The organism is Streptomyces sp. NPDC015661 (assembly GCF_043077765.1).
Lineage (GTDB): Bacteria > Actinomycetota > Actinomycetes > Streptomycetales > Streptomycetaceae > Streptomyces.
Genome location: NZ_JBIBST010000010.1, coordinates 1 through 55217 on the forward strand (window position 1 = coordinate 1; position 55217 = coordinate 55217).

Consider the following 55217-nt stretch of genomic DNA (forward strand, 5'->3'; position numbering starts at 1 on the left):
CGGTTACATTCCGAACCCGGAAGCTAAGCCTTTCAGCGCCGATGGTACTGCAGGGGGGACCCTGTGGGAGAGTAGGACGCCGCCGAACAATCATTAGCCTCAACCCCCGGACCATGTCCGGGGGTTGAGGCATTTTTGCGTTCTACGCTGTGGTCATGCGATACGACCTGGTCATCTTCGACAACGACGGTGTGCTCGTGGACAGCGAGCCGATCTCCAACACCCTGTTGGCCGGCTACCTCACCGAGCTCGGGCATCCCACCACGTACGAGGAGTCGGTGCGGGACTACATGGGGTCCGCCATGCACCGGATCCACGAGCTGGTCGAGGAGCGGAGTGGGCAGAGCCTGCCCGAGGACTTCGACGACGTCTTCCACGCGCGCGTGTTCGCCGCCTTCCAGGCGGAGTTGGAGGCTGTGGCCGGGGCCGGGGAGGTACTGAAGGGGCTTGCCGCGGCCGGGGTTCCGTACTGTGTGGCCTCCTCGGGGAGCCATGAGCGGATCCGGGTCGGGCACCGGAAGACCGGGCTTGACGTCCACTTCGGGGACGGGACCGTCTTCAGTGCCGAGGACGTCGGCCGGGGCAAGCCGTGGCCCGACCTGTTCCTGCACGCCGCCGCGCGGATGGGGGTCGCCCCCGAGCGGTGCGTGGTCGTCGAGGACAGCGGGCCCGGTGTGCAGGCCGCCCTGGCCGCCGGGATGGACGTGTACGGGTTCACCGCGATGACGCCGGAGGCCAAGCTCAGCGGGGCCAAGGGGTTCTTCCGGGAGATGGACGAGCTTCTCGCGATTTTGGGGTCCTGATCCATCTACCCAGCGGTAGGTTCCGGCCGTACGCTGTGCCGCCATGACGGATGCGCGGTTGAGGCGTGGGCGGGGATCCCTGGCGGTCAGTTTCTTCGTGCAGGGGGTCACCTTCGCCCTGCTCGTGACTCGAATACCGGCGATCCAGGACCAGTACGGGATCTCGGACGGGCTGCTGCCGGCCTTCCTGGCGGCAGTGCCGATCCTCGCGGGTGTGGCGAGTGTGGTGACCGAGAAGGTCGTCGCCAGGCTCGGTCCCGCGGTGGTCCTGCGGTGGGCGCAGCCCTTCGTGCTGCTGGCCCTCCTCTCCGTGGGCCTCGGGTCCGAGCTCTGGCACGCCGCGGTCGCCCTGGGGCTGTTCGGTCTTGCCGTGGGTGCCCTGGACGCGTCCATGAACATGCTCGGGGTCAGTCTCCAGCGGGCGTACGGGCGGAGCATCATGCTCGGTTTCCACGCCTCGTACAGCCTCGGCGGGATCGCGGGGGCCTCGCTGGCCTGGGTGGGGGCGCACTGGCATCTGTCGCTGTTCGTGTCGTACCTGCCGGTGGTGGCCGTGCTGCTGCCCGTCGCGTTGGTCGGCAGCCGGTGGTACGTGGCCGGTGGCGCGGAGGCCGGCGAGGTCGAGGCGGGGGAGGGGAAGGCGAGCGGTGTCGTCTTCAAGGTGCTGCTGCCGCTCTGCCTCGTGATGAGCTTCGCGTACATCGGGGACTCGACGGTCTCCAACTGGAGTGCCAAGTACCTCCAGGACGTGCTGCACAGCTCGGAGGAGCTGGCGACCGTGCCGTACAACGCGTACATGGTGACGACGCTGCTCGGGCGGGCCGTCGGGGACTTCGCGGTCCGGCGTTTCGGGGCCGTCGTGGTCGTCCGGGCGGGCGCGGTGCTCGCGGGGCTCGGGTTCGCGGTGGTCGCGGTGGCTCAGGGCGCCTGGCTGGGGATCGCCGGGTTCACGGTGCTCGGGTTCGGGCTGAGCGTGATCGTGCCGCAGACCTTCGCGGCGGCGGGGAGGCTGTTCCCGGGGGCCAGTGACGCGGCGGTCGCTCGGCTCAACGTCTTCAACTACGTGGGTTTTCTCGTCGGGGCTCCGCTGGTGGGGGCGCTCGGGGACGCGTGGAGCTATCGGGGGGCCATGCTGGTGCCGATGGTGCTGGTCCTGCTGACGGTGGTGTACGCCACGTCGTTCGGTTCGCGCGAGGCCCGATACCGTGGCGGGCATGAGCGGCCGCGCACTGTTGATGTGGGATGAAGCTGTCACGCAGTACGACTTCGGGTCCGAGCATCCGATGGATCCGGTACGGCTCGCGCTGACGATGTCGCTGGTGCGGGCCTACGGGCTCGACCGGGCGGTGGACGTGGTGGCGGCGAAGCCGGCCGGCGAGTCGACGCTGCGGCTCGTGCACCGCGAGGACTATGTGGCGGCGGTGCGGGCGGCCTCGGCGGATCCGCGCCACGCCGACCAGGCGTACGGGCTGGGCACGGTCGACGATCCGGCATTCGCCGGGATGCACGAGGTGTCGGCGCTGATCGCCGGGCAGTCGGTGGGGGCGGCGGAGGCGATCTGGCGCGGGGAGGCCGCGCACGCGGTGAACTTCGCGGGCGGGCTGCACCACGCCATGCCGGGGAGCGCGTCCGGGTTCTGCATCTACAACGACGCCTCGCTGGCGATCGCCCGGCTGCTCGAACTGGGTGCGGAGCGGGTCGCGTACGTGGACGTGGACGTGCACCACGGGGACGGGGTGCAGGCGGCGTTCTGGGAGGACCCGCGGGTTCTGACGGTGTCGCTGCACGAGCATCCGCGGACGCTGTTCCCGCAGACGGGGTGGCCGGAGGAGACGGGCGCGGCGGGGGCCGGTGAGGGCGGGGCCGTGAACGTGGCGCTGCCGGCGGGGACGGGGGACGCGGGGTGGCTGCGGGCCTTCCACGCGGTCGTGCCGGAGCTGATCGCGGACTTCCGGCCGCAGGTGCTCGTGACGCAGCACGGGGCGGACACGCACTTCGAGGATCCGCTGGCGCATCTGGCGGTGTCGTTGGACGCGCAGCGGGCGGTGCAGGAGGCCTGTCACGAGCTGGCGCACGAGTACGCGGAGGGGCGCTGGCTGGCGCTCGGCGGTGGCGGGTACGCGGTGGTGGACGTCGTACCGCGGTCGTGGACGCATCTGGTGGGGATCGCGGCGCACGCTCCGGTGGATCCGGAGTCGGTGATCCCGGCGTCCTGGCGGGACGAGGTGTACGCGCGGACCCGGCAGCTGGGGCCGGCGCGGATGACGGACGGGCGGTGGCCGGTGGGCTTCCGGGACTGGGCCGAGGGGTACGACCCGGCGGACCGGCTCGACCAGGCGGTGCTGGCGACGCGGAAGGCGGCTTTCCCGCTGCGGGGGCTGCTGGCCTAGGCGGTCTAGAACGTTCTCCTGGGCGTTACGCCGACTGTGGGGTGTCCGGGAGGTTTGGATCCCCGGCCGGTGGTGTTCCGGCAGCATCGGACGGGTGTTGAGTACCGGGGCGCTGCGGGCGCATCTGTTGGACGCGGGGTTGGCGGGCACGGTGGCGACCTCGCGGGAGGAGAACCTGCGGAGCTATCGGCTCTTCGCCGCGCGTGATCCGCGGGTGCTGCTCGGGCTCGACCCCGCCTGGGGGTGGGACGAGGCCGGTCTGCTGCGGCTGATGGCCGACAAGTGCGGGGTGTCGGGGGATCCGGCGCACCGGTCGGGGCCGGACGTGATCGATCCGGAGCGTACGGTGCGGGGGCTCGACGCCTTCGCGGCGCGCCTGGGCGCGGCGGCCGCGCGGCGGGTTCCGGTGCTCCTGGGGACGGGGCATCCGCACCGTCTGCTCGGTTTCTACGTCGCTCTCGCAGACGCCTTGTCGGCGGCGGGATGTCTTGTCCTCACACCGGCGCAGGGGCGATGTGTCGACATAACGACCCGGTTCGGCGTACGTACGTACCTCCTCGACTACGTACGCGGGGTCGCCCTGGTACGGGAACCCGGACCGTCCGGGGACGGGCGCGCGCCGGGGGCGCACTCCCACTCGCCGCTGCCGGTTAGGGCCGCTCTGGAGAGCGCGGCGGAGTGCGGCGGGCCGCTGCCGGAGCTCGTGGTGGGGGACCACGGATGGGTCTGCGGGGCAGGTCAGCTGGGTATCGAGGCCATCGGTCTCGCCGATACGGATGATCCGGCGCTGTTCGTCGGTGAGGCGGAGGGGCAGGTGTCGGTGGCCGTTCCGCTTGATGACGGCGTGCGCTCCGCCTCGTACCTCCCGCTGACGCGCTATGTACTCAATCGAGCGTGTCTGTCACGGTAAACGGCCGATGGCAGCTCCTCTTCCCCACTCGTACCACCCGCCCCTAGTCTGGAGAGTGAGCGCTCGGCGACGAAGAGTCACCGGAGGGGAAGCCGGTGGGCGTCGCGGCGGAAGGTACAGGTGGGTCATGGCTGCTGGCGAACGACCTCTCAACGAGGTCAAGTTTCTGACCGTGGCGGAAGTCGCCTCGGTGATGCGCGTGTCGAAGATGACCGTGTACCGCTTGGTGCACAGCGGTCATCTGCCGGCGATCCGGGTGGGCAGGTCCTTCCGGGTGCCGGAACAGGCGGTTCACGAGTACCTCCGGGAGTCCTTCGTGGGGGTGGGGACCGCGTAGCGAGCGCGCGGGCTCAAGAAGTCGGGAAAGCTCTGTTTGGCCCTCGGATTACAAGCGCGGTCCTCGGGACGGTAGGCTAGGCCGACGTAGGTCGTGTGGGCCCAGACGCCCCGCACCGATCCCCGCCGAGGCGGGGATGTTCCGAGAAGTGAGCGAGGGTAGTCGTGGGCTCTGTTATCAAGAAGCGGCGCAAGCGGATGGCGAAGAAGAAGCACCGCAAGCTGCTCAAGCGCACGCGCGTTCAGCGTCGCAACAAGAAGTAAGGCGACAGCTGCTTCGCAGCGTTTGTGCGTCAGGCGTGGCCCTTCACCGTTCGCGGTGGAGGGCCACGCCTTTGTCGTGTGTGCTTTTATCCCGTGGAAATGTCGAGGCGCTACGGTGTCGACCAACGGGAGTGACGGACGGAAGGCGCTGCTTTGGGCAAGGTCGTGCTCGTCACCGGTGCCGCCCGGCATCTGGGCGGCCGTTTCGTGCGGCGGATCCAGCGGGACCCGGAAGTGGAGCGGGTGATCGCCGTGGACGCGGTCGACCCCGCGCACCAGCTCGGCGCCGCCGATTTCGTACGGGCGGACATCCGCCGGCCCGAGATCGCCAAGGTCCTCGCCGAGCACGACGTCGACACGGTGGTCCATCTGGACGTCACCGGTACGGCGCTGGGCGGCGGCGGCCGGACGTCGGTCAAGGAGACCAACGTCATCGGCACCATGCAGCTGCTCGGCGCCTGCCAGAAGTCGCCGCGGATCCGGCGCCTGGTGATCAAGTCCAGTACGAGCGTCTACGGCTCCGCGCCCCGGGACCCGGCCGTCTTCACCGAGACGACGCCCGCGAAGTCCCTGCCGAGCGGCGGCTTCGCGAAGGACGCCGTCGAGGTCGAGGGGTACGTCCGGGGCTTCGCCCGGCGGCGGCCGGACGTGGCGGTGTGCGTGCTGCGGTTCGCGAACATCCTCGGGCCCCGGATCGACTCCCCGCTCGCCGAGTACCTGGCGCTGCCGGTGTTGCCGACCGTCCTCGGCTACGACCCGCGGCTGCAGTTCGTCCACGAGGACGACGTGATCGACGTCCTGCGCCTGGCGGCGCACGAGCCCCGCAGGGCGACCCAGAACAGCGGCACCTTCAACGTGGCCGGCGACGGGGTGCTGCTGCTCTCCCAGTGCGCGCGGCGGCTCGGGCGGCCGACGGTGCCGGTGCTGCTGCCCGCGGTCACCTGGGTCGGCACCGCCCTCCGTACGGTCGGCATCACCGACTTCGCGCCCGAGCAGATCCGGCTGCTCACCCACGGCCGGGTCGTCTCGACCGTCCAGACGCGGGAGGTCCTCGGCTTCTCGCCGCGCTATTCGACGGCGGAGGCGCTCGCGGACTTCGCGCGGGGGCGGGGACCGGGGCTGCTGCCGCCCGAGCTGCTCGCCGGGGCGGTGGACCGGCTCGCCGGGCGCCTCGCCGCCACCGACGCTTCCACCCTTCACCACGGCGCCTGAGGAGACCCGACTGCGATGGCGGACGCCAAGGTCATTCCGTTCGACGACGACCGCTCACGGGCCCGCCGGCGGCCCGCCAGGGCCGAGGGCGAGGCGGCGGCCGTACGGGCCCTGCCGGGGCCCAAGGAGGCGCCGGAGGAGCCGGGGGAGCCGGGGGAGCCGGAGGGGCTGTCCGGGGGCCCCGGGGGTCCCGCTTCGGCGTCCCCGGAGCCGGAGCCGGGCCCGGAGCCCGCGGCGCGTGGGGGGAGCGGCTGGGAGCGGCGGCTCGCGGGTGGGCTCGCCTTCCTGCGGCGGCGGGTCACCGGTGAGTACGAGGTCGACGAGTTCGGCTACGACGAGGAGCTCACCGACCAGGTCCTGATGTCGCTCCTGCGCCCGCTGTACGAGAAGTACTTCCGGGTGGAGGTGAAGGGCGTCGAGAACATCCCGGCCGAGGGCGGGGCGCTGATCGTCGCCAACCACTCCGGGACCCTGCCGCTGGACGGGCTGATGATGCAGGTCGCCGTCCACGACCACCATCCGGCGGGGCGGCACCTGCGGCTGCTCGCGGCGGACCTGGTCTTCGTGCTGCCCGTGGTGAACGAGCTGGCCCGCAAGGCGGGGCACACGCTGGCCTGTGCGGAGGACGCGGAGCGGCTGCTGCGCTCCGGCGAGATCGTCGGGGTGATGCCGGAGGGCTTCAAGGGGATCGGGAAGCCCTTCGGGGAGCGGTACAAGCTCCAGCGGTTCGGGCGGGGCGGCTTCGTCTCGACGGCGCTGCGGGCCGGGGTGCCGATCGTGCCGTGCTCGATCGTGGGCGCGGAGGAGATATACCCGATGCTCGGGAACGCGAAGACCCTGGCGCGGGTGCTGGGGTTCCCGTACTTCCCGCTCACCCCGACCTTCCCGTGGCTGGGGCCGCTCGGGGCGCTGCCGCTGCCGACGAAGTGGACGATCCAGTTCGGCGAGCCGATCCCGACGGACTCGTTCGCGCCGGAGGCGGCGGAGGACCCGATGCTGATGTTCAACCTGACGGACCAGGTGCGGGAGCAGATCCAGCACACGCTCTACAAGCTGCTGGTGCAGCGGCGGTCGGTGTTCTTCTGAGCCGTCGGAAGAGAAGAAGGGGCGCCCCCCGTCCGTGGGGGCGCCCCTTCTTCTTGTCAGCGAGCGTCCTCGCTGTCGATGCCGAGGCCTGGAAGCAGGCCCGGCAGGAGTGGCGGAAGCGTCACGTCCGGCACGTCCGGGGTCGACTCGCCGTCCGTGGGGGCCGTCGGTGTGCCCGTCGGTGAGGGGTTGAGCAGTCCGCCGGCGCTGCCGCCGAGGAGCCCGTCGTCCTCGGACGAGCCGGTGCCCGTGCTCGGGGTCGTTCCCGTGCTGGGCCCGGACGAGTGGCTCGGGGCGGAGTGGCTGCCCGAGGGGGACGTCTCCTGGCCGGACGGCGGACGCTGGGTGTCCGTGCCCTGGGTGTCCTTCGGGGCGCCGGGCCTGCTGCGCGGGCCTTCGGAGCCGATCGCGCCCTTCTCCGGGGTGCGGGGCAGCACCGACTGGAGCGGCTCGACGTCTTCGTCTATGGCGTCGAAGACCTCGGTCACCTCGCTGCCGACGTCCGCCAGCTGGACGGGGAGCCGGTCGCGGAGGCCGTTCCAGGTGTCCCGGTGGGCCTGGGCGAAGGAGTTGAGCCGGGCCATCGGGCCGATCTCGCCGTCCCGCTCGTACGCCGCGCGGAGCAGCCGGTGGCCCTCGGCGGCGTCGTGCTTCATTCCGCCCAGGACGCGGCGGATCTCGGCGAGCGACTCGTGGTCGAGTTCGCCGGCCCGGCCGCGCTCCATCAGCCGACGGGCCTCGCTGAGGCGGGTGGAGGCATGGTCGAGGTAGATGCCGCCGCGGTCCGCGTCGTCGTCCGCCAGGTCCAGCTTGATGTCCTCCATGCCTCGCTTGAGCCCGTAGAGCGAGTCACCCGGGAGGGCGTCGGAACTGGCAGCGGCCACTCCGCCGAACGCGCCCGCCGCCACACCGACCGTGAGGCCGCCTGCGGCGAGGCCCTTGGACCAGCGGGACCGGGGGCGCAGTCTCCGGAGCGGGGACGCCCGGTGGGCGCCCTTGCCGGTGGATGTCCGCTGCTCCGGCACCGTAGGGCCCGCGGAGGCGCTCCCCTCCATGAGCATCGCTTCCATGGCGGCGACGAGCTGGGCTCGTTGCACCACCTTGACCTCGGGGTCGAGCTGTGGCTTCGGCAGCTCGCCGAGGCCGTTCGCCAAGGCCAACAGCCGCCCCTGTTCGGCGGGTTCGGCCGGTTCCGCCGGGGCCTCCGGCTGCTCGGCCGCCGCGTCCTCGGACGCCCGGTCCTCCAGGGCCTGGGCGAAGGCGTTCGCCCGCCGGTGCACGTTCGCGATCACTGGCGGCACCTCCTCTCGTCATGACGGTCGACTCCCCGGGGTGTCCGGAAGGTTGCACACCTTGAGCACATCCACACGAAAGAGTGAGTGGCTGTGGACATGGCGTGACCACAGGGAGCCTGCATCCCGCACAACGAGCGGCGCGGCACTTGGGTTACGCGCGAAAGATGATCGGACCAGTGCGTCATCGAGTCGTCACCGACTGTGAGTTGGGCGGGGGTAGTGGGGACGTGGGGGGAGATGTGGGCATGGGGGCGCGGACCGGGACAGGGGGGCGCGTGTGGGGGGCGCGGAGCGGTCAGCGGGCGTCGTCCGGAAGGAGGCGGGCCAGGGTGCGGACGGCCCGGTACTGGAGGGTCTTGATCGCGCCCTCGTTCTTGCCCATGACCCGGGCGGTCTCGGCGACCGAGAGGCCCTGCAGGAAGCGCAGGGTCACACACTCCTGCTGCTGGGGGTTGAGGCGGCGGACGGCGTCGAGGAGCGCGGCGTTGGAGAGGGACTCCAGGACGGAGTCCTCGGGGCTGCGCTCGACCTCGTTGGCGTCGAGCATCTCGCCGGTGGTGACTTCGAGGCGGAAGCGGCTGGACTTGAAGTGGTCGGCGACCAGGTTCCGCGCGATGGTGACCAGCCAGGCGCCGAAGTCGCGGCCCTGCCAGGTGAAGGTGGAGATCCGGCGCAGGGCGCGCAGGAAGGTCTCGCTGGTGAGGTCCTCCGCCGTCGCCTTCCCGCCGACGCGGTAGTAGATGTAGCGGTAGACCGTGTCGCTGTACTGGTCGTACAGGCGGCCGAAGGCCTCGGCCTCGCCCGCCTGGGCGCGCTCGACCAGGTCCATCATGCGGGCGCTGTCGCTGTCGGCGGTGGGGCGGCGGGCGGTGGTCGAGGTTCCGGAGCCGGAGCGCGCGCCCCGTCTGCTCACGGCGGCGCCGCCGTCGGCCAGGGCGTAGCAAGGGCCGACGGGTGCCGGTGCGGCGAAGGCGAAGGCGGGGACAGGGCCGGCGTACGCGGTGGGGACGAAGCCGCGCAAGTGGTCGAGGACCGTTGCGCGCAGCGTAGCCAGGCCCGAGGTGTCAACCCCGACGTGTGGGTACACGGGACTCCCAGAGGCAGAGCTTCCATCACGTGCAGTGCGGGACCGTTCACCCGTCGTGGCGACGTGAGGGGTCCTTTGTGCGTCTGAGGAGAATAACGCTTCGTACAGGCGGCGCTACACCCAGTTGCTCAAATCACCGGTTACGTTGTTTCTGTTACTGCTTGTAGTCGCATCAAGTCGCAGTTCATGACTAGTTGTTGATCGGTTTGCTTCCGAGTGTGACTGCGTGCGCGTTGCGTTGTGCTCAAGTGCAGGGAGGGTGAGTGAACGGGGCCGCTGCGGGGTAAGGAGGGCGGAATGCCCGGGAGTCGACCTGTGCGGTGCTGTTCGACCACGGACGGGTGAGCGCGGCTGGTCCGGGGTTGTCGCAGATGATCGCGGCCGAAACGTATCGGCAGGGCGGCGGCGCGCCGCGGTGCGTGATCTCCGCGGGGCGCGTCAGTGGCGGCGGCGGTGCAGGGCGACCGCGGCGGCGGTGCCGCCGGCCAGCGCGCCCAGGCCCGCGGCCGCGGGGATGCCGACCTTGGCGGCCTTGCGGCCCGTCCGGTAGTCGCGCAGCCGCCAGTCCCGGGCCTTCGCGTGCTTGCGCAGCTTGGTGTCCGGGTTGATCGCGTACGGGTGTCCCACCAGCGACAGCATCGGGATGTCGTTGTGCGAGTCGCTGTACGCGGCGCAGCGGCCCAGGTCGAGGCCCTCGGCGGCGGCGAGAGCCCGTACCGCCTCGGCCTTCGCCGGTCCGTGCAGGGGTTCGCCGACCAGCTTGCCCGTGTAGACGCCGTCGATCGACTCGGCGACGGTGCCGAGCGCGCCGGTCAGGCCGAGCCGGCGGGCGATGATCGTGGCCGTCTCGACCGGGGCGGCCGTGACCAGCCACACCTTCTGGCCCGCGTCCAGGTGCGCCTGGGCGAGGCCGCGGGTGCCGGGCCAGATGCGGTCGGCCATGTACTCGTCGTAGATCTCCTCACCGATCGACATCAGTTCGGAGACGCGGTGGCCCTTGACGATGGACAGGGCGCTGTCGCGGGCGTCCTGCATGTGCTCGGGGTCCTCGACGCCGGCGAGCCGGAACCAGGCCTGCTGCCAGGCGAAGCGCGCGAGTTCACGGCGCTGGAAGAACTTCCGCTTGTACAGGCCGCGGCCGAAGTGGAAGATCGCGGCGCCCTGCATCACGGTGTTGTCGAGGTCGAAGAAGGCGGCGGCCCGCACGTCCCCGACGACCGGGAACTCGGGCTCGGCGGCCTCGGGTTCGGCAGCGGCGGACTCCTCGCGCTCCAGTTCCAGCTGGAGCGAGGACTTGCGCGCCGCCTCGGCGGCGGCCTCGCCTGCCAGGACGCTGCGCGCGGTGGCGGAGCGCCTACGGGGGGTGAGCCATCCCAGAGCGGCCATGCCGTTGAGCATAGCCAGTCTGTTCGGTACTTCCCGACTTGTGAGGATGCCGTGGTGTGAACAGTGGGGGACTCCACTGTTACCTGACGCCAGAATGGACGCCATGTTCGGACGTACGAAGAAGAAGGACGCCGGCGCGAAGGGCGGTCCCGCGTCGCGCACCGTGACGTTGATCGGCAAGCCGGGATGCCATCTCTGCGACGACGCCCGCGCGGTGATCGAGGCCGTGTGCGCGGAGACCGGAGCATCCTGGGAGGAGAAGGACATCACCTCGGACGAGGAGCTCCACCGGGCGTACTGGGAGCAGATTCCCGTGGTCCTCGTCGACGGCGAGCAGCACACCTTCTGGCGCGTGGACGCCGGGCGGCTCCGGCGCGAACTGGGTGCCTGACCGAAAGGCGGTTACCATCATGGACGTTTTGTTGGGTTTCGGGGGCGGCATCGTGAGGAGAGTGTGCGGCTTTGCCCCCTTCGGGATCTCAACGCTCTGACGCACGCCGCGGTTCCGGGACGATACGAACCGGCCGCGTGACCCCGGTCACTTTGGGCAGACAAAACGGACACCATCTTTGTGCACGCGTTCACAAAGACATAGCCTGCATTCGACGGGGCGGTCTTGGGACATATGGCCGCCTGCAGCCCCGCTCATCCCGCAGGAGCACCGTGGCAACTGGCCGAACTCACCGACCGGCGACCCGTAGCCGAGGAATTCCCGAGGCCACCGTCGCCCGGCTTCCGCTGTATCTGCGCGCACTCACCGCGCTCTCGGAGCGCTCCGTACCCACGGTCTCCTCCGAGGAGCTCGCGGCCGCGGCGGGGGTCAACTCCGCGAAGCTGCGCAAGGACTTCAGCTACCTCGGCTCGTACGGCACCCGCGGTGTCGGCTACGACGTCGAGTACCTCGTCTACCAGATCTCCCGCGAGCTGGGGCTCACCCAGGACTGGCCCGTGGTCATCGTCGGCATCGGTAACCTCGGCGCGGCCCTCGCCGGCTACGGCGGTTTCGCCTCCCGAGGCTTCCGCGTCGCCGCGCTGATCGACGCCGACCCCGCCATGACCGGCAAGCCGGTCGCCGGGATCCCCGTCCAGCACAGCGACGACCTGGAGAAGATCATCAGCGAGGACGGCGTCTCCATCGGCGTCATCGCGACCCCGGCCGGCGTCGCCCAGCAGGTCTGCGACCGGCTCGTCGCCGCCGGAGTCACCTCCATCCTGAACTTCGCCCCGACCGTGCTCTCCGTGCCCGACGGCGTGGACGTGCGCAAGGTCGACCTCTCCATCGAGCTGCAGATCCTCGCCTTCCACGAGCAGCGCAAGGCCGGCGAGGAGACGGGCGTCGAGGAGGCCCCCGACGCGGGCGCCGAGCCCGAGGCCGCCACGGCCGCCGTGCCGCCGGCCCCCCGCGGCGCCACGGGCGGCACCGGCCGCAAGGGACCCGACGGGGACGTTCCCGCGGTGATGCCGGCATGAGCCTTCTCGTCGTCGGACTGAGCCACCGCAGCGCCCCGGTCTCCATCCTGGAGCGGGCCGCGCTGTCGGCGGACACCCAGGCCAAGCTCCTCCAGGACACCCTCGCCGCCGAACCGGCCGCCGAGGGCACCGTCCTGGCCACCTGCAACCGCATCGAGCTCTACGCGGACGTGGACAAGTTCCACGCCGGTGTCGCCGAGCTGTCCACGCTGCTCGCGCAGCACAGCGGCGTCGGCCTGGACGAGCTCACTCCTTATCTCTATGTGCACTACGAGGACCGGGCCGTCCACCACCTCTTCTCGGTGGCCTGCGGGCTCGACTCCATGGTCGTCGGCGAGGGCCAGATCCTCGGCCAGATCAAGGACGCCCTCGCCCTCGGCCAGGACCTCCACACCGCCGGCCGGCTCCTCAACGACCTGTTCCAGCAGGCCCTGAGGGTCGGCAAGCGCGCCCACAGCGAGACCGGGATCGACCGGGCCGGGCAGTCGCTCGTCACCTTCGGCCTGGAGCAGCTCGCCCAGGGCACGGACGTCGACACCTGGGCCAAGGGCAAGAAGGCGCTCGTCATCGGCGCAGGCTCGATGTCCTCGCTCGCCGCCGCCACCCTCGCGCGCTCCGGCGTCACCGAGATCGTCATCGCCAACCGCACCCTGGCCCGCGCCGAGCGGCTCGCGCAGATCCTGAACGAGCCCGGGGGTACGGGAGTCGCCGCACGCGCGGCCGAGATGGTTGCCGTCGGCGACGAACTGACACGTGCCGACGTCGTCGTCTCCTGCACCGGCGCCACCGGACTCGTCCTCACCGGCGAGGCCGTCGAGGACGCCGTACGGGGCCGCGGGACCCCGCTTCACCTCCTCGACCTCGCGATGCCCCGCGACATCGACGCCGCCGCCCACCGCATCCCCGGTGTCCGGCTCGTCGACATCGAGTCGCTCGCCGAGGCCTCCGCCGACGCGCCCATGGCCGCCGACGTCGACCAGGTCCGGGGCATCGTCTCCGACGAGGTCGCCGCCTTCGGCGCCGCCCAGCGCGCCGCCCACATCACCCCGACCGTCGTCGCCCTGCGCACGATGGCCGCCGAGGTGGTCGCGGGCGAGGTCGCCCGCCTCGAGGGCCGCCTCCCCGGCCTCGACGACAAGCAGCGCGCCGAGATCACCCAGACCGTGCGGCGCGTCGTCGACAAGCTCCTGCACGCGCCGACCGTGCGGGTCAAGCAGCTGGCCAGCGAGCCCGGCGGCGCCGGGTACGCGGACGCGCTGCGGACACTCTTCGACCTCGACCCGGAGACGGTGGCTTCTGTCAGCCGGGCCGACCTGAATGACGCCGACGTCAAGAACCGAGGGCGAGTATGACCGAGAGGGCACTGAGGCTCGGGACCAGGCGCAGCAAGCTCGCCATGGCCCAGTCCGGGCACGTGGCCGACGCCGTCCGGCAGCTGACCGGCCGGCCCGTCGAGCTCGTGGAGATCACGACGTACGGGGACACCTCCCGGGAGCACCTGGCGCAGATCGGCGGCACCGGCGTCTTCGTCGCCGCCCTGCGCGACGCGCTGCTCGCCGGCGAGGTGGACTTCGCCGTGCACTCCCTGAAGGACCTGCCGACCGCACAGCACCCCGACCTGGTGCTGGCCGCGATCCCGCTGCGCGAGGACCCGCGCGACGTACTGATCGCCCGCGAGGGCCTGACGCTGGACCGGCTGCCCCGGGGCGCCCGGGTCGGCACCGGCTCCCCGCGGCGCATGGCCCAGCTCCACGCGTACGCACGCAACCACGGCCTGGACATCACCTGCGTCCCCATCCGCGGCAACGTCGACACCCGTGTCGGCTACGTCCGCAAGGGTGAGCTGGACGCCGTCGTCCTGGCCGCGGCCGGACTCAACCGCATCGGCGGGACCGACGAGCTCCTCGGCGGCCTGACCGCCGAGCCGCTGGCCGTCGACACCGTCCTGCCCGCCCCCGGCCAGGGCGCCCTGGCCGTCGAATGCCTGGCGTCGAACACCGAACTCGTCGCCGCGCTCGCGCCGCTCGACGACCCGCACACGCGGGCCGCCGTGACCGCCGAGCGATCCCTGCTCGCCGCCCTGGAGGCCGGCTGCTCCGCACCCGTGGGTGCGCTGGCCGACCTGCTGGCCGACGACCCCGGTCACGGGCAGGTTGTCACCGAGATGCGCCTGCGCGGCGTCGTCGGCACCACCGACGGCTCGACGCTGGTGCAGCTGTCCACCACCGGACCCGTACCCACCTCGCACGACGAGGCCCTGGCGCTCGGACGCGAACTCGCGGACGAGATGCTCGCCAAGGGTGCGGCCGGTCTTATGGGGGAGCGAGCACTTTGAGCCCCACCAGCCCGACCACCAGCCCCCTGTCCCCGGCCTTCGCGGGCCATGGGCACGTCACGTTCCTCGGCGCAGGCCCGGGCGACCCCGGACTCCTGACCCTCAGGGCCGTCGAGGCCCTCGCGGGCGCGGACGTCCTGATCGCCGAGCCGGAGGTGCTCGAGGTCGTTCGCGGCCATGCGCGCGTGGGGGTGAGCACGCCTGAGCTGACGGTTGTTGACGAGGCGTCAACAACCGCCGGAGTCCCCGTGTTGAGGGATGCGGCCAATCTTGTCATGGAGGCCGCGCGGGGCGGCAGGCGGGTCGTCCGTGCGGTGACCGGCGACCCCGGCCTCGACGGGAACGCCGGAGCCGAGATGCTCGCCTGCGCCGCCGAGGGCATCCCCTTCGAGGTCGTTCCCGGCGTCGCCACCGCCGTCGGCGTGCCCGCGTACGCCGGTGTGCCGCTGCGCGACGCCCAGGGCACCGACGTGCGTTTCGTCGACGCCCGCACCGCCGACGAGCGGTGCTGGGCGGAGGTCGGTGCCTCCGACGGGACCGTCGTCGTCTCCACGTCCTTGGACTCGGTCGCCGCGGCGGCGAGTGAGCTGGTGGCGGCTGGCCGTAAGCCGGACACCCCGCTCACCGTCACCATCGCGGGTACGACGACCCGCCAGCGCACCTGGAACGCGACGCTCGGCACCATCGCCCAGGTCTTCAAGCAGGGCAAGGTCCTCCCCTCGCCCGAGGGCCACCGGCCGGTCATAGCCGTGGTCGGCGAGCGCAGCGCCCCGGCGCAGCGGGACCAGCTGTCGTGGTTCGAGTCGAAGCCGCTCTTCGGGTGGCGGGTCCTCGTGCCGCGCACCAAGGAGCAGGCCGCGTCGCTCTCCGACCAGCTGCGTTCGTACGGCGCCGTGCCGCACGAGGTGCCGACCATCGCCGTGGAGCCGCCGCGCACCCCGCAGCAGATGGAGCGGGCCGTCAAGGGGCTCGTCACCGGACGGTACGAGTGGATCGCCTTCACCTCGGTGAACGCGGTGAAGGCCGTACGGGAGAAGTTCGAGGAGTACGGGCTCGACGCCCGCGCCTTCGCCGGGATCAAGGTCGCGGCGGTGGGCGAGCAGACCGCCGCGGCGCTCGTGGACTTCGGCGTGAAGCCGGACCTCGTGCCGTCGGGCGAGCAGTCCGCGGCGGGTCTCCTTGAGGACTGGCCGCCGTACGACCCGGTCTTCGACCCGATCGACCGCGTCTTCCTGCCGCGCGCCGACATCGCGACCGAGACGCTGGTCGCGGGGCTCATCGAGCTCGGGTGGGAGGTCGACGACGTCACCGCCTACCGGACCGTACGGGCCTCGCCGCCGCCGGCGGACACGCGGGAGGCGATCAAGGGCGGCGGGTTCGACGCCGTTCTCTTCACCTCGTCCTCCACCGTGCGGAACCTCGTCGGCATCGCCGGCAAGCCGCACAACGTGACCGTCATCGCCTGCATCGGGCCCGCCACGGCGAAGACGGCCGAGGAGCACGGGCTCCGGGTCGACGTGCTCTCGCCGGAGCCGTCCGTCCACAAGCTCGCCGAGGCGCTGGCGGACTTCGGTCTGCGGCGGCGGGAGTCGGCGCTCGAGGCGGGGGATCCGGTGACGCGGCCGTCGGAGCGGAGGCCGGGGGCGCGGAGGCGTCGGACGACGTAGCGGTTGCTTTCTGGCGCGGGGCGCGGGTCTCTCACGGGACCCGCGCCCCGCCCTGTTGTGGGCCGCGCTCCGCCGCCCCGTGTGCCCACCGTCCCGCCCCGGCGGGACGATTGCCCACACGGGGGTGCGTCGTCCTGGCGGGCGTGGCGCGGGCGGGGTGGGCGGCAACATTGTGTCGGTAAGTGCACTGTTTGTGCGGGCGTAGCCTCAGAGGATGAACTCGTACGGATCCTTTCCCGGGGCACGCCCGCGGCGGCTGCGGACGACGCCCGCCCTGCGCCGGATGGTGGCCGAGACGCGGCTGCATCCCGCCGACCTGATCCTGCCCGCGTTCGTGCGCGAGGGGATCACCGAGCCCGTGCCGATCCAGGCCATGCCCGGGGTCGTGCAGCACACGCGGGACACCCTGCGGAAGGCCGCCGTGGAGGCGCTGGAGGCCGGGGTCTCCGGGATCATGCTCTTCGGCGTGCCCGAGGACGCGAAGAAGGACGCCGCCGGCACCGCCGGCACGGACCCCGACGGGATCCTCCAGGTCGCCATCCGCGACGTGAAGGCCGAGGTCGGCGACGACCTCGTCATCATGTCGGACCTGTGCCTGGACGAGTTCACCGACCACGGTCACTGCGGCGTCCTCGACGCCGACGGCCGCGTCGACAACGACGCCACCCTGGAGCGGTACGCCGAGATGGCCCAGGTCCAGGCCGACGCCGGCGTCCACGTCGTGGGCCCCTCCGGGATGATGGACGGGCAGGTCGGGGTCGTCCGCGACGCGCTGGACACCATCGGCAAGGAGGACGTGTCGATCCTGGCCTACACGGCCAAGTACTCCTCCGCCTTCTACGGGCCCTTCCGCGAGGCCGTCGGGTCCTCCCTCCAGGGCGACCGCAAGACCTACCAGCAGGACCCCGCCAACCTCCGCGAGTCGATGCGCGAGCTCGCGCTCGACCTGGAGGAGGGCGCCGACATGGTCATGGTCAAGCCCGCCGGGCCGTACCTCGACGTGGTCGCCAAGGTCGCGGCCTCGGTGGACGTGCCCGTGGCCGCGTACCAGATCAGCGGTGAGTACTCGATGGTCGAGGCCGCCGCCGAGAAGGGCTGGATCGACCGCGACAAGGCGATCTTCGAGACCCTCACCGGCATCCGCCGCGCCGGCGCCCAGCTGATCCTGACGTACTGGGCGACCGAGGTCGCCCAGAAGCTGTCCGCCGCGCGCTAGTCCCACCAGAAGCGCCACACCGGGGCGTTCAGCAGCGCTTCCCGGGCGTACTCGCGCAGGGTGTCGTAGTGCCCCTGCGTGATGTTGTCCGGGCAGAACGCGAAGTGCTCCGCCGCCACCGCCTCGGCCTCCTCCGGAGTCCGGGGCGGTGCCGCGACCGAGACCAGCAGTTCGCCGGGGGTGAGCGCCACGACCCGGGCACCGAAACGGTCCTCCCAGGAGCGCAGCACCGTACACAGGCGGGCCACGTCGTTCTCGTGGTTCAAGGGCCCCGTCCAGCCGATGACCGCCGGTATGTCGGCACTGCGCCGCGCCGGGACCAGAGCCGGGTGGGCCTCCGCCTGCCAGGTGCCCGGCTCCGTCAGCGCCTCCGCGATCGCGGCCGCCGCCCGGTCCGGATCGGTGCGCAAGGGCAGGGCCGGAGCCAGGCCCGGCCATCCCGCGGCGAACGGGGCCACGACCTCCGCGTAACCCGGCTGCTCGCCGAACAACGCCTCCACGGCCGCCGTCACCTGCGGGTCCCGGTCCTCCTCGGGTATCTCCTCGGCCGCGTAACCGTCCCAGAACCCGGCGAGCACCTCCTCGGCGTCGTGGTCCGCCGGGTCGCTCATCATCTCCGGCATCAGATGCCACCCGTCCAGGTCGCAAGGCCCGCCCAGCAGCACCGGCAGCAGCCCCGCCATCCGCGCCGCCGGCCGCAGAGCCGCCCATGCCGCCGGGCCCGCCGGGCCGTCGCCCGACCAGAGGTACGGGGCGTCCGCCGGGCCCGTCAGGGCGCCGGGCGGGAGGTCGAGGCCGAGGGAACGACCGGTCGGATCGGACACGAGCCTGGGCAGCTGGTTCGGGATCATCGCCATGATCAGAAGCTACGGGGCGCCACTGACAACGGCCCGGGGCGAGTGGTGGGGGCGCACCGTACGGCGCACTCTGGAGAAGTAGCCGACAGGTACCTCGGTGGAGGTGGTCCTCATGATGCACACGCTTGTCGGATGGCATGTGGAGATGGAGTTCAAGGAAGAGGGTGACCGGACGCGGGCCGCGGCCATGGTCCGGCTCACCGACGGCACCGAGTTCCGGGCCCACGGCACCGCGAACCGGCACCCGTCCGATCCGGACCAGCTGCGCGTGGGCGAGGAGATCGCCGGCGCGCGGGCCCTGATGGACCTCGCCTCGCAGCTGCTGCAGAAGGCCCACAAGGAGATCGACGAGGTTTCCGGCCGGACCTCGCACCCCATCGGCCGCTGACGACGAAGCCCCCGGCACGTTGTTTCCCGTACCGGGGGCATCGCCTTCGAGGCGTCGGAGACGTCAGGGGCGTCAGAGGCGCTCGGGCGTCCGGATGCCCAGCAGGGCCATGCCCTGGTGCAGCGTGCGGGCCGTGAGGTCGCACAGGAAGAGACGGTTCTCGACCTGCTCCGGGGTGTCCGCCTTCAGGACCGGGCACTCCGAGTAGAACGTCGTGTACTGCGAGGCCAGCTGGTACAGGTACGCCGCCAGCTTGTGCGGCGCGTACTCCGCGGCCGTCTCGGCGATCAGCTCGCCGAAGCCGTCCAGGTGCAGACCGAGCGCCCGCTCCGAGGGCGCGAGGGCCAGCTCCCGGTGCGCGGCCGGCTTCGCGTCGCCCGCCTTGCGCAGGATCGACTGGATACGGGCGTACGCGTACTGGAGGTACACCGAGGTGTCGCCGTTCAGCGAGACCATCTGGTCCAGGTCGAACTTGTAGTCACGGGCCGCCGAGGTCGACAGGTCCGCGTACTTCACCGCGCCGATGCCCACCTGCGCACCACGCTCGGCGATCTCGGCCTCCGTGAGGTCCTGGGCCTTCTCGCGGACCACGGCCGAGGCACGGTCGATCGCCTCGTCCAGCAGGTCCACCAGCCGCACCGTCTCGCCCTCACGGGTCTTGAACGGCTTGCCGTCCTTGCCCAGGACCGTGCCGAAGGCCAGCTGGACGGCCTTCACCTCGTCGTTCAGCCAGCCGGCCCGGCGGGCCGTCTCGAAGACCATCTTGAAGTGCAGCGACTGGCGGGCGTCCACCACGTACAGCAGGGACGTCGCCTTCAGGTTCTGCACCCGGTCCCGGATCGCCGACAGGTCCGTCGCCGCGTAGCCGAAACCGCCGTCGGACTTCTGGACGATCAGCGGCACCGGGTTGCCGTCCGGGCCCTTCACGTCGTCGAAGAACACGCACAGCGCGCCCTCGGAGCGGACGGCGACGCCCGACTCCTCCAGGATCCGGCAGGTCTCCACCAGCATGTCGTTGTAACCGGACTCGCCGACGACGTCGCCGTCCCGGATGTCCATGTCCAGCTTGTCGAAGACCGAGTAGAAGTAGATCTTCGACTCGTCGACGAACCGCTGCCAGAGCGCCAGGGTCTCCTCGTCGCCCGCCTGGAGGTCCACGACCCGGGCACGCGCCCGCGTCTTGAACTCCTCGTCGGAGTCGAACAGGGCCCGCGAGGCCTTGTAGAGACGGTTCAGGTTGGACATGGCCTCCTCGCCGGAGACCTCCGCCCCCGAGGAGTGGTCCAGCTCGTGCGGGTGCTCGATCAGGTACTGGATGAGCATGCCGAACTGGGTGCCCCAGTCGCCGATGTGGTGGCGCCGGACCACCGTCTCACCGGTGAACTCCAGGATCTCGACCATCGCGGCGCCGATCACGGCCGACCGCAGGTGGCCGACGTGCATCTCCTTCGCCACGTTCGGCTGGGCGTAGTCGATGACCGTCGTGCCCGCCGACTCGTTGAACGGCACGCCGAGACGCGCGTCCGCCGCACGGGCCGCGAGGGTGTCGATGATCGCCGCGTCCGTCACCGTGATGTTCAGGAAGCCGGGGCCCGAGACCTCGATCTCCTTCAGCACGTCGTTCGCCGGGATCGCCTCGACGACCTTCGTCGCCAGCTCACGCGGATTGCCCTTGAGCTGCTTGGCCAGCGCCAGGATGCCGTTGGCCTGGAAGTCGGCCCGGTCGCTTCGTCGGAGCAGCGGGTCGGCGGACGCGGCGTCCGGCAGGGCTGCCGAGAGGCCGTCCGCGAGGCGCTGCTGCACGGTCGAAGCGAGGGAAGGGACCGAGGCCATGAGCTTCCGTTCCTGTCGAGATCGGTGGGTCTAATTCGCTTGTCAAGTGTCCCATGGCGGCGCAACGTGATTTCCCCACCTGTGGACAACCTCGGAGAGCGGTCTTCCGTCTGGGAGAATGGCTCGTGCAGGGCACCACACCGCCCATGCGGTGGCACCACCCCGGAAGAAACTCAGGAAGAAGGACGTACCGACCGTGGCTCAGAGCAGCACCGAGACCGACTGGGTCTCCCGTTTCGCGGACGAGGTCATCGCCGAGTCGGAGCGACGTGCGCCTGGCAAACCGGTCGTCGTCGCCTCCGGCCTCTCCCCGTCCGGCCCGATCCACCTCGGCAACCTCCGCGAGGTCATGACCCCGCACCTGGTCGCCGACGAGATCCGCCGCCGCGGGTACGAGGTCCGGCACCTCATCTCCTGGGACGACTACGACCGCTACCGCAAGGTGCCGAACGGCATCGAGGGCATCGACGCGTCCTGGGCCGAGCACATCGGCAAGCCGCTGACCTCCGTCCCGGCCCCCGCCGGCTCGCCCCACCCGAACTGGGCCGAGCACTTCAAGGCCGCCATGGTCGAGTCGCTCGCCGAGCTGGGCGTCGAGTACGACCCGATCAGCCAGACCGAGCAGTACACGGCGGGCACCTACCGCGAGCAGATCCTGCACGCGATGAAGCACCGCGGCGACATCGACGCCATCCTCGACCAGTACCGGACGAAGAAGGCCCCGAAGAAGCAGTCCCAGAAGCCCGTCGACGAGGCCGAGCTGGAGGCCGAGGAGGGCTCCGGCGCCGCCGCCGAGGACGACGGCTCCGGCGGCACCTCGGGCTACTTCCCGTACAAGCCGTACTGCGGCCGGTGCGAGAAGGACCTGACGACGGTCACCTCGTACGACGACGAGACCACCGAGCTCGCCTACACCTGCACCAACTGCGGCTTCGCCGAGACCGTCAAGCTCAGCGAGTTCAACCGCGGCAAGCTGGTGTGGAAGGTCGACTGGCCCATGCGCTGGGCCTACGAGGGCGTCATCTTCGAGCCCTCCGGCGTCGACCACTCCTCGCCCGGCTCCTCGTTCCAGGTCGGCGGCCAGATCGTCCGCATCTTCGACGGCGTCCAGCCCATCGGCCCCATGTACGCCTTCGTCGGCATCAGCGGCATGGCCAAGATGTCCTCCTCGAAGGGCGGCGTGCCCACCGCGGCCGACGCGCTGAAGATCATGGAGCCCCAGCTCCTGCGCTGGCTCTACGCCCGCCGCAGGCCCAACCAGTCCTTCAAGATCGCCTTCGACCAGGAGATCCAGCGGCTCTACGACGAGTGGGACAAGCTGGAGGCCAAGGTCGCCGACGGCTCCGTCCTGCCCGCCGACGCGGCGGCCCACTCCCGTGCCGCCCGCACGGCCGCCGGTGAGCTGCCGCGCACCCCGCGCCCGCTCCCGTACCGCACGCTCGCCTCGGTCATGGACATCACGGCCGGACACGACGAGCAGACCCTGCGGATCCTGACCGAACTCGACCCCGAGAACCCCGTCACCACCCTCGACGAGGTCCGGCCGCGCCTCGACCGCGCCGAGAACTGGATCACCAACCAGGTCCCGGCCGACCAGCGCACCATCGTCCGCGACGAGCCCGACACCGCACTCCTCGGCACCCTCGACGACGAGGGCCGCGAGTCGCTCCGCCTCCTCCTGGACGGCCTCGACACCCACTGGTCGCTCGACGGGCTCACCACCCTCGTCTACGGCGTCCCGAAGGTCATGGCCGGCCTCGACCCCGAGGCCAAGCCCACGCCCGAGCTGAAGCTCGCCCAGCGTGCCTTCTTCGCCCTGCTCTACAAGCTCCTCGTCAGCCGCGAAACCGGCCCGCGCCTGCCCACGCTGCTGCTCGCGGTCGGGGCGGAGCGGGTGCGCAAGCTGCTCGCTGCCTGAGCCGTCGAACTGAGCATGTGAGAGGGGCCGCCACCCGGATCCGGGTGGCGGCCCCTCTCACCTGTCACACACGCCCTACGGGGTGTCCACGTCGGCCCTCGCCTGCTGGACACGCTCCTGCGCACCCGGCACCGCCTGCCGCAGCAGATCGATGTCGGACGCCGGGAACTCCGGCAGGCCGTACTGCTCGGCCACCAGCCGCGCCAGCTCCGCCTCGGCCGGGAACCGCTCGTGCTCCAGCACGTACGAACCCATGACCTTGTAGACGACGTCCTCGAACTCGTCGTTCCGCGGCTCCGGCTGCTCCACGTACTCCGGGTACTCCACGAACTCCTCCGGGCCCGCCGGAGGAACGTCCTCCGGCCCCTGCGGGACCGGGACCGGCATGGGCTCCAGGCCCTCCACGATCTGCGGGTTGTAGCTGCCCTCGTACGACTCCGGAGAGACCTGCGAGGCGTCGAACCAGTGGCTCTCGTGATTCACCGGCCCCGCCGGCGCCGGGGCCGCCTGCATCTGATGCGGCACCTGCGCCTGGGCCTGCACCGGAACCTGCGCCTGAGCCGGCAGCGCCGCCGGCTGGGGCTGCGCCGCCGCGATCGGCTGCGGCTGGAGGTCCGCCGGCAGCACCGCCGGCTCGATCCCCGCAGCCGCCAGACCCGCCGGAGACGTCTCCGCCAGCGGCACCCCGTACCGGGCGAGACGCAGCGGCATCAACGCCTCCACCGGAGCCTTGCGCCGCCACCCCCGCCCGAAACGCGCCTGCAGCCGCGCCTGGTAGATCAGCCGCTCCTGCTCCAGCTTGATGACCTGCTCGTACGAACGCAGCTCCCACAGCTTCATCCGCCGCCACAACCGGAACGTGGGCACCGGCGACAGCAGCCAGCGGGTGATCCGCACGCCCTCCATGTGCTTGTCGGCGGTGATGTCCGCGATCCGCCCCACGGCGTGCCGCGCGGCCTCCACGGCCACCACGAACAGCACCGGGATCACCGCGTGCATGCCCACACCCAGCGGGTCCGGCCAGGCCGCCGCGCCGTTGAACGCGATCGTCGCCGCCGTCAGCACCCACGCCGTCTGGCGCAGCAGGGGGAACGGGATCCGCAGCCAGGTCAGCAGCAGGTCGAGGGCGAGCAGCACACAGATGCCCGCGTCGATGCCGATCGGGAAGAAGTACGAGAAGGTGCCGAAGCCCTTCTGCAGAGCGAGCTCGCGCACGGCGGCGTACGAACCTGCGAAACCGATCCCCGCGATGATCAGCGCACCGCCGATGACGAGGCCGATGAGTATTCGGTGTGTGCGTGTCAGCTGCATCGCGGCCACCCGCGACCCCTCCCGTCAATCGACATCCGGCGCGCACAGACTGGCACATACGCGCGAAGCCCGGCCCTCGGGGGAGGGGCGGGCTCCGCACGAACAGATCTGTCTGTGCTGTTTTGTGACTACTTGTTGGCTGCCGCGACCGCCGCGACCGCCTCCTTGGCCGCCTTGGCCGCGCCGTCCACGATGGTCCGCTCCGAGGGAGCGTCCGCGCCCGCGTAACCGGCACCGTTGTACGACAGCAGAACCAGCACGTTGCCCGTACGCGCCACGATCGACGCGTACACGAAGTCCTCGTCCGTCTTCCGCAGCTGGTACGTGACCGTCTTCGCCTCGTCGCCGATGCCCGAGGCCGTGAACGTGCGGAGCTTCTTCGCACCCTCGGTCCCCTGGACCTTCGCGAGCTCCTTGGCGAGGTTCTCCTGCGCACGCTCCTGGCCACTGCCGAGCGCCGCGTCGGAGTCGTACCGGTAGAACGACACGTCCAGCCAGCGGTACTGCGAACCCTTCACGCCCTTGTCGTCCAGACCGTTCCACGAGCAGCCGCCACGGCTGGTCAGGTCACTGGACTGGGCCGGCGTGCCGTTCTTCGTCTTCGCCTTCGGCACGAGCGACGCGGTCGTCTTCGCGGAGATCGCCTTGCAGACCTCCGGCAGCTTCGCGAACTTCGCCGGCTCGACCGCCTTCGTCGTCTGCGACGGCGAGGGCGTCGCGGACGCGGACGCCGACGTCTTGTCCTGGCCCCCGCCCTCCGTCTTTCCGGAGTCACCGGAGTCCGAGGAGCACCCCGCGGCGACGAGCATCACCGGGACGGCGGCGCAGGCGAGTATGCGGGAGAGTCGCGTTCGCTGAGCTGATCGCTGCATGGTTCCTTCAGTCGCTTGTCGTACGGTCCGGCCGACACGTTACGTGGTCGCCCTCCGGTCACGGAGCGGATGCGAACGGCTACTCCTCAAGCCGCTCCGCGAGCTGCCGGGCCAGATTCCGGGCCTTTTCCTGCAGTTCCGCGCTGTCCGGGGCGTCGGCGGAACCCGTGGTCTGCTCCCGGTAGGAGACCGTCACGATCACATTCGATGTGCGGAACACCACGCTGACGGCACGCTGATGGCTGCTCGCGCCGACCGTGCTGAGGACGTCGTCCACGTACGCGACGTCCCCCAGGCCGTCGAGGACGCGGGGCTCGAGACCGGTGGTGGCGGGGTCGGGGGAGCCCGTGGGCGGCTTGCCCGACGCGGTGCCGGCCGCGGTGGGCTTGCCCGTGGTGGAGGGGGAGCCCGTCGGGGTGGGCGAGGCCGTCGGCGGGGCCGTCGGCGGGGCCGTCGGCGGGGCCGTGGCCGGCACCGGGATGCCCGCCGCCAGCTGCTTGCGGACGTACACCTCCTGCGCCCGGTCGTCGTCGCTGACGGCCGCGTCGTACGACACCACCCGCTCGATGTCCAGGGAGAGCCGGTGCGAGGCGTCCGGGGTGTCGGCCTTCCAGGTGCAGCCGACGCGCCGGTCGGTGTCGTACGTGACCGCCGCGGAGCCCCGGTACGCCTGCTCGCGCTCGGGGTCGGGCAGTGCGGCGGCGCCCGGGAGCAGGTCCTTGAGGGTGGCCTGCGGGACGGCGCCGCAGGGCTCGAAGAGGGTGCGGTAGCGGCCGGGGGGTGCGACGGGGGCGGCGGCCTGGCCGGCCTTGGCGTCGACGGCGACGTCCTCCGCGGGGGTGCCGGAGGAGCACGCGGTGAGACCGGCCCCCAGTCCCAGGCCGAGTGCGAGGACGACGGCGGTGCGAGCCGCGGACCCGGTGCGACCGGGTGCGTACCTCTTTCGCTGCACGGTCCCAGGCTCCCTTCACCCGAAGTCTTTCCCGAAAACTGTTTGCCGCGCGAACCCGGCCGGTGGACACAATGTCTATCGCACACGCAGCTGTTGATGCCGGTCCGCTGTCACCTGTACGGGCTTTGGCTCCGGTTTTTGCGTTATCAGACTTTTCGGGGGAAGTGGGGAAGTATGTCGTACGTAGAGGTGCCGGGCGCGAAAGTACCGATCAGGATGTGGGCCGACCCCGCCTCGGTCGAGGGCGGCGCCATGCAGCAGCTGCAGAACGTGGCGACGCTGCCGTGGATCAAGGGCCTGGCCGTGATGCCGGACGTGCACTACGGCAAGGGCGCGACCGTCGGTTCGGTGATCGCGATGCGGGGTGCGGTCTGTCCGGCGGCGGTCGGTGTGGACATCGGCTGCGGGATGTCGGCGGTCAAGACGTCCCTGACGGCGAACGACCTGCCGGGTGATCTGTCCCGCCTCCGGTCGAAGATCGAGCAGGCGATTCCGGTGGGCCGGGGGATGCATAGGGAGATGGTGGACCCGGGGCGGCTCTACCAGTTTCCGACGGCGGGGTTCGGAGACCTGTGGTCGAGGTTCGACACGGTCGCTGATCCGGTGAAGTTCCGCCGGGAGCGGGCCGAGAAGCAGATGGGAACGCTCGGGTCCGGGAACCACTACTGCGAAGTTTGCATCGATGGCCAAGGCTCGGTCTGGCTGATGCTGCACTCCGGGTCCCGGAACATCGGCAAGGAGCTCGCCGAGCACCACATCGGCGAGGCACAGAAGCTGCCCCATAACCAGGGTCTGGTTGACCGGGACCTCGCTGTGTTCGTTGCGGACACTCCGCAGATGGCGGCCTACCGGAACGACCTCTTCTGGGCGCAGGAGTACGCGAAGTTCAACCGGGCGATCATGATGGCGCTCTTTCAAGAGGTGATCCGCCGGGAGTTCCGGAAAGCGAAGGTGACCTTCGAGCCGGTGATCTCCTGCCACCACAACTACGTGGCGGAGGAGCGGTACGAGGGTATGGACCTCCTGGTCACCCGCAAGGGCGCCATCCGCGCTGGATCCGGGGAGTTCGGGATCATCCCGGGCTCGATGGGCACCAGCTCGTACATCGTGAAGGGGCTCGGCAGCGAGGCTGCGTTCAATTCGGCCTCGCACGGCGCAGGTCGGCGGATGAGCCGGAGCGCGGCGAAGCGGCGATTCACGGTTCGGGACTTGGAGGAGCAGACGCGGGGCGTGGAGTGCCGGAAGGACGCCGGCGTGCTGGACGAGATCCCTGGCGCCTACAAGCCGATCGAGCAGGTCATGGAGCAGCAGCGGGACCTGGTCGAGGTGGTCGCCAAGCTCAAGCAGGTCGTGAACGTGAAGGGCTGACGCCCGGGAATGGCCTCGGCATGACGTGAGGGCCATTCGGCGTGCCTGGTGGCCGCGTGGATTCGGCTGGACGCCGTTGACCAGGCGCCAACGTCGCACCTGGCAGCTGCTCTGGGACCGGCCGAGTTCCGCGGCCGCCTGAGCCAGGGTGGGCGCCTCGGGCAGGATGCGGTCTTCCTTGGCGGTCCGGGGTTTCCGCGGAGGCCGAATCTTCATCTCGGCCGGACGAACCCACTCGGTGAGGGAAGCGGCGGCGCTTTTCTTGCGCTGCAGGGCGAGGCAGCCGGGGTGGTAGAGGTGCGCGGCCAGCTGAACGGCCGCTTCCTTGGTGTACAGGACGTTGTAGATCCCGTCGCGAGAGTTCCCCCTGATCTGGCGTCCGGCGCCGGTGACCCTTTTCGCGTAGTGGCACAGGTAGGCGCCCATAGCGGTGCTGGCGGTGGTGAGGGAAACGAAGGGGAGGCCTTGGCCGGTGAAGCCGACCGAGCCGTCCGCGTCGATCACGCCGCGGAGGTAGTCGCGGCGGGAGAAGGGCACGTGGGGCGGCGTGATCTTCTTGGACTTCTTGCCGTAGGGAAGCCCGAGCTGGTTGACAATGGTCCGTGCTTCCAGCGTGCACAGGGCCCAGGTGGCCGAGTGGTGGCTCTCCGAGAAGTCGGTCGACCGGGTGCGCTCGGTGATGGTGCTGTTGTACGGGGTCAGGCGCTGGAACTCGTGGAGGATGTGGATGTCCCGCGCGTTCAGCTCGACGGTCAGTCGTCCGCGGTTACGTGTCTGTTCGCTGAGGTGCCCGTCGGCTTGCAGGAAGCCGAACATGTAGGCGTAGTCGGGGTTCTCCAGGTCCATGAAGGACGGCGCGGCGGGTGCCAGTGCACTGATGTCGAACAGCGCGGGCGCGCTAGGGTCCTGTCCAGCCATGGGAAGTGTTGCCTTCCTGCTGGTGAGGCCCTCGGCTGGGACTGCGATCCCTGCCGAGGGCCGTTCTGTATGGAGTTGTTTTCGACGTTAGGGCGCCTCTTCGGGTGGCGTGTGGGTGATCGAGGGGATTCACCCTGACGTGTCAGAGTTCGCGGTGGACCTTGGTGTTGGAGGCCTGGGCGCGGGGGCGGACGACCAGGAGGTCGATGTTGACGTGCGGGGGGCGGGTGCAGGCCCAGGTGATGGTGTCGGCCACGTCGTCCGCGGTGAGGGGCTCGGCGACGCCGGCGTAGACCTTGGCCGCCTTCTCCGTGTCGCCGCCGAAGCGGGTCGTGGCGAACTCGTCGGTCTTGACCATGCCGGGGGCGATCTCGATGACGCGGACCGGGGTGCCGACGATCTCCAGGCGGAGGGTTTCGGCGAGGACGCGGGCGCCGTTCTTGGCGGCGACGTAGCCGGCGCCGCCCTCGTAGGTGGAGTGGCCGGCGGTGGAGGAGAGGACGACCACCGTGCCGTCGCCGCTCGCCGTGAGGGCGGGCAGCAGGGCCTGGGTCATGTGGAGGGTGCCGAGGACGTTGACCTCGTACATCCGGCGCCAGTCCTCGGGGTCGCCGGTGGCGACGGGGTCGGCGCCGAGGGCGCCGCCGGCGTTGTTGACGAGGACGGCGAGGGTGCGGAAGGCGGTGGCGAAGTCGTCGACGGCGGCGCGGTCGGTGACGTCGAGGGCGTAGGCGGTGGCCTGGTGGCCTGCTTCGTTGATCTCGGCGGCGAGGGCCTCGATGCGGTCCTTGCGGCGGGCGGTGAGGACCACTCGGTAGCCGGCGGCTGCCAGCTGCCGGGCGGTGGCGGCGCCGATTCCGCTGCTCGCTCCGGTGATGACGGCGATGGGGGTGCCGGCGGCAGTCATGACGTGCTCCTCGCGCGTGTGGTCGATTGCGGGTGGATCGCCCGGTCAGGATAGGCGGGCCGTGGTCAGCGGCCTCGCGGGGCGTACATGATCACGGCCATCCCGGCGAGGCAGATCAGGGCGCCGATGACGTCCCAGCGGTCGGGGCGGTAGCCGTCGGCGGCCATGCCCCAGGCGAGGGAGCCGGCGACGAACACTCCGCCGTAGGCGGCGAGGACGCGGCCGAACTCGGCGTCGGGCTGGAGGGTGGCGACGAAGCCGTAGACGCCGAGGGCGACGACTCCCGTGCCGATCCAGATCCAGCCGCGGTTCTCCCGGACGCCTTGCCAGACGAGCCAGGCGCCGCCGATCTCGAAGAGGGCGGCGAGGACGAACAGGGCGATGGAGCGGGCGATCGACATGGGGGCAGGGTGACATGCCGTGGAACACGCGGGCTGATGAATTGTCAGGATATGCTCTTGACTGTCGGTATTTTGAGCTTATGTGTGGATTGCGTAAAGGTGTGCTCGGGGCCGTTCTCGCGGCCGTGACGTTGGTGGTCGCGGGTGCCGGTGCTGCGGGGGCGGTGGCCGGGGGCGAGGCGGATCTGTCCCATCACGGTCAGATCTCCCTCTGGGACGGGCGGGTCGGTGTCTGGCTGGTCAGCGAGAACCACGGGCCCTCCGACGTCTCCCAGGCGACGGTCCGGATCGCCTTCTCCGCGCCGATGGCGGGCGGCCAGGAGCTGCCGCCGGCCTGTCTGTGGAGCAGCGACCGGGTGGTGTCCTGCCGGACGGGCGCGCTCCGGGCCGCGGGGGGTGTCGGTGAGCTGGCGCTCGACCTGCGGACCGCGGCCCTGCCGGACGAGATGACGGTCGAGATCAGCACGGCCTGGCGCGACGGGGTCGCCGACCGCAATGCGCGGAACGACCGGCATCGTGTCCTGGTGCTGGCCACCGGGGATCCTTACGTCTTCTGAGGCCGGGCCTTCGTCAGTGGCCGGCCCACTGGACGTAGCCGTCGGGGCGGATCAGCGCCACCGCGGTCTTCGCCGGGTCCGTCCAGGTGCCTCGTACCAGGTGCTTCGCGGTGACGGGGGCCGTCGCCGGCAGTGTCGGGGTGGCCCCCTCCGGGGCGATCAGGACGAACTCGCCCTGGCGGAGCAGTTCGTAGAGCCGTCCTTCGCGCAGCTGGACGTCGGGGGCGCGGCGGCCCGAGGGGCGGCCGGCGCCCGGCGCGGGGGCGTAGGAGATGCCGATGCCGCTGAGCATGCCCATGGCGCGGGCCGAGGCGGGCGGGACCGCGTTCAGGAAGCGGGCGGCGAGGGAGCGGGCGGCGCGGGTGAGCGGGGTGTGGGCCATCGCGAGGCGGACGATCGCGCCGCTGCTGCGGAGCACCATGGCGCCCACGGGGTGCCGCTCGGACTGGTAGCTGTCGAGGAGGGCCTCGGGGTCGGGCGCCTCGCCGCGGAGCGCGGCGGTGAGCTTCCAGGAGAGGTTGGCGGCGTCCTGGAGGCCGGTGTTCATGCCCTGGCCGCCGGCGGGGGAGTGGACGTGGGCGGCGTCTCCGGCGAGGAAGGCGCGGCCGACGCGGTAGGCGGGGGCCTGGCGCTCGTCGCTGTGGAAGCGGGAGATCCAGCGGGGGTCGTGCATGCCGTAGTCGGTGCCGAGGGCTTTGCGGGCGATCTCGCGGATCTCGTCGAGGTCGACGGGCTCGCTGTCGGCGACCTGGCGGGTGCGGGTCCAGCCCATGACCCGGTACCAGCCGTCGCCGAAGGGGGCGAGGAAGGCGAAGCTGTCTCCGGAGCCGCGGACGCTGAACGCGTTGTCGGGCCGTTCGGTGAGGCGGACGTCGGCGAGGACGATGGAGCGGATCACGGAGTGGCCGGGGAAGGGCAGGTCGAGGGCGGTGCGGACGGAGCTGCGGTGGCCGTCCGTGCCGACCAGGTAGTGGGCGCGGAGGGTGAGCGGGGTGCCGTCGGGGTCGGCGAGCTCCGCGGTGACGCCGGTGGCGTCCTGGCGCAGTCCGCGCAGTTCGGTGCCGTACCGGAAGGTGACGCCCGCCGCGACGGCCCGGCGCTCCAGGAGGCGCTCGACCTCGTACTGCGGGGTGACGAGGAGGTGGTTGTAGCGGCTGGACAGGCGGGTCAGGTCCAGGCCGAGGCGGCCGAAGAGCCGGGCCGTGGTGAGCGTGGTGCCGGTGGTGAGGAGCTCGTCCGCGAGGCCGCGGGCGTCGAGCTGCTCCAGGGTGCGGGCGTGGACGCCGAAGGCCCGGGTCATGTTGCCGAGGCCGTGGGGGCGGCGCTCGACGAGGGTGACGTCGATGCCTGCGGTGGCGAGGTCGCCGGCGAGCAGGAGGCCGGTGGGGCCCGCGCCGATGACGAGTACGTCGGTGTCCGTGGTGCTGGTGCTCATGGCTGCCTCCTGGGTGCCCGCGATCGTTTGCCCACAGGTGTTGGTCAACGCTTGTTGGTCAACGCTTGTTGGTAACGGTAGGGCGGTCCGGATGGTGTGTCAACGCCCGTTGGCCTACAGTTGTTGATATGACGACCGTCCGCCGCTCCGACGCCACCCGGGCCGCCATCCTGGAGGCCGCCCGCGAGCGCTTCGCCTCCGACGGGTACGAGCGCGCCACCATCCGGGCCATCGCCCGCGACGCCGGGATCGACCCGTCGATGGTGATGCGCTACTACGGCAACAAGGAGGGGCTCTTCGCCGCCGCCTCCGAGGTCGAGATCGGCCTGCCCGAGGTGGGGGCGCTGCCCGCGCGCCACATCGGGGCCGTCCTGGTCGCGCACTTCCTGGAGCGCTGGGAGCGCGACGAGGTGCTCACCGCGATGCTGCGGGTGGGCGTCACCAACGAGGCCGGGGCCGCGCGCATGCAGGAGATCTTCGCGCAGCAGGTCGGCCCGGTCGCCCGGAGCGTCTGCCCCGATCCGGCGGACGCCCCCCGCCGGGCGGCGCTCGTCGCCTCCCAGATCCTCGGCATGGCGTTCGCCCGCTATGTACTGCGCCTGCCCCCGGCCGTCGAGATGTCCACCGAGGACGTCGTCGCCTGGCTGGGGCCCACCGTGCACCGCTATCTGACCGCCGAGGCGCCCTGAACCGTCCCGGACCGGGGCGTGACCGCGCGGTGTCTGAACCGTACAATCTCTGCATGACGCAGAAGAGTTCCGTGCGGCGCGACGCACTCATGACCGAGCTGTACGGGGAGGCGCGCCGCTACATGGCCGCCTACGCCCTGTTCAACCAGGCCGTCGCCGACCACCTGGGGCTCCACCCGACCGATGTGCAGTGCCTGAACCTCCTCAGCCTGGAGGAGGGGCCGGTGACCACCGGGCGGGTCGCCGAGCTGACCGGACTCACCACCGGCTCCGCGACCCGGCTCGTCGACCGGCTCGAACGCTCCGGTTACGTGACCCGCGAGCGCTCCACCGAGGACCGCCGCCGGGTCCTCGTGGCGCTCGTCCCCGAGCGGGTGGCGGAGCTCGGCGACCTCTGGCGGAAGCTCAACAGCACCTGGGGCACGATGTTCGACGTGTACAGCGACGCCGAGCTCGCCCTGCTCATCGCCCACATGCGGCGCACCGTCGAGGTCAGCGCCGCCCAGATCGAGCGGCTCCGCGGCGGCGACCTGGACTGACCCGCGTGCGGGCCCTAGCGGGCCGCCGGCTCGCCGAACTCCCGCACCGCGTCCGAGACGATCGCCTCCAGGCGCGCGTGGTGGGCGCCGCGCCAGTAGACCCTGCCGCACTCCACGCACTGCGCGAACACGTCGTACGTCTTCTCCGTGCCCTGCTCCAGCTGCTCGCGCACCGTGTCCTTGTCGGCGTCGCTCAGCTCCCCGTTGCACGCCGTGCAGCGGGTCCACGGCGCGAGCGGCGGCGCGAACCGCTCCAGTACGTCCCGGAGCTGGTCCTCCGGGCGGTCGCTGTAGACATAGGCTCCCGCCCACAGCTCCCGGCGCCGCAGCAGGCCGCGGTCCCTCGACAGCATCACGCGCCGCTCGCGCGCGGAGAGCGCGGCGAGGGCCGGGTCGCCGATGTCCTCGCTCTCGTACGCCGCGTCCACGCCGAGCAGTCGCAGCCGCCGGGCCAGCGTGCCGAGGTGCACGTCGAGCAGGAACCGGAGCGGTGCGCCGGCCGGTACGGGCTGCGGGCGAACGACGTCCTCCACGTCCACGGTCTCGCCCGCGGCGGGGATGTGCGAGGCGTCCACGGGCCGCCCGTCGACCAGGAGTCGCCCGGCCTCCGTGAGCGGCACGCCCAGCGACTCCACGACATGGCCGAGTGAGGAGGTGCCGTCGGTGGTCAGGGGGGTGTGGCCCGCGCGACGCTCCGCCGAGACGAAAAGGCGCAGGCCGGGGGCGAAGCTGATCTGGATCTCCGGTCCGTTCACGGGGACAGGATGGCATCGGGCGTCGGTGGGGGGCCAGGGAATTCGGCCCCGGGCCGGCACCCGGGCACGGCCGGGACCAACCACCCCGGGCCGGCACCCCGGGCACGGCCGGGCACGCCGCGCCGCCCCGGGGGAACGAGTGGCCGCGACGGTCAGGGGTGGAAGGCCCGCGCGTGGTCCTGCGCCCAGGTGGTGAAGGTCCGGGCGGGGTGGCCGCACAGGGTCTCGACCGTTCTTGTCAGCGGGGTCGGGCGGCCGTCGTGGGAGGACCAGTAGGACAGCAGGGCGTCGGCGAACGGCTCCGGGACGAAGGGGGAGACCGACTTCTTCCACTCCTCAGGCGTGACCGTCGTGTACGGCGCGGGGCGGCCCGTCACCTCGGCCAGGATCGCCAGCTGCTCCGTGAAGTCCAGCGACTCCGGGCCCGTCAGCACGTACGAGGAGCCGCGCAGCCGGGGTTCGGTGAGGACCGCGAAGGCGGCCTCGGCGACATCGCGCTCGTGGATGGGGTCGCCGTAGGCGTGCGGGTACGGCAGGGCCGGTCCCCGCCCGTCCCTGAGCGCCCCCGCCCACTGCAGGGCGTTGGTGGCGAAGGCGCCGGGCCGGAGGTGCGTGGCCTCGAAGGCGCCGGATTCCGCGGCGGCCGACAGGGCGCGCTCGGCCGCGAGGTGGGAAGCCGCGATCGGGTTCTCGGCGGCGTCCGGGTCGAGGACGGAGCTGGAGGAGAGCAGGGCGATGTGCTCGACGCCGGCCGCGCGGGCCCGGTCGGCGAACGCGCCGACGTGCGCGGCTTCGGCGTACAGGAAGACCGAGTCGACGCCCTTCAGGGCGGCGTCGAAGGTCTCCGGGTCGGATAGGTCGCAGTGCACGGTGTCCACGCGCGGTGGTGGGGACAGGTCCGTGGGGTTCTTGGAGCCTGCCCTGGCCCGGACGCCCGCGGCGTCCAGCAGCCCGAGCAGGGTCGAAGCGACGCGGCCGCGGCTGCCGGTGACGAGAACGGTCATGGGGGTTCCTTCCATGGATGACTGATGGCCGATGACTGACCACGGGTTACTGCGCTGCGCATCATCTGCGCTGTGCAGATAAATATCCGCGAGTCCGCCGTGCTCGTCAACCCTGAAAAAACCTGGGGTACGGTCCCCGCATGAAGATCATCGACCTTGCGCCCGGCGACCCCCGGCTGGAGAGCGATCTCCTGCCCGTCCTCTCCGAGCTCCGCCCCCACCTCACCCCGGAGCTCTTCCGCGAGGTCTACGAGGCCGGGCACCCCGAGGGGCTGCGGTTCAGCGCCGCCTACACGGACGAAGGCCGCTGTGTCGGCGCGGCCGGGTGGCGGATCATCAACAACACCAGCTCGCTGCGCAAGCTCTACGTCGACGACCTGGTGACCGCCGCCGCCGACCGCTCCACCGGCGTCGGGCACGCGCTCATCGCCCATCTGGAGGGCCACGCGCGCGCCGCCGGCTGCCATGAGCTCAACCTGGACTCCGGCACCCACCGCACCGGCGCCCACCGCTTCTACCTGCGCGAGCGCTTCGACATCGTGGCCTTCCACTTCACCCGGCCGCTCACCGCCCCGGACGCCGGCTAGAGGTCGAAGCGCCAGTCGTTGCAGCTCATCGGGCGCCCCGGCGGGTACTCGAAGCCCCGCTCGCCGAGCAGCTCGAACCCGGCCTTGCGGCACACCGCGTTCGACGGGGCGTTGTCCGCCGACGGGAACGCGTGCAGCCGGCGGTGCAGCCCCGCCGCCCGGGCCTCGGCGATCACCGCGCGCGTCGCGGACGTGGCCACCCCCCGGCCCTGGAAGCCCGGCAGCACCGCCCACCCCGTCTCGTACACCGGCTCGCCCTCCCAGGTCCGCGCCCAGAAACCGATGCTGCCCACCACGGCCTCCTCGGGCAGCAGCACGATCCGGAACATGCGTCCCGCGCCCGTGTCGTCGGCGCTCATGTCCACGTACCGCCGGTGCCGCCGGACGAGCTGTTCCTCCGTCTCCGGGCCGCCGAGGTGGTCCATCAGCTCCGGTGCGTTCAGGGCGCGCAGCAGGCCCGCGTCCTCCTCGGACCAGGCTTCGAGGCGTACGCGCGATGTGTCGTCGGTCATGTCCGCAGGGTAGGGCAGGGCACTGACACCGCCCGGGACACCGGCCGGCCGGGGCCGAAGCCCGTCAGCGCAGGCGGCCCGGCTGGCCCAGGGTGAGTCGGGAGACGACCTGGCCGAAGGCGTGCTCCTCGGCGGGCGTCAGCTCCACCGACTCCTGCGGGTGCCACACGCGCTCCAGCGGGGTGCCCGCCGGCTCGCGGCGAGCGGCGGCCCGGGCGCGCAGGCTCAGCGTCAGCCACACCACCGTCGAGACGGCGAGCAGGCCGAAGAGCGTGATCACGCGGGGGTCCGAGAACTGGCCGGGCAAGGACATGGCTCACTCCAGGGGCCTGGGGGCCGCCCGTGTCCGGCGCGCCCCGGCAGGTGGCGCGCGCGTGCACGACGGCGCCGGCGATTCCTACTGCTTCCTCCCGACCCGTTCAGTTAACACCACCCTGGGGGTCTTTCGGCAGGGGGCCCCGGGACCAAAGTCCCGGACCGCACCGCCTCGGAGGCCCTCTTGTGCGGACCCGGGAACGGCTCCAAGGTGACGGGCGAGGGAGATTCCGGCCGGGGAGGGAGCAGCCGCATGTCCGGAGCGCAGGCATGGGGATTCACGGACGACAGGGGTACGGAGCTGGGGGCGGCCCACGTGCCGCTGCGGGTGGTCGCGTATGCGCGGGCGGGTGCGGCACTGCTCGACCTGGGGGTCGTGCCGGTCGCGGTGTACGGCTCCGGGCACGACGGCGAGGGGCTCGATCCGGCCAAGTCGGGCGGGCTCGCGGCGGCCGGTGTGCCGTACGTCGGGCCGGGGCGCGCACTGGACGAGGGGCTGCTGCGGGAGCTGCGGCCGGACGTGATCGTCGACGTGACCTACGACGGCAAGAGCCCGTACGCGCTCGACGAGGCCCTGGCCGAGCGGCTCGGGGTTCCGCTCGTCGCGCTGTCCGTCGGCAGCGAGTTCGCCCTGCCGGCCATCCTCGGCCGTTTCGCCGCGCTGGCCGAAACGCTCGGGGCGGACCCGGCGGCGGACGGGGAGGCCGCCCGCGAACTCGCCGCCGCCGAGGCCGCACTCCGGGGCGTCGCCGCCGGGTCCGCGCTCGCCGTGCTCGCGCTCTCCGGGGCCGGGCCCGAGCAGGTGCATCTGGCCCGTCCGCAGGCCTGGCCCGAGCTCGCACACCTCGCCGGTCTCGGCGTCCGGCTGCTCGACCCGGGCCCCGGACCCGGCGCCAACTGGCTCACCGGAGACTGGGCCCGGGGCGTCGAGCTTCGCCCGGGTCTGGTCCTCTTCGACGAGCGGGAGCACGCGACTCCGCCGTACGAGCTCCCCGCGGGGACCAGGCTGACGCCCTGGAGCCCCGAGACCCCGCCCAGCCCCGCCGCGTACGCCCGCTTCTTCCGCGTCCTCGCGGAGGCCCTGGCCTGAACCGCGCGCCGCCGGCCCAAGCGGCGCCTACCCGAGCGCGGCCGGCCCGAGCGCGGCCGGCCCGAGCGCGGCCGGCCCGAGCGACGCGGGTCCAAGAGCCGTCGGCCCGAGCGAACCCGCCCCGAGCGACGCGGGTCAAGCGACCCCGCCCCGAGCGACCCCGTCCTAAGCGGCGCCGAGCCGTGTGCGGAGGGAGTCGGCGAACTCCTCGGCGCGGGCCAGTTGGGCGCGCAGTTCGGCGACCCGCTCCGCCGCGGCCGCCTCGTAGCGGCCGACGCGGGCCACCAGGGCCGCCCGCTCGCCCGGTTCGAGTTCGGTGGCCGTGCCCGGGCGGTCGGCGGACAGCCGGTCCACGGCGGTGAGGAGTTCGCGGGTCTCGTCGAGGGTGAAACCGAGCGGCTTCATCCGGCGGACCACCATCAGCCGGGACACGTCCGCGTCCGTGTAGAGGGGGAAGCCACCCGGCGAGGCCGCGGACGGAACGACCAGACCGCTGTCCTCGTACTGCCGGATGGTCCGCAGCGGCAGTTCGGTCCGTGCGGCGACCTCGCCGATCTGCATCGGCCGGCCGGTCATGCGTACTCCGCTCACGCGTCAGGTCCTTCCGCAGGGCGCGGCTTCCGCGCATTACATACCATTCGTCCTAACTTCAGCACTTATGAGAGCTGGAAGTGCGGCGAAACGCCTGCTGGTAGGTCGTCCGTTGGACAGCGGACGACTGGGCGAGACCCTGCTGCCCAAGCGGGTCGCCCTTCCGATCTTCTGCAGCGACCCGCTCTCCTCGGTCGCCTACGCCACCGAGGAGATCCTTCTCGTCCTGGCTCTCGGCGGCCTCGCCGTGCTCCATCTGGCCTGGTACGCGGCGGTCGGCATCGTCGTCCTGCTCCTGGTCGTCGTCGCCTCCTACCGGCAGACCTGCTACGCCTACCCGGGCGGCGGCGGCGCCTATGTCGTCTCCGCCGAGAACCTCGGGCAGCGGGCGGCGCTCACCGCCGCCTCCGCGCTGCTCATCGACTACGTGATGACCGTGGCCGTCTCCGTCGTCTCCGGCGTCGCCGCCATCACCTCCGCCATCCCCTCGCTCGACGGGCACGCCGTGGCCCTGTCGGTGTTCTTCGTCGCCCTGCTCGCCTGGTTGAACCTGCGCGGGGTCCGCGAGTCGGGGCGCTGGTTCGCCGTCCCCACCTACGCCTTCATCGCCGTCATCTACCTGATGTTCGCCGTGGCTGCCGTGCGCATGGCGACCGGCGCGACGATCCGCGCCGAGTCCGCGGACCTGCCCGTGGACAAGGTCTCCACCTACTCGGGGATCGCGCTCGTGCTGCTCGCCCTGCGGGCCTTCGCCTCCGGCTGCACCGCGCTGACCGGCGTCGAGGCCGTCAGCAACGGCGTCCCCGCGTTCGCGAAGCCCAAGAGCCGCAACGCGGCCATGACGCTCGCGATCATGGGTGCGCTCTCCGCGACCATGTTCTTCGGGATCACCGTGCTCGCCATGGTCTACGAGGTCCACGTCGCGGAGGACCCCACGGAGCTCGGACTGCCTCCCGGCACCCCGATGTCCACCGCGCTCGCGCAGATCGGCCGGGCCACCTTCGGCGACTGGCACGTCCTCTTCTACGCGCTCCAGGCCGTCACCGCGGGCGTCCTGGTCCTGGCGGCCAACACCGCCTTCAACGGCTTCCCGATGCTCGCCTCGGTCCTCGGCCGGGACCGCTACGCACCCGGGCAGCTCGTCCACCGCGGCGACCGGCTCGTCTACTCCAACGGCATCGTCCTCCTCGCGCTCGCCGCGATCGCCCTGATCGTGGCCTTCGACGCGCAGCTGACCCGCCTCATCCAGCTGTACATCATCGGCGTCTTCGTCTCCTTCACCCTTTCCCAGGCCGGCATGGTCAAGCACTGGCGGCGAGAACTCGCCACACCCGCCGGAGCCACACTCGCCGGGGCCAAGCCCGCCGGAGCCGCACCCGCCGGGGCCGCCGGCCGTCACACCATCCGGCGCCGGCTCGCGATCAACGCCTTCGGCGCCTGCCTCACGGCGGTCGTCCTCGTCATCGTCCTCATCACCAAGTTCACCCACGGCGCCTGGCTGGTCGTCATCGCGATGCCCGTGCTCTACGCCGGGATGAAGGGGGTGCGGCGGCACTACGACACCGTCGCCGCCGAGGTCGCCGTGGCCCCCGGTGACCGTCCCCACACCCTGGCCGCGAACCACGTCCTCGTCCTCGTGGCCTCCGTCAACGCGCCGAGCCTGCGGGCGCTGTCGTACGCGAAGACCCTGCGCCCCGACTCGCTCACCGCCGTCACCGTCGCCGAGGACCCGGCGGAGGCGGAGGTGCTCCGGGCGACCTGGGAGGCGCACGGCATCGACGTACCGCTGCGGGTGCTCAGCTCCCCGTACCGCTCGATCGTCCAGCCCGTCATGCGGCACATCCGGGACGCGCCAGAGCGCACGGGGGAATCGGCGATCTCCGTGGTCATCCCCGAATACGTCGTGGGGCGCTGGTGGGAGCAGCCGCTGCACAACCAGAGCGCGCTGCGTCTCAAGACCCGGCTGCTGTTCATGAAGAACGTCGTGATCATCGACGTCCCCTATCGGCTCGCCTCCGCCCGCGAGCTGGCCGCCGAGCGCGCGGGAGCGACCACGCGCCGGTAGAACCTCAGGTCAGAGGCTCAGGGCCGGACCAGACAGGCAGAGGCTCAGGGCCGGACCAGACAGGCAGAGGCTCAGGGCCAGACCAGACAGGCAGAGGCTCAGGGCCAGACCAGACAGTACGGCTGGTGTCCCGCCTCGTGGAGGCGGACCGAGAAGTCCTGCCACTCGTGGAGGAGCTGGTAGACGTCGAAGGCGTCGCGCGGGCCGCCGCGGTCCGGGACCGTCGACCAGATGAAGGCGGCCGCGCCGACCGACTCCTCGCCGATCCCGCGCAGCGGGTCGACCACGGTCATCGGCAGCTTCACCACCGCGTAGTCGGGGTGGAGCACCACCAGCTCCAGTGGCGGCACCTTGTGCAGGGGCATGCCCTGGATGCCGGTCAGGACCATGGCCGCTATCGTCTCGGGCTTGATCTTGGTGAACATGCCGCCCATGCCGAGCTCGTCCCCGCCGAGCTCCTCGGGGCGCATCGAGATCGGGACCTGGGCCGCGGTGGCGCTGTTGGGCGCGCCGAAGTACTTGTACGTCACCCCCAAGCTCCGGCCCCCGGTCGCAGGGGGCGGTTCCGCAGCGGGCTCCGGCTTCGGCCGGCCCTCCGCGGCGGTGGGTTCCTCCGCACGCCGGCGCCGGTGCCTCCCCCGCCGGGCAGACTCCGGACCCAGGTCGTCCGTCCCCTCGCCCGGTCCGCCACCGCGATGCATATCTCCACCCGACTGCTTTTTCTCGGCAACACGACCCCGCCGCGCAACCCGATCATCGTGTCAGTGACCTCCCCCGCGTTCGTACGGTGAAACACCTGTCCGCAAGAACGCCGTGGCCTCTGACACCATGGATTCCGTGAGCCATCCCTATGACGCCCCAGTTTCGCAGACGCGGACGGGGAGCGCCTCGGCGTAACAGACAGGATGCTCACCGCCGTCTTTCCGTTCCCGATGTCGTGCCCGAAGTCGTTCTCGCAGGTCAGGATCACAGTGCCGTATTCATACGAAGCCCCAGTCTCACAGACGCTTTTCGACCGCGCTTCCCTCGTGACGCCCGGCGGCGTGAACTCACCGGTGCGTGCCTTCCGGGCCGTGGGCGGAACGCCCCGGTTCATGGTGTCCGGTTCCGGTCCGTACCTCACCGACGCGGACGGTCGCGAGTACGTCGACCTGGTCTGCTCGTGGGGGCCGATGATTCTCGGCCACGCGCACCCCGAGGTCACCGCCGCCGTGCAGGCCGCCGTGGCGCGCGGCACCTCCTTCGGCACGCCCGGCGAGGGCGAGGTCGCGCTCGGCGAGGAGATCGTCGCCCGCATCGAGCCGGTCGAGCAGGTGCGCCTGGTCTCCTCGGGCACCGAGGCGACCATGTCCGCGATCCGGCTCGCCCGCGGGTTCACCGGGCGCGCGAAGGTCGTGAAGTTCGCGGGCTGCTACCACGGCCACGTGGACGCGCTGCTCGCCGCGGCCGGTTCCGGTCTGGCGACCTTCGGCCTCCCCGACACGCCCGGCGTGACCGGCGCGCAGGCCGGGGACACGATCGTGCTGCCGTACAACGACCTGGACGCGGTGCGGGCGGCGTTCGCCGCGCACCCGGGCGAGATCGCCTGTGTGATCACGGAGGCCTCGCCGGGCAACATGGGCGTCGTCCCGCCGGTGGAGGGCTTCAACCAGGGGCTCGCGGACCTGTGCCGGGAGAACGGCGCGCTGTACATCTCCGACGAGGTGATGACCGGTTTCCGTACGAGCCGGGCCGGCTGGTACGGCGTCGACGGCGTGAAGCCCGACCTGATGACCTTCGGCAAGGTCATGGGCGGCGGCTTCCCGGCGGCCGCGTTCGGTGGCCGCGCGGACGTCATGGGGCACCTGGCGCCGGCCGGTCCCGTCTACCAGGCGGGCACGCTCTCCGGCAACCCGGTCGCCACCGCCGCCGGCCTCGCGCAGCTGCGGCTGCTCGACGAGGCCGCGTACGAGAAGGTGAACGCGGTCTCGAAGGAGATCCAGGGCCTGGTCACGGGCGCGCTGTCGAAGGAGGGCGTGGCGCACCGGCTGCAGACCGCCTCCAACATGTTCTCGGTGTTCTTCACCGAGGACGAGGTGCGGAACTACGACGACGCGAAGAAGCAGGAGGCGTTCCGCTTCAACGCCTTCTTCCACTCGATGCTGGCCGACGGCGTGTACCTGCCGCCGTCCGCGTTCGAGTCCTGGTTCGTGTCGACCGCGCACGACGAGCGGGCGATCGAGCGCATCGCGGCGGCCCTGCCGGCCGCTGCCCGCGCCGCCGCGGAGGCCACGGCATGAGCGAGAACACCCGTGACCAGGACATCACCGTCGTCCACCTGATGCGCCACGGCGAGGTCCACAACCCCGACGGCGTGCTGTACGGGCGCCGCGCCGGTTACCACCTCTCCGAGCTGGGCCGGCAGATGGCGGACCGGGTCGCCGAGCACCTGGCCGACCGGGACATCACCTACGTCGTGGCCTCCCCGCTGGAGCGGGCGCAGGAGACGGCGACGCCGATCGCGAAGACGCACGGTCTCGACCTGGCCAGTGACGGGCGGCTGATCGAGGCGGAGAACGTCTTCGAGGGCAAGACCTTCGGTGTCGGTGACGGGGCGCTGCGCAAGCCGGCGAACTGGAAGCACCTCACCAATCCGTTCCAGCCGTCCTGGGGCGAGCCGTACGTCGAGCAGGTCGTGCGCATGATGGGCGCGCTGGACGCGGCGAAGGACGCGGCCCGCGGGCACGAGGCGGTCTGCGTCAGCCATCAGCTGCCGATCTGGATCGTCCGGAGCTTCGTGGAGAAGCGGCGGCTCTGGCACGACCCGCGGCGCCGGCAGTGCACGCTGGCCTCGCTGACTTCCTTCACGTACCGCGGCGACAAGATCGTCTCGGTCGGGTACAGCGAGCCGGCCCGGGACCTCGTCCCGGCGCACCTCCTGGCGGGCGCGAAGCCGGTGAAGGGGAAGTCGAAGGCTTTCGGGGCGTAGTCCCGTCGGCCCGGGTGCGCATCCCCACTGGACAGCGCCGCACCCGAGGGCCACAGTTCAGGGCGATCGGATGATGATGTTCACGTCATCCGGTCGCCCTAAAATTTTTGTGCGATTTTCCGGAACCTCCGTGTTCCTCCCGGCATCTCACTCATTGTCGGTTTGGATGACGTTTCGGTCATACGTCAGCGCGAATGGGGATGTTCATGCGCGGGATCAGCGGGATCAGTCGAAGGGGGCTTCTCGGGGCGGGCGTTGGGGCCGCTGCGGCGATGGGGCTCGCCGCATGCAGCACCCCCGAAAAGGACAAGCCGGGACGTTCCGGACCCGGCAAGGGGGGTGACGTCTCGGCGGACCCGAGCACGGCCGCCCCGACCAAGGACGACGCCCGGCTCATCGGTGACGGTTCCACAGCCGACACGGGCAAGCAGCCGCACCAGCCCGACACCCCCATCCCGCTCGAACCCGGCCAGACCCCGCCCCAGTTCGTGATCTTCTCCTGGGACGGTGCCGGCGAGGTCGGCAACGGCCTCTTCCCGCGCTTCCTCGAACTCGCCAAGAACAACGACGCGGCGATGACCTTCTTCCTCTCCGGGATCTACCTCCTCCCCGAGTCCAAGAAGGACCTCTACCGCCCGCCGAACAACCGCGTCGGCGCCTCCGACATCGGCTACCTCACCGACGGGCACATCAAGGAGACCCTGAAGTACGTCCGGCAGGCCTGGCTCGAAGGCCACGAGATCGGCACCCACTTCAACGGGCACTTCTGCGGCGGCTCCGGCTCCGTCGGCAACTGGACCCCGGCCCAGTGGCAGAGCGAGATCGACCAGGCCACGAAGTTCGTCACCGAGTGGAAGACCAACAGCGGCTGGACCGACCTCGACCCGCTGCCCTTCGACTACTCCAAGGAGCTCGTCGGCGGCCGCACCCCCTGCCTCCTCGGCCAGGACAACCTGCTCCCCACCGCCAAGCGCCTCGGCTGGCGCTACGACGCCAGCTCGCCCGGCGGCCGCCAGACGTGGCCCACCAAGCGCCAGGGCATCTGGGACCTGCCGCTCCAGGCCGTGCCGTTCCCCGGGCACTCCTTCGAGGTCCTCTCCATGGACTACAACATGCTCGCCAACCAGTCGAAGAACACGACCAAGGGCATGCCCTCGCGCTATCCGGGCTGGCGCACGCAGGCGGCCGAGGCGTACCTTTCCGGCTTCACGCGCGCGTACGAGTCGAATCGCGCGCCTTTCTTCATCGGCAACCACTTCGAGCAGTGGAACGGCGGCATCTACATGGACGCCGTCGAAGAGGCGCTCAAGGGAATGGCCGGAAAGAAGGACGTACGGCTCGTCTCCTTCAAGCAGTTCGTCGACTGGCTCGACGTCCAGGACCCGCGGATTCTCGACAAGCTGCGCAGTCTGGAAGTCGGGCAGAAGCCGGCCGGCGGATGGAATGAGTTCCTCAAGGTCGGCGCCTCGGCGACCCCCACCGCTTAGGCGATCTTGACAAGGGGCTTTACGGGCACGTAGGGGGGTGCCCAAGATCCCCCAAACGCCCATGCGAAACTTTTCACATGAGCCTTAGCCGTGCCCCACGACGCACCCGGCGCACCCTGGTCGCCGTCGGAATGCTGTCCGCCGCCGCCCTCACGCTCTCGGCCTGCGGCGGCGACGACAACGGCAAGTCCGGCGGCGGTGGCCAGACCAACTTCGTGACCAACACGGGTGGCATCTCCACCGTCGCCAAGGGCGAGCGCACGGCCCCGAACGACATCGCCGGCGAGACGCTCGAAGGGAAGCGGCTCGACGTCGCCGACCTCAAGGGCAAGGTCGTCGTCCTCAACGTCTGGGGCTCCTGGTGCAGCCCCTGCCGCGCCGAGGCCAAGCACTTCGCGAAGGTCGCCAAGGACCTCGAGGGTCAGGACGTCGAGTTCGTGGGCCTCAACACCCGCGACCCCAACAAGCAGCCCGCGATCGCCTTCGAAGAGGACTACGGCATCCCCTACCCCAGCCTCTACGACCCGCAGGGCAAGCTGATCCTCTTCGGCTTCCCCAAGGGCACGCTCAACCCGCAGGCGATCCCCTCCACCGTCGTCCTCGACAAGGAGGGCAAGATCGCCGCCCGCTCCCTCATGGCGCTCGACGAGAAGAAGCTCCGGTCGATGATCGAGCCCCTCCTCAAGGAGAAGTGAGCCCGTGAACGAGACGGTCACCAGCGGAGCCCTGCTGCTCGCCCTGCCCCTCGCGGTGCTCGGCGGCCTCGTCTCCTTCTTCTCGCCGTGCGTGCTCCCGCTCGTCCCCGGCTACCTCTCGTACGTGACGGGGGTCACCGGCACCGACCTCGCCGAGAGCCGCCGCGGCCGGATGACCGCCGGTGCCGTCCTGTTCGTCCTCGGCTTCACCGCCGTGTTCGTCTCCGGCGGCGCGCTCTTCGGCTACTTCGGGTCGACGCTCCAGGAGTACCGCGACACGCTCACCACGGTCCTCGGCGTGCTCATGATCCTCATGGGCGTCTTCTTCATGGGCCTGATGCCCTGGTTCACCCAGCGGGAGTTCCGCTTCCACAAGAAGCCCGTCGCCGGACTCGTCGGCGCCCCGCTCCTCGGTGCGCTCTTCGGCATCGGCTGGACGCCGTGCATCGGCCCGACCCTCGCCTCCGTCAACGCCCTCGCCCTGGAGCAGGCCAGCGCCGGACGCGGGGCGATCCTCGCCTTCGCGTACTGCCTCGGCCTGGGCGTACCGTTCGTGCTCGCCGCCATCGCCTTCCGCAAGGCGCTCGGCGCGTTCGGCTGGGTGAAGAAGCACTATGTGTGGGTCATGCGGATCGGCGGCGGAATGATGCTGGTCACCGGTGTCCTGCTCCTGACGGGCGCGTGGGACAGCATGGTGGCCACGATGCAGGGCTGGTCCAGCGGTTTCACGGTGGGGATCTGAGTTCGATGAGCAAGACCGATACGACGGAGCAGCAGGAGAACCTCGGCAGCGCCGGGGCCCAGCTGTCCACCGCCCCCCAGGAGGACACCGTCGTCGGCGGCCCCACCCTCGGGGTCGTCGGCTGGATCCGCTGGTTCTGGCGGCAGCTGACCTCCATGCGGGTCGCGCTGATCCTGCTGTTCATGCTCTCCCTGGGCGCCGTCCCGGGCTCCCTCATCCCGCAGACCAGCGCGGACGAGCTGAAGGTGCAGACCTTCAAGGAGGCCCACGAGACGCTCACGCCGCTGTACGAGAAGCTCCAGTTCTTCGACGTCTACAGCTCGGTGTGGTTCTCCGCGATCTACATCCTGCTGTTCGTCTCCCTCATCGGCTGCATCCTGCCGCGCAGCTGGCAGTTCGTCGGCCAGCTCCGCAGCCGCCCGCCGGGCGCCCCCCGGCGCCTCGACCGGCTCCCCGCGTACACCACCTGGCGCACCGAGGCCGAGCCCGGGCAGGTCCACGAGGCCGCGCTCGCCCTCCTCAAGGGGCGCCGTTTCCGCGCCCATACGGCCGGGAACGCGGTCGCCGCCGAGAAGGGCTACCTCCGTGAGGCCGGGAACCTGGCCTTCCACGTCGCCCTGATCGTGATGCTCGTCGCCTTCGCCTGGGGCCAGCTCTTCAAGTCCGAGGGCGGCAAGCTGATCGTCGAGGGCGACGGCTTCTCCAACACGCTCACCCAGTACGACGACTTCAAGTCCGGCTCCCAGTTCGGCACCGACGAGCTGGAGCCGTTCAGCTTCAAGCTGGAGTCCTTCAACGGCACGTACGAGAAGAACGGCCCCCAGCGCGGCACCCCGCGCACCTTCGAGGCGGCCGTCAGCTACTCGCAGGGCGGCGCCGACAAGAAGGCGGTCATCCGCGTCAACGAGCCGCTGAAGGTGGGCGACTCCAAGGTCTATCTGATCGCCCACGGGTACGCGCCCGTCGTCACCGTCAAGGACGGCCGCGGCAAGACCGTCTTCCACGGGGCCGTGCCGCTGCTGCCGATCGACAACAACATCACGTCGACCGGCGCGATCAAGGTCATGGACGGCTACCGCGACAAGAACGGCAAGAAGGAGCAGCTGGGCTTCCAGGCCTTCTTCGTGCCGACGTTCGCGGGCGCCGGCAAGGGCACGATGTTCTCGCAGTTCCCCGCGCTCGACTTCCCCGTGATGGCGCTCACCGGTTTCCACGGCGACCTGCGAGTGAACTCCGGCCTGCCGCAGAACGTGTACCAGCTCGACAAGTCCAAGATGACCCAGTTCACGGACAAGTCCGGCAACAAGCTCGCGCAGCGCATGCTGCCCGGCGAGACCATGACGCTGCCCGACGGCGCCGGCTCGATCACCTTCGAGAAGGACGTCAAGGAGTGGGCGAGCTTCCAGATCTCGCAGCAGCCCGGCAACGGGCTCGCCCTCACGGGCGCGATCGCCGCGATCGCCGGCCTGACCGGTTCGCTCTTCATCCAGCGGCGCCGGGTCTGGGTCCGGGCCGTGCGCGGTGAGGACGGCGTGACCGTCGTCGAGATGGCCGGGCTCGGCCGGAGCGAGTCCGCCAAGCTGCCGGAGGAGCTGGGCGACCTCGCCCTCGCCCTGACGGCTCAGGCCCCGCCGACGGCCTCAGTACCGGAACCCGCGGAAGAACCCGCAGAAGACCCTGCCCCTTCTGGAGAGGCCGACAAGTGATCCTCGCCGCCACGACGACCAACGAAGGCCTGGCGCAGATGAGCGACCTGCTCATCTACTCCTCGATGGCCGTCTACACCCTGGCCTTCTTCGCCCATATCGCCGAGTGGGTGTTCGGCAGCCGCAGCAAGGTCGGCCGCACCGCCGCCGCGCTCACCTCCGCCGGGAAGGCCGCCCCGGCCGCCGCCGTGACCGTGCAGGTCAAGCAGGCCGGAGGCACCGCCGTCCTCGACAAGCCGAAGGTCGTCACCCGGTCCTCGGCCGGCACCCGTGACGTGCCGGACGGTCCCGGCGCGGCCGGCGGCACGGTCAAGGGCGATCTGTACGGCCGCATCGCCGTCTCGCTCACCGTCCTCGCCTTCGCGATCGAGGCGGCGGGCGTGGTCAGCCGGGCGCTCTCCGTGCAGCGGGCCCCCTGGGGCAACATGTACGAGTTCTCCACCACCTTCTCGACGGTGGCGGTCGGCGCGTACCTCGGCTTCCTGCTCGCGAAGAAGAACGTCCGGTGGATCGGCCTCCCGCTGGTCACCACCGTCCTGCTCGACCTGGGCATGGCCGTCACCTGGCTGAAGACCCCCAGCGACCAGCTGGTCCCGGCGCTCGACTCGTACTGGCTGTGGATCCACGTCTCCACCGCGATCTTCTGCGGCGCGGTCTTCTACCTCGGCGCGGTCGCGACCCTGCTGTACCTCTTCCGCGACTCGTACGAGAACAAGCTCGCGACCGGCGGGAACCCCGGCTCCTTCGCCCGCTCCGTCCTGGAGCGGCTGCCCGCCGCGGCCTCGCTCGACAAGTTCGCCTACCGGGTCAACGCGGCCGTCTTCCCGCTCTGGACCTTCACGATCATCGCCGGCGCGATCTGGGCCGGCGACGCGTGGGGCCGCTACTGGGGCTGGGACGCCAAGGAGGTCTGGTCCTTCATCACCTGGGTCGGTTACGCGGCGTACCTGCACGCGCGCGCGACGGCCGGGTGGAAGGGGCGGAAGGCCGCGTACATCGCGCTCATCGCCTTCGCCTGCTTCCTCTTCAACTACTACGGCGTCAACATCTTCGTCAGCAGCAAGCACTCGTACGCGGGCGTCTGAGCTGGCACCGGGCCTGTCCCGGGGTGACGCTGGAGGTATGAGCGAGATCCCCCGGGGCAGGAGCGAGACCCACGACGGCGACCGGCATCTGCTGCACTTCGTCGTGGACCTTCCGCAGCCGATGCCGATGGTCTGGGCGGCCGTCGCCTCGCCCGAGGGCCTGCCGGGCTGGCTCTGCGAGGCGGATCCGCTGGAGCCGCGGCTCGGCGGGAAGGTCACCCTCCGCTGGCTGAACAGCGCCACGGAGGTCTCGGGGCGGGTGACCGCCTGGGACCCGGACGTCGTCGCCGAGTACACGGTCGATCCGTCGACCCACGGACGCATGCGGTTCCATCTGGAGCCGGGGGCGTCCGGGGGCGGCGGGTCGACCGTGCTGCGTTTCACCAACGAGGTGCAGGGTTCGCGGGAGTACCGGCTGGACTGTCTCGCCGGGTGGCACGACCACCTGGAGCGGCTGGTCGCCGCCCTGGACGGTCACCCCACGGACTGGCGGGACTGGTCCCCGGAGCGGTGGCGGCACCTGCGGGAGCTGTACGCCCGGGACGAGGAGCCCTGGCCCAAGTGGGAGCCGTAGGAGCCGGGAGCCGGGACACACCGCACTACCCCTTCTTCGGCGGCAGGCACGTGTCGGTCGGGGGTCGGCCCTCCGGCCAGGCCATCTGGACGAAGCGCTGGGTGCCGTCCTGGGTCAGTTCCACGATCGGGACCGCCTTGTTGTACGGGTTTCCGTAGTTGTCCAGGCAGATCCAGCCGCTCGCGCCCTGGACCCGCAGTGAGCCCTTGACCTGCGGCCACTGCGTGCCGACGTCCTCCTTCGACGGGTAGGCCGCGCCCTCCGGGGTGGCCTGGCGGATCGCGTGGACCGCCGTCGCCATCGCGTCGTACGCGATGATCGCCTGGCCGTCCGCGAGCGCCACCGGTTCGTCCTTCGGGGCGGCCTTGGCGATGTCCGCCACGAAGTCCGCGTACGCCTGCTCGGAGCCGCCGGTCCGGGGCACCGGCCGCCCCGGCGCGGGCTTCCAGGCGTCCGGGTGGGCGAGCGCCGCGTACCGCACGGTCAGCCTGCCCTTGAGGGCCTTCCGGTCGAGTTTCCCGTCGGCGCCGAGGTACGAGCCCTCGTCGCCGGTGAGGACGGTGAAGGCGCGGTCGACGCAGCCTCGGTCGCCGAGGGCGTTGATGAACTGGCGCAGCTGGGTGTGGCGGCCCGCGAAGAAGACGGTCTCGGCGCGGGTGTCGCAGATCAGGTGGGTGATGTTGGTGAAGGTGTTGGCGGTCGTGCCCTCCTGGGTGGAGTCGGGGGCGGAGGTGAACTCCTGGGGTTCCAGGGGCGCGTTCTTGAGGGACGCGGCGAAGGCGGCCTTCAGGGTGTCGACGTAGTGGTCGCCGCTGCGGGTGTCCTGGACGAGGAGCGCCTTCGCCGCGTCGACCCGGCCGAAGTGGGCGAGCGCCTTGGCCTCGTCGCCGTTGGTGGGGGAGACGCGGGCGAGGCCGGGGTAGGGCTTGCGGCCGGGGCCGTTGGCGATGTCGTCGGCGGTGATGGTGGTGCCGACGACGGCGACCTTGGCGCGGGTGAGGGCGGTGACGGCCTCGCGCATCTCGCCGGAGGAGGTGGCGATGCCGGAGACGGCCCGCAGTCGTTCGGGGCCGTCGGCCATGGCGACGAGCTGGTCGACGGTGGTGCGCCAGTGGGCGTTGCCCTGGCCGGTGTTGGCGAGGACGAGGCGGATGGTGGGCCGCCGGCCGTTGGATTCCTGGTTGGCCCGGCGCTGGTAGGCGTACGCGCCCTGGACCTCGTGCAGGACCTTGATCCGCATGTCGGCGTCGGTGGAGGTCAGGGGGAGGAGGACGGCGACGGTGACGTACTCGCCGTCCTTCAGCGTGGCGTTCTCGGCGCGGATGGTCTCGGCGACGTCCTTGAGGTCGGGGAAGCCGAAGTCGTGGCCGGTGCCGTTGACGCCGACGCATTCCCCGCTGTCGGCGGGGCGGGCCACCCCGGGGGCACAGGAACGGTTTTCCGGCTGGGTGAGCCGGGCGAAGCCGTAACCGCCGAGGCCGAGGACGACGGCGGCGGTGACGAGGGAGGCGACGAGCTTCTGGCGCGGGGTGCGGACGCGCCGGCGGAGCCGGGTGGCGAAGGGGTCGGGCATGGCGTCAGACTCCGTTCTCACGGGCCGGCGGCAGCGACAGCTCCCGCCAGGCACGGATGTCGCGCGGCCACTGGCCCGCCGCGTCCCAGAGTGAACCGCTGCCCGTCAGGTGGCGGCCGGAGAGCCTGCGCAGTTCGTGCGCGAGCAGGTCGGCGACCTCGTCGTCGGGCAGTGCGAGCGGGTCGGTGAGCAGCCATACGGCGTGCAGCAGGCGCCGTACGGAGAGGTGGAGCGCGGTGGTGTCGGGGTCGAGCCCGTCGGGCAGGGCGCCGGCCGGCTCCTCGCCGAGGGCGACCGCGCGGCGCGGGTCGGGTCCCGGCCGGTTCCGCTCGCGCGGGTACGGGGCGGCGGCGATGAACCGGAGCCGGCCGAGCCAGCCGAGGACGTCCTGCCGGGGGAAGGTCTCCCGCAGGTGTGTGACGGCCTCCTCGGCGCGGCCGAGGGCGAGCGCGTGATGGAGGCGGTACGGGCCGGGGGCCGGTCCGTAGTGCCGGTAGAGGGTCTCGTGGACGGCGTGCCAGGCGGCGTACCGCGGATGGTCGCCGTCCTCGAAGCGGAGCCGGTACAGGAGCAGGGCGCGCAGCAGCGGGTCGGCGACGAAGTGGGCGGGGCCCTCGCCCCAGTCCTCGGCGCGTAACCGGTCGCGGACCCGCAGGGCCACGTCCCCGTCCAGGGACTCCGCCTGGAGCCGGGCGTGGGCGAGCATCCGGGCGGACTCCTCGTCGTGGGTCGCGGCGAGGACGGCGTACGGCCCCGGTCTTCGCACCGGCAGGAGTTCGGCGAGGAGCGTGGGGGCGACGGGCACCGGCGGGGCGTCCTCGCGCAGCTCCACGGTGAGGTCGAGGAGCCCGCCCGGGGTGAGGCCGGCCCGCAGCGCGGCGGGGGTCTGGCGGACGGCCCGGCCGAGCAGGGCCACACCGAGGGGGCGGCCGCCGGTCAGCCGGTGGACGGCGCGGGCGAGTTCGGCGGGGGTGCGGCCCGCCGGGTCGTGGTGGTCGAAGGCGGACCGGGTCTGGGCGGGGGAGAGCGGGGTCAGCTCGACGGCGAGGATGCCGGAGCCGACGCTCGTCCCGCGCGGGCAGGGCGCCCGGTGCGCGGTCTCCGGCAGTCTGGTGCGGGTGGCCTGGCGCAGGCCCTCGTGGTCGCGGACCCGGGAGCCGGCGAGGACGACGACCTTGTCGCGGCGGTCCTCGGCGGCGCGGGCGCGGAGGATCGGCTCGACGAGCTGCCGGCCGAGCGGCTCGTGGGCGTTGTCGAGGAGGAGCAGGGGCCGGCCGACGCGGCTGCCGCGGCGGAGTCCGGTGTAGGCGGTCAGCAGGTCCTCGGTGAGGGCGCCGACGAGGAAGTCCTCGGCCTCGCGGCGGCGTCTGCCGCCCTGCTCGAAGTCGACGGCGAGCTGCTGGAGTCCGGCCTTGCCGCGTCCGCCGGCGTTGCGATAGGCGCCGTACCAGCTCTCGGAGGTGCGCTGGAGGCGGCCGAACACCTCCTCGAGGACGGTCTCCACGGTCGCCTCGGCGAGCAGCCCGGCGAGCGGGACGGCGGCGTCGGCGAAGGTGGCGGCGAGCTTGGCGAGGACCTTGCCGACCCAGTTGGCGGCGGCGCCGCGGGTCGCGTCGACGGTGGCGAGGAGCGGCCCGAGCCGCTGGAGGTCGCGCCGGGCCCGCTCGTCGTCCTCCTGGGACCAGCCGAGCGCGGCGACCGCGACCAGGCCGAGCGAGAGCCGGGGGAACCGTACGGGCCGGGCGCCGAGCACCTTCGGCGACAGCTGCACGGCCAGCTCGGCGAGGGCGCCGGTGACCGGGGTCCAGCCGGGGCCGTGGTCGGCGGGCGGCTCGACGTGGGCGCAGTCGAGGAGCGCGAGCGGGGTGTAGCCCTTGTAGCGGTTGCGGACCTCCTTGAGCAGGGCGGTCTTGCCCATGCCGCGCCCGCCGGTGAAGACCGTGACCGGCGGGTCGTCCCCGTGCTCGTACGCGACACGCGCGGCCCCCTTGGCGGTGAGCCCGACGAGCCGGGCGACGAGCCCGCCGTCGTCCAGGACCGCCTCGCGGCCGTACAACTCCCTTTCCACGTCCCGTCGCCCCCTGCTCCCCCATGAGATGTGCCCCTTCACATCGTCAAGTTCAGGATATCTACCGGGTGTTGGGCTCGCTCAATCATTCGGGAGGGGGTTTGCGGGCGGGCTTCCCGGCGGGGTGCGGGGACGGAAGGGGTCATGGCCCGTTGGGTCCAGCGGAAACCTCTTCCGGGGGGTGCCGGGGCTCAGCAAGATAGTGATCACCGCCGGGGGGACCGGGCGGAACGGACGGGGGCCGGGAGGTCGCCGGACACCGGGCGGACCACCCGGTCCGCCCGACCCGCCCGGTCCACCTGATCCATCCGATCCACCCGTTTCGCCAGATCCACCTGATCCGCGCACCCTCCTGACCGGAGTTATGTCATGTCTATGTCAAGGAAGCGCCGCTCCCGCAACGCCGTCCTCGCCGGCACGGGCCTCCTCGCGGCCCTCGCCGTCTACGGCGTGAGCCAGCAGGCCAGCGCCTCCGCGACCGACACCGACGCCCAGGCTCCGGTACCGACCGCCGCCGCTCCGGCCGCCCCCACGGCCGCGGCGCCGACGGCGGCCCCGACGAAGGCCCCGGCCCCGAAGGCCCAGGCCCCGACGAAGGCCCCGGCCCCGTCCCGTACGGCCGGCGCCCCGGCCCGTACCGCCGCCCCCGCCCCGGCCACCGCGCCCACCGGCGGGGCGACCGGGAGGCCCGCCACCGCCCCCGCCCCCGTCCCGCCCGCCGAACTCCCGGACAGCGACCGCCAGCAGTGGAAGCCCATGGGCGAGGTCAAGGCCCTCCCCCTGAGCGGCACCTTCCAGCTCAACGAGTGCGTCAGCCTCACGAAGGCCACCGCCTGGCACCAGCAGGGCTTCCTCGGCTCGACGCGCGACATCATCGCCGTCCAGGACACCCTCACCTTCCCCGACGAGGCCGCCGCGGCCGCCGCGTACCGCACGACCGTCGGGGCCATGAAGGACTGCCAGGCGACCAGCCGGGAGCTCCAGAAGAAGTACGACCTGCCCCAGGACGCCACCGTCCGGCAGACCGCCACCACCGAGGACGGCACCTCGTGGCAGCGCCGCTGGACCGGTGTCCAGGGCCTGTCCTCCCCCGGCGACCAGGCGAACCACGTCTACGCCGTCCAGCGGGGCAACGTCCTCGCGCTCCTCCACTACGACGAGGTGGCCTCCGCGTCCGCCGCCCCGTCCTACGACTTCCGAGGCGACACCGCCGTCCTGCGGACCCTCGGCGCACAGCTCGACAAGTGATCCCGAGCGGATCAGCCCCCTCTTCACCCACCTCACAGGAGACAGCCATGTCCATGAAGCGTTCCTTCGTCCGCGCCGCCGCCACCCTCGCCGTCGCCGGTCTCGCCGGCACCGCCGCCGCGACCCCCGCCCAGGCCGCCGCGCCCGCCATGACCACGACCCTCGCGGCCGCCACGGTCTCGTCGTCGACGGCCGGTGGCTACATCACCAGAAGCGAGATCATCGAGCGCGCCAAGTACTGGCTCGGCAAGAACCTCACGTACAACCAGGGCGGCTCGTACCCCGACTCCGACGGCAAGTACTACCGCACGGACTGCTCCGGCTACGTGTCGATGGCCTGGCACCTGACCACCAGCCTCAACACCGTCGGCATCGGCGACAGCGCCGACACGTACGAGATCTCCCGCAGCCAGCTGAAGGCCGGCGACGTCCTCAACAGCTACTACGACCACGTCATCCTCTTCGACAAGTGGGACGACGCCGCGCACACCACGTTCTCGTACTACAGCTTCGGCTCGACCCCGGTGAAGCACATCACCGGCATGTCCATCAACGCCTCCACCATCGACGGCCACCCCAACGGCGACTACAAGGCGCTCCGTTACAAGAAGGCCATCGACGGCGGCACCGACGGCATCGGCATGTGGGACCCGTCCAACCACTACTTCCACCTGCGCAACGCCGCGAACGCGGGTGGCAACGACGCGGGCGACTTCGTCTTCGGCGCCACGGGCATGGTCCCGCTCTCCGGCGACTGGGACGGCATCGGCACCGACGGCGTCGGCATGTACGACCCCTCGAACCACATGTTCTACCTGCGCAACTCCGCCAACGCCGGCGGCAACAGCTACGAGGTCAACTTCGGCAGCATCGGCGACATCCCGGTCATGGGCGACTGGGACGGCAACGGCACGGTCACCGTGGGCGTGTGGCGCCCGTCGAACCACACCTTCTACCTGAAGAACTCCAACACGAGCGGTGTGGCCGACAAGTCCTTCGTCTACGGCGACGACGGCATGATCCCGCTGGCCGGCGACTGGGACGGCGTGGGTGCGGACGGCATCGGCATGTACGACCCCGCCACCCGCATGGTCTACCTGCGCAACGCCACCAACGCGGGCGGCAACGACTTCGAGTTCCAGTACGGCACCGTCGGCCACAAGCCGGTCGTGGGCGACTTCGACGGCGACGGCAAGGACACGGTCGCGGTGTGGATGCCGAGCACCCACGTCTTCTCCATCAACAACCAGAACACCAACAACGTCGCCGACTACGAGTTCAACTTCGGCGGGGACGGCATGATCCCGGTCGCGGGCGACTGGGACGGCAAGTAGGACCCCTCGCGGCGGCGCCGGGACCCCGACCCGGCGCCGCCGCTCCGTGCCCGGCCCCTTCCCCACTCCCACGTACCGAGGTCCCGTCATGCGCTCCCTCTCCGCCCGCCTGTCCACGCTCGCCCTCGCCGCGGGCACGCTCCTCGCCTCCCTCACGCTCGGCGCCGGGCAGGCCACCGCCGCCTCCGTCGCCACCTGGGACAAGCTCGCCCAGTGCGAGAGCGGCGGCAACTGGTCCCTCAACACCGGCAACGGCTACTACGGCGGCATCCAGTTCAGCCTGAGCACCTGGCAGTCCATGGGCGGCACCCAGTACGCCGCGTACCCCCACCAGGCGACCCGGGAGGAGCAGATCCTCGTCGGCGAGAAGCTCCTCGACGCCTACGGCGAGAACCAGTGGCCCAACTGCGGACCCC

The 55217-nt window shown here is 71.4% G+C and carries 53 protein-coding genes and 1 rRNA gene (1 of these 54 running past the window's edge); 35 read left to right on the forward strand and 19 right to left on the reverse strand.

Going from position 1 to position 55217, the window contains the following annotated elements; genetic code table 11:
• From rrf to ACF07V_RS26150, 9 genes are all read left to right on the forward strand, one after another.
• Nucleotides 1-88, forward strand: a 5S ribosomal RNA gene (gene rrf / locus ACF07V_RS26110); the annotation flags it as partial.
• Nucleotides 89-155: 67 nt separating this feature from the next.
• Nucleotides 156-803: an HAD family hydrolase gene (locus ACF07V_RS26115; protein WP_392157649.1), complete on the forward strand. Its 648-nt coding sequence runs from the start codon at nucleotides 156-158 to the stop codon at nucleotides 801-803.
• A gap of 43 nt (nucleotides 804-846) precedes the next feature.
• Entirely contained in the window at nucleotides 847-2049 is a 1203-nt protein-coding gene (locus tag ACF07V_RS26120; RefSeq protein WP_392157651.1) for an MFS transporter, read from the forward strand.
• Nucleotides 2018-3193 carry an acetoin utilization protein AcuC gene (locus ACF07V_RS26125; RefSeq protein WP_392157653.1) on the forward strand — a complete coding sequence of 392 codons (1176 nt, stop codon included), beginning with the start codon at nucleotides 2018-2020 and terminating at the stop codon, nucleotides 3191-3193. The genes ACF07V_RS26120 and ACF07V_RS26125 overlap by 32 nt, the downstream gene beginning before the upstream one ends.
• A 94-nt stretch (nucleotides 3194-3287) precedes the next feature.
• Complete coding sequence (locus tag ACF07V_RS26130) at nucleotides 3288-4103, forward strand: phosphatase (RefSeq protein WP_392157655.1); 816 nt, start codon at nucleotides 3288-3290, stop codon at nucleotides 4101-4103.
• A gap of 127 nt (nucleotides 4104-4230) precedes the next feature.
• Nucleotides 4231-4440, forward strand: coding sequence for a helix-turn-helix domain-containing protein (locus ACF07V_RS26135; protein ID WP_015034391.1), 210 nt, complete (start codon nucleotides 4231-4233; stop codon nucleotides 4438-4440).
• Nucleotides 4441-4604: 164 nt separating this feature from the next.
• On the forward strand, nucleotides 4605-4703 hold the full coding sequence (locus ACF07V_RS26140; protein WP_003948845.1) for a 30S ribosomal protein bS22: 99 nt from the start codon (nucleotides 4605-4607) through the stop codon (nucleotides 4701-4703).
• A gap of 153 nt (nucleotides 4704-4856) precedes the next feature.
• Complete coding sequence (locus ACF07V_RS26145) at nucleotides 4857-5915, forward strand: NAD-dependent epimerase/dehydratase family protein (protein ID WP_392157656.1); 1059 nt, start codon at nucleotides 4857-4859, stop codon at nucleotides 5913-5915.
• A 15-nt stretch (nucleotides 5916-5930) separates the two neighbouring features.
• Nucleotides 5931-7001: a lysophospholipid acyltransferase family protein gene (locus tag ACF07V_RS26150; protein ID WP_392157658.1), complete on the forward strand. Its 1071-nt coding sequence runs from the start codon at nucleotides 5931-5933 to the stop codon at nucleotides 6999-7001.
• A gap of 56 nt (nucleotides 7002-7057) precedes the next feature.
• Here ACF07V_RS26150 and ACF07V_RS26155 read toward each other — a convergent pair whose 3' ends face one another.
• From ACF07V_RS26155 to ACF07V_RS26165, 3 genes are all read right to left on the reverse strand, one after another.
• Nucleotides 7058-8293, reverse strand: coding sequence for a DUF5667 domain-containing protein (locus ACF07V_RS26155; RefSeq protein ID WP_392157660.1), 1236 nt, complete (start codon nucleotides 8291-8293; stop codon nucleotides 7058-7060).
• Between the two features lie 298 nt (nucleotides 8294-8591).
• Nucleotides 8592-9383 (reverse strand): ECF subfamily RNA polymerase sigma factor, BldN family, encoded by a 792-nt coding sequence (locus ACF07V_RS26160; protein WP_392157662.1) that lies wholly within the window; start codon nucleotides 9381-9383, stop codon nucleotides 8592-8594.
• Between the two features lie 438 nt (nucleotides 9384-9821).
• Nucleotides 9822-10769, reverse strand: a complete 948-nt coding sequence (locus ACF07V_RS26165; RefSeq protein WP_392157664.1) for an HAD family hydrolase — start codon at nucleotides 10767-10769, stop codon at nucleotides 9822-9824.
• 94 nt (nucleotides 10770-10863) lie between these two features.
• Between ACF07V_RS26165 and ACF07V_RS26170 the strand changes: the two genes are divergently transcribed.
• The 6 genes from ACF07V_RS26170 (at nucleotide 10864) to hemB (ending at nucleotide 17457) form a co-directional block, all read left to right on the forward strand.
• The gene (locus ACF07V_RS26170) at nucleotides 10864-11160 is read left to right on the forward strand and encodes a glutaredoxin family protein (RefSeq protein ID WP_392157666.1); all 297 of its coding nucleotides are present in this window, start codon (nucleotides 10864-10866) and stop codon (nucleotides 11158-11160) included.
• A gap of 272 nt (nucleotides 11161-11432) precedes the next feature.
• Nucleotides 11433-12239: a redox-sensing transcriptional repressor Rex gene (locus tag ACF07V_RS26175; RefSeq protein ID WP_392157668.1), complete on the forward strand. Its 807-nt coding sequence runs from the start codon at nucleotides 11433-11435 to the stop codon at nucleotides 12237-12239.
• Nucleotides 12236-13591, forward strand: a complete 1356-nt coding sequence (locus ACF07V_RS26180) for a glutamyl-tRNA reductase (protein ID WP_392157670.1) — start codon at nucleotides 12236-12238, stop codon at nucleotides 13589-13591. Before ACF07V_RS26175 ends, ACF07V_RS26180 begins: the two co-directional genes overlap by 4 nt.
• The gene (gene hemC, locus ACF07V_RS26185; protein ID WP_392157672.1) at nucleotides 13588-14574 is read left to right on the forward strand and encodes a hydroxymethylbilane synthase; all 987 of its coding nucleotides are present in this window, start codon (nucleotides 13588-13590) and stop codon (nucleotides 14572-14574) included. The genes ACF07V_RS26180 and hemC overlap by 4 nt, the downstream gene beginning before the upstream one ends.
• Nucleotides 14571-16241: a uroporphyrinogen-III synthase gene (locus ACF07V_RS26190; protein ID WP_392157673.1), complete on the forward strand. Its 1671-nt coding sequence runs from the start codon at nucleotides 14571-14573 to the stop codon at nucleotides 16239-16241. Before hemC ends, ACF07V_RS26190 begins: the two co-directional genes overlap by 4 nt.
• 214 nt (nucleotides 16242-16455) lie before the next feature.
• Nucleotides 16456-17457, forward strand: coding sequence for a porphobilinogen synthase (gene hemB, locus ACF07V_RS26195; protein WP_392157675.1), 1002 nt, complete (start codon nucleotides 16456-16458; stop codon nucleotides 17455-17457).
• Here the strand turns inward: hemB and ACF07V_RS26200 are convergent.
• The gene (locus ACF07V_RS26200) at nucleotides 17454-18314 is read right to left on the reverse strand and encodes a DUF4253 domain-containing protein (protein WP_392157676.1); all 861 of its coding nucleotides are present in this window, start codon (nucleotides 18312-18314) and stop codon (nucleotides 17454-17456) included. The genes hemB and ACF07V_RS26200 overlap by 4 nt on opposite strands.
• Before the next feature lie 115 nt (nucleotides 18315-18429).
• Between ACF07V_RS26200 and ACF07V_RS26205 the strand changes: the two genes are divergently transcribed.
• Complete coding sequence (locus ACF07V_RS26205) at nucleotides 18430-18702, forward strand: DUF1876 domain-containing protein (protein ID WP_392158144.1); 273 nt, start codon at nucleotides 18430-18432, stop codon at nucleotides 18700-18702.
• A gap of 72 nt (nucleotides 18703-18774) precedes the next feature.
• Here the strand turns inward: ACF07V_RS26205 and argS are convergent, their stop codons facing one another.
• Nucleotides 18775-20535 carry an arginine--tRNA ligase gene (gene argS, locus ACF07V_RS26210; RefSeq protein WP_392157678.1) on the reverse strand — a complete coding sequence of 587 codons (1761 nt, stop codon included), beginning with the start codon at nucleotides 20533-20535 and terminating at the stop codon, nucleotides 18775-18777.
• 196 nt (nucleotides 20536-20731) lie between these two features.
• On the opposite strand from argS, the gene lysS reads away from it, so the two are divergent.
• Nucleotides 20732-22453, forward strand: a complete 1722-nt coding sequence (gene lysS / locus ACF07V_RS26215) for a lysine--tRNA ligase (protein WP_392157680.1) — start codon at nucleotides 20732-20734, stop codon at nucleotides 22451-22453.
• A 75-nt stretch (nucleotides 22454-22528) separates the two neighbouring features.
• Here the strand turns inward: lysS and ACF07V_RS26220 are convergent, their stop codons facing one another.
• The 3 genes from ACF07V_RS26220 to ACF07V_RS26230 form a co-directional block, all read right to left on the reverse strand.
• On the reverse strand, nucleotides 22529-23773 hold the full coding sequence (locus tag ACF07V_RS26220; protein WP_392157681.1) for a DUF2637 domain-containing protein: 1245 nt from the start codon (nucleotides 23771-23773) through the stop codon (nucleotides 22529-22531).
• Between the two features lie 119 nt (nucleotides 23774-23892).
• A complete protein-coding gene (locus ACF07V_RS26225) occupies nucleotides 23893-24636 on the reverse strand; it encodes a DUF3558 domain-containing protein (RefSeq protein ID WP_392157683.1) in 744 nt (247 codons plus the stop codon).
• 79 nt (nucleotides 24637-24715) lie between these two features.
• On the reverse strand, nucleotides 24716-25588 hold the full coding sequence (locus ACF07V_RS26230; RefSeq protein ID WP_392157685.1) for a DUF3558 domain-containing protein: 873 nt from the start codon (nucleotides 25586-25588) through the stop codon (nucleotides 24716-24718).
• A 174-nt stretch (nucleotides 25589-25762) separates the two neighbouring features.
• Between ACF07V_RS26230 and ACF07V_RS26235 the strand changes: the two genes are divergently transcribed.
• Nucleotides 25763-26956 (forward strand): RtcB family protein, encoded by a 1194-nt coding sequence (locus ACF07V_RS26235; protein WP_392158145.1) that lies wholly within the window; start codon nucleotides 25763-25765, stop codon nucleotides 26954-26956.
• Between the two features lie 1060 nt (nucleotides 26957-28016).
• Here ACF07V_RS26235 and ACF07V_RS26240 read toward each other — a convergent pair.
• Both ACF07V_RS26240 and ACF07V_RS26245 read right to left on the reverse strand, forming a co-directional pair.
• Complete coding sequence (locus ACF07V_RS26240; RefSeq protein WP_392157686.1) at nucleotides 28017-28781, reverse strand: SDR family NAD(P)-dependent oxidoreductase; 765 nt, start codon at nucleotides 28779-28781, stop codon at nucleotides 28017-28019.
• Between the two features lie 65 nt (nucleotides 28782-28846).
• Nucleotides 28847-29182, reverse strand: a complete 336-nt coding sequence (locus ACF07V_RS26245; RefSeq protein ID WP_392157688.1) for a YnfA family protein — start codon at nucleotides 29180-29182, stop codon at nucleotides 28847-28849.
• Nucleotides 29183-29283: 101 nt separating this feature from the next.
• On the opposite strand from ACF07V_RS26245, the gene ACF07V_RS26250 reads away from it, so the two are divergent.
• Nucleotides 29284-29739, forward strand: a complete 456-nt coding sequence (locus ACF07V_RS26250) for a hypothetical protein (protein WP_392157690.1) — start codon at nucleotides 29284-29286, stop codon at nucleotides 29737-29739.
• A gap of 13 nt (nucleotides 29740-29752) precedes the next feature.
• On the opposite strand, the gene ACF07V_RS26255 is transcribed toward ACF07V_RS26250, so the two are convergent.
• Nucleotides 29753-31198 (reverse strand): FAD-dependent oxidoreductase, encoded by a 1446-nt coding sequence (locus ACF07V_RS26255; protein ID WP_392158146.1) that lies wholly within the window; start codon nucleotides 31196-31198, stop codon nucleotides 29753-29755.
• 104 nt (nucleotides 31199-31302) lie between these two features.
• On the opposite strand from ACF07V_RS26255, the gene ACF07V_RS26260 reads away from it, so the two are divergent.
• Together ACF07V_RS26260 and ACF07V_RS26265 are read left to right on the forward strand one after the other, a co-directional pair.
• Nucleotides 31303-31863 (forward strand): TetR family transcriptional regulator, encoded by a 561-nt coding sequence (locus ACF07V_RS26260; RefSeq protein ID WP_392157691.1) that lies wholly within the window; start codon nucleotides 31303-31305, stop codon nucleotides 31861-31863.
• A gap of 53 nt (nucleotides 31864-31916) precedes the next feature.
• Entirely contained in the window at nucleotides 31917-32402 is a 486-nt protein-coding gene (locus ACF07V_RS26265) for a MarR family winged helix-turn-helix transcriptional regulator (protein ID WP_392157692.1), read from the forward strand.
• 14 nt (nucleotides 32403-32416) lie between these two features.
• On the opposite strand, the gene ACF07V_RS26270 is transcribed toward ACF07V_RS26265, so the two are convergent.
• Nucleotides 32417-33157 (reverse strand): Mut7-C RNAse domain-containing protein, encoded by a 741-nt coding sequence (locus ACF07V_RS26270; RefSeq protein ID WP_392157694.1) that lies wholly within the window; start codon nucleotides 33155-33157, stop codon nucleotides 32417-32419.
• 152 nt (nucleotides 33158-33309) lie between these two features.
• A complete protein-coding gene (locus ACF07V_RS26275) occupies nucleotides 33310-34161 on the reverse strand; it encodes an NAD(P)H-binding protein (RefSeq protein WP_392157696.1) in 852 nt (283 codons plus the stop codon).
• Nucleotides 34162-34301: 140 nt separating this feature from the next.
• Between ACF07V_RS26275 and ACF07V_RS26280 the strand changes: the two genes are divergently transcribed.
• Nucleotides 34302-34748, forward strand: a complete 447-nt coding sequence (locus ACF07V_RS26280) for a GNAT family N-acetyltransferase (protein ID WP_392157698.1) — start codon at nucleotides 34302-34304, stop codon at nucleotides 34746-34748.
• Here the strand turns inward: ACF07V_RS26280 and ACF07V_RS26285 are convergent.
• Both ACF07V_RS26285 and ACF07V_RS26290 read right to left on the reverse strand, forming a co-directional pair.
• Complete coding sequence (locus ACF07V_RS26285; RefSeq protein WP_392157699.1) at nucleotides 34745-35260, reverse strand: GNAT family N-acetyltransferase; 516 nt, start codon at nucleotides 35258-35260, stop codon at nucleotides 34745-34747. The genes ACF07V_RS26280 and ACF07V_RS26285 overlap by 4 nt on opposite strands.
• A 64-nt stretch (nucleotides 35261-35324) precedes the next feature.
• Nucleotides 35325-35573 (reverse strand): hypothetical protein, encoded by a 249-nt coding sequence (locus ACF07V_RS26290; protein WP_392157701.1) that lies wholly within the window; start codon nucleotides 35571-35573, stop codon nucleotides 35325-35327.
• A 255-nt stretch (nucleotides 35574-35828) separates the two neighbouring features.
• On the opposite strand from ACF07V_RS26290, the gene ACF07V_RS26295 reads away from it, so the two are divergent.
• The gene (locus ACF07V_RS26295) at nucleotides 35829-36665 is read left to right on the forward strand and encodes an ABC transporter substrate-binding protein (RefSeq protein WP_392157703.1); all 837 of its coding nucleotides are present in this window, start codon (nucleotides 35829-35831) and stop codon (nucleotides 36663-36665) included.
• Between the two features lie 165 nt (nucleotides 36666-36830).
• On the opposite strand, the gene ACF07V_RS26300 is transcribed toward ACF07V_RS26295, so the two are convergent.
• Nucleotides 36831-37241 carry a MerR family transcriptional regulator gene (locus ACF07V_RS26300; RefSeq protein ID WP_392158148.1) on the reverse strand — a complete coding sequence of 137 codons (411 nt, stop codon included), beginning with the start codon at nucleotides 37239-37241 and terminating at the stop codon, nucleotides 36831-36833.
• Nucleotides 37242-37323: 82 nt separating this feature from the next.
• Here ACF07V_RS26300 and ACF07V_RS26305 point away from each other — a divergent pair, with 82 nt between their 5' ends.
• Nucleotides 37324-39321, forward strand: a complete 1998-nt coding sequence (locus ACF07V_RS26305; protein ID WP_392157705.1) for an APC family permease — start codon at nucleotides 37324-37326, stop codon at nucleotides 39319-39321.
• A 98-nt stretch (nucleotides 39322-39419) separates the two neighbouring features.
• Here the strand turns inward: ACF07V_RS26305 and ACF07V_RS26310 are convergent, their stop codons facing one another.
• Nucleotides 39420-40022 (reverse strand): hypothetical protein, encoded by a 603-nt coding sequence (locus ACF07V_RS26310; protein ID WP_392157707.1) that lies wholly within the window; start codon nucleotides 40020-40022, stop codon nucleotides 39420-39422.
• 231 nt (nucleotides 40023-40253) lie between these two features.
• Here ACF07V_RS26310 and hemL point away from each other — a divergent pair, with 231 nt between their 5' ends.
• From hemL to ACF07V_RS26350, 8 genes are all read left to right on the forward strand, one after another.
• Nucleotides 40254-41600, forward strand: a complete 1347-nt coding sequence (hemL, locus tag ACF07V_RS26315; protein WP_392158149.1) for a glutamate-1-semialdehyde 2,1-aminomutase — start codon at nucleotides 40254-40256, stop codon at nucleotides 41598-41600.
• Nucleotides 41597-42289, forward strand: a complete 693-nt coding sequence (locus ACF07V_RS26320; RefSeq protein ID WP_392157709.1) for a histidine phosphatase family protein — start codon at nucleotides 41597-41599, stop codon at nucleotides 42287-42289. Before hemL ends, ACF07V_RS26320 begins: the two co-directional genes overlap by 4 nt.
• Nucleotides 42290-42561: 272 nt before the next feature.
• Nucleotides 42562-43776, forward strand: coding sequence for a hypothetical protein (locus ACF07V_RS26325; protein WP_392157710.1), 1215 nt, complete (start codon nucleotides 42562-42564; stop codon nucleotides 43774-43776).
• A 77-nt stretch (nucleotides 43777-43853) separates the two neighbouring features.
• Entirely contained in the window at nucleotides 43854-44471 is a 618-nt protein-coding gene (locus ACF07V_RS26330; RefSeq protein ID WP_392157712.1) for a TlpA family protein disulfide reductase, read from the forward strand.
• Between the two features lie 4 nt (nucleotides 44472-44475).
• On the forward strand, nucleotides 44476-45213 hold the full coding sequence (locus ACF07V_RS26335) for a cytochrome c biogenesis CcdA family protein (protein ID WP_392157714.1): 738 nt from the start codon (nucleotides 44476-44478) through the stop codon (nucleotides 45211-45213).
• Between the two features lie 5 nt (nucleotides 45214-45218).
• Entirely contained in the window at nucleotides 45219-46919 is a 1701-nt protein-coding gene (locus ACF07V_RS26340; RefSeq protein ID WP_392157716.1) for a cytochrome c biogenesis protein ResB, read from the forward strand.
• A gap of 38 nt (nucleotides 46920-46957) precedes the next feature.
• A complete protein-coding gene (gene ccsB / locus ACF07V_RS26345; protein ID WP_392158151.1) occupies nucleotides 46958-48004 on the forward strand; it encodes a c-type cytochrome biogenesis protein CcsB in 1047 nt (348 codons plus the stop codon).
• Between the two features lie 37 nt (nucleotides 48005-48041).
• Entirely contained in the window at nucleotides 48042-48578 is a 537-nt protein-coding gene (locus tag ACF07V_RS26350; protein ID WP_392157718.1) for an SRPBCC domain-containing protein, read from the forward strand.
• 25 nt (nucleotides 48579-48603) lie between these two features.
• On the opposite strand, the gene ACF07V_RS26355 is transcribed toward ACF07V_RS26350, so the two are convergent.
• Entirely contained in the window at nucleotides 48604-50151 is a 1548-nt protein-coding gene (locus tag ACF07V_RS26355; protein WP_392157720.1) for an ABC transporter substrate-binding protein, read from the reverse strand.
• A gap of 4 nt (nucleotides 50152-50155) precedes the next feature.
• Nucleotides 50156-52219, reverse strand: coding sequence for a hypothetical protein (locus ACF07V_RS26360; protein WP_392157722.1), 2064 nt, complete (start codon nucleotides 52217-52219; stop codon nucleotides 50156-50158).
• 369 nt (nucleotides 52220-52588) lie between these two features.
• On the opposite strand from ACF07V_RS26360, the gene ACF07V_RS26365 reads away from it, so the two are divergent.
• The 3 genes from ACF07V_RS26365 to ACF07V_RS26375 all read left to right on the forward strand — a co-directional run.
• Entirely contained in the window at nucleotides 52589-53467 is an 879-nt protein-coding gene (locus ACF07V_RS26365; RefSeq protein ID WP_392157724.1) for a hypothetical protein, read from the forward strand.
• 47 nt (nucleotides 53468-53514) lie between these two features.
• The gene (locus ACF07V_RS26370) at nucleotides 53515-54801 is read left to right on the forward strand and encodes a hypothetical protein (protein WP_392157725.1); all 1287 of its coding nucleotides are present in this window, start codon (nucleotides 53515-53517) and stop codon (nucleotides 54799-54801) included.
• Nucleotides 54802-54889: 88 nt separating this feature from the next.
• Nucleotides 54890-55217, forward strand: the start of a protein-coding gene (locus ACF07V_RS26375) for a transglycosylase family protein (protein WP_392157727.1). 752 nt of this gene lie beyond the right edge of the window; 328 of the gene's 1080 nt are visible here — the first part of the coding sequence; it begins with the start codon at nucleotides 54890-54892; its stop codon lies off the right edge, out of view.

Bases quoted from the DNA above. Each gene is read 5' to 3' on its own strand.
- ACF07V_RS26225 (WP_392157683.1), bottom strand. From the start codon at position 24,636: ATGCAGCGATCAGCTCAGCGAACGCGACTCTCCCGCATACTCGCCTGC.
- ACF07V_RS26200 (WP_392157676.1), bottom strand. From the start codon at position 18,314: ATGGCGATGATCCCGAACCAGCTGCCCAGGCTCGTGTCCGATCCGACC.
- ACF07V_RS26275 (WP_392157696.1), bottom strand. From the start codon at position 34,161: ATGACCGTTCTCGTCACCGGCAGCCGCGGCCGCGTCGCTTCGACCCTG.
- hemB (WP_392157675.1), top strand. From the start codon at position 16,456: ATGAACTCGTACGGATCCTTTCCCGGGGCACGCCCGCGGCGGCTGCGG.
- ACF07V_RS26165 (WP_392157664.1), bottom strand. From the start codon at position 10,769: ATGGCCGCTCTGGGATGGCTCACCCCCCGTAGGCGCTCCGCCACCGCG.
- ACF07V_RS26330 (WP_392157712.1), top strand. From the start codon at position 43,854: ATGAGCCTTAGCCGTGCCCCACGACGCACCCGGCGCACCCTGGTCGCC.
- argS (WP_392157678.1), bottom strand. From the start codon at position 20,535: ATGGCCTCGGTCCCTTCCCTCGCTTCGACCGTGCAGCAGCGCCTCGCG.
- ACF07V_RS26135 (WP_015034391.1), top strand. From the start codon at position 4,231: ATGGCTGCTGGCGAACGACCTCTCAACGAGGTCAAGTTTCTGACCGTG.
- ACF07V_RS26240 (WP_392157686.1), bottom strand. From the start codon at position 28,781: ATGACTGCCGCCGGCACCCCCATCGCCGTCATCACCGGAGCGAGCAGC.
- ACF07V_RS26120 (WP_392157651.1), top strand. From the start codon at position 847: ATGACGGATGCGCGGTTGAGGCGTGGGCGGGGATCCCTGGCGGTCAGT.
- ACF07V_RS26170 (WP_392157666.1), top strand. From the start codon at position 10,864: ATGGACGCCATGTTCGGACGTACGAAGAAGAAGGACGCCGGCGCGAAG.
- ACF07V_RS26310 (WP_392157707.1), bottom strand. From the start codon at position 40,022: ATGCATCGCGGTGGCGGACCGGGCGAGGGGACGGACGACCTGGGTCCG.
- ACF07V_RS26235 (WP_392158145.1), top strand. From the start codon at position 25,763: ATGTCGTACGTAGAGGTGCCGGGCGCGAAAGTACCGATCAGGATGTGG.
- ACF07V_RS26180 (WP_392157670.1), top strand. From the start codon at position 12,236: ATGAGCCTTCTCGTCGTCGGACTGAGCCACCGCAGCGCCCCGGTCTCC.
- hemC (WP_392157672.1), top strand. From the start codon at position 13,588: ATGACCGAGAGGGCACTGAGGCTCGGGACCAGGCGCAGCAAGCTCGCC.
- ACF07V_RS26260 (WP_392157691.1), top strand. From the start codon at position 31,303: ATGACGACCGTCCGCCGCTCCGACGCCACCCGGGCCGCCATCCTGGAG.
- ACF07V_RS26290 (WP_392157701.1), bottom strand. From the start codon at position 35,573: ATGTCCTTGCCCGGCCAGTTCTCGGACCCCCGCGTGATCACGCTCTTC.
- ACF07V_RS26325 (WP_392157710.1), top strand. From the start codon at position 42,562: ATGGGGCTCGCCGCATGCAGCACCCCCGAAAAGGACAAGCCGGGACGT.
- ACF07V_RS26365 (WP_392157724.1), top strand. From the start codon at position 52,589: ATGTCTATGTCAAGGAAGCGCCGCTCCCGCAACGCCGTCCTCGCCGGC.
- ACF07V_RS26295 (WP_392157703.1), top strand. From the start codon at position 35,829: ATGTCCGGAGCGCAGGCATGGGGATTCACGGACGACAGGGGTACGGAG.
- ACF07V_RS26355 (WP_392157720.1), bottom strand. From the start codon at position 50,151: ATGCCCGACCCCTTCGCCACCCGGCTCCGCCGGCGCGTCCGCACCCCG.
- ACF07V_RS26370 (WP_392157725.1), top strand. From the start codon at position 53,515: ATGTCCATGAAGCGTTCCTTCGTCCGCGCCGCCGCCACCCTCGCCGTC.
- ccsB (WP_392158151.1), top strand. From the start codon at position 46,958: ATGAGCGACCTGCTCATCTACTCCTCGATGGCCGTCTACACCCTGGCC.
- ACF07V_RS26280 (WP_392157698.1), top strand. From the start codon at position 34,302: ATGAAGATCATCGACCTTGCGCCCGGCGACCCCCGGCTGGAGAGCGAT.
- ACF07V_RS26340 (WP_392157716.1), top strand. From the start codon at position 45,219: ATGAGCAAGACCGATACGACGGAGCAGCAGGAGAACCTCGGCAGCGCC.
- ACF07V_RS26300 (WP_392158148.1), bottom strand. From the start codon at position 37,241: ATGACCGGCCGGCCGATGCAGATCGGCGAGGTCGCCGCACGGACCGAA.
- ACF07V_RS26285 (WP_392157699.1), bottom strand. From the start codon at position 35,260: ATGACCGACGACACATCGCGCGTACGCCTCGAAGCCTGGTCCGAGGAG.
- ACF07V_RS26205 (WP_392158144.1), top strand. From the start codon at position 18,430: ATGCACACGCTTGTCGGATGGCATGTGGAGATGGAGTTCAAGGAAGAG.
- ACF07V_RS26305 (WP_392157705.1), top strand. From the start codon at position 37,324: ATGAGAGCTGGAAGTGCGGCGAAACGCCTGCTGGTAGGTCGTCCGTTG.
- ACF07V_RS26350 (WP_392157718.1), top strand. From the start codon at position 48,042: ATGAGCGAGATCCCCCGGGGCAGGAGCGAGACCCACGACGGCGACCGG.
- ACF07V_RS26265 (WP_392157692.1), top strand. From the start codon at position 31,917: ATGACGCAGAAGAGTTCCGTGCGGCGCGACGCACTCATGACCGAGCTG.
- ACF07V_RS26320 (WP_392157709.1), top strand. From the start codon at position 41,597: ATGAGCGAGAACACCCGTGACCAGGACATCACCGTCGTCCACCTGATG.
- ACF07V_RS26150 (WP_392157658.1), top strand. From the start codon at position 5,931: ATGGCGGACGCCAAGGTCATTCCGTTCGACGACGACCGCTCACGGGCC.
- hemL (WP_392158149.1), top strand. From the start codon at position 40,254: ATGTCGTGCCCGAAGTCGTTCTCGCAGGTCAGGATCACAGTGCCGTAT.
- ACF07V_RS26125 (WP_392157653.1), top strand. From the start codon at position 2,018: ATGAGCGGCCGCGCACTGTTGATGTGGGATGAAGCTGTCACGCAGTAC.
- ACF07V_RS26245 (WP_392157688.1), bottom strand. From the start codon at position 29,182: ATGTCGATCGCCCGCTCCATCGCCCTGTTCGTCCTCGCCGCCCTCTTC.
- ACF07V_RS26115 (WP_392157649.1), top strand. From the start codon at position 156: ATGCGATACGACCTGGTCATCTTCGACAACGACGGTGTGCTCGTGGAC.